Genomic DNA, 57,671 nt, shown 5'->3' on the forward strand with positions numbered 1-57,671 from the left:
CTACAAGGTTTTGAAAACCTTGCAGGTCTCGAAGTCGAATCTATTACCAAACAAGCCAATAACAACAAGATAGCAGACCCCAACCAGCATGAAACGTACTCCAACATGCGAGGTCTTGATGACCTTGTAGGTTTCAAAGAAAAACCCTCAATGAAAAAACAATTCTACCAATACATCCAAGATTTACAAGACCGCATTACTTCAAAACTTGAAGACATCGACGGTAAAGCTAAGTTTCAGCAAGATATTTGGAAACGACCAGAAGGTGGTGGCGGACGCACACGTGTTATTGAAAACGGTAAAGTTTTTGAAAAAGGTGGTGTAAATATTTCAGGTGTTCACGGGAAACTTCCAAAATCGATGCAAGCCTATTTTAAAGTGGGCGATGTTGATTTTTTTGCCTGCGGATTAAGTTTAGTATTGCACCCAAAAAACCCTATGGTGCCAACCGTACATGCCAATTGGCGTTATTTTGAAATGTATGACAAAAAAGGTGAGATTATAGATAGTTGGTTTGGAGGCGGACAAGATTTAACACCATATTACCTGTTTGAAGACGATGCAAAACACTTTCATCAAACCTGTAAAACAGCTTGCGATAAACATAATCCTGAATTTTACCCGACCTATAAAAAACGTTGTGATGAGTACTTTTACAACGCCCACAGAAACGAAGGCAGAGGTTTAGGTGGTTTGTTTTTCGATTATTGTAAAGCTACAGACGATATGACTATGGAAAATTGGTATAACTTTGTAACTGAAGTTGGCGATAGTTTCTTGGAAGCTTATGTGCCTATTGTTGAAAAAAGAAAAGCATTACCATACACAGAAGCACAACGTAATTGGCAAGAAATTCGACGCGGACGTTATGTAGAATTTAATTTAGTACATGATAAAGGCACGCTATTCGGACTAAAAACCAACGGTCGTATAGAAAGTATTTTAATGAGTTTACCGCCGCATGTGCAATGGGTGTACGACCACCAACCAGAAACTGGAAGTGATGAAGAAAAATTAATCGAAGTATTGAAGAATCCTGTGGATTGGATTTAATCCAAATTGAAATCAAATGTCAGGTTGAGCGCAGTCGAAACCTATCTAAAATAATAAAACATTTTACTATGTTCCCATTAAGAAGAAACCGAAGATTAAGAACCAACGAAGCCATTCGATCATTAGTTCGTGAAACCGTTATAACACCAAACGATTTTTTAGTACCGCTTTTTGTAGTTGAAGGTAAAGGCATAAAAGATGAAATCCCATCGATGCCAAATTACTTTCGTTTCAGTTTAGATTTGCTTGAAGGCGAGGTTAAAGAACTTTGGAAGTTAGGTTTAAAATCGGTATTACTCTTTGTAAAAGTGCCAGATAATTTAAAAGATAATCAAGGAAAAGAAGCCTTAAACCCCAACGGATTAATGCAACGCGCTATTAAAACCGTTAAAAATGTTTGCCCAGATATGTTGGTCATGACTGATGTGGCTCTTGATCCATATTCTGTTTACGGACATGATGGTATTATTGAAAATGGACAAATAATTAACGATGAAACTGCTGAGTTTTTAGCAGATATGAGTATTTCTCATGCGCAAGCTGGTGCTGATTTTGTGGCACCAAGTGATATGATGGATGGTCGCATTCTTACTATCCGCGAAGCTTTAGAAGATGAAGGCTTTATCAACACCGGCATTATGAGTTATTCTGCAAAATATGCTTCGGCATTTTACGGACCATTTCGTGATGCTTTAGATTCTGCTCCTGTAGATTTAGTTGATATCCCAAAGGATAAAAAAACCTATCAAATGGATTATGGGAATCGTTTTGAAGCCATCAGAGAAACCGAAATGGATATTGATGAAGGCGCTGATATTGTGATGGTAAAACCAGGCATTTCTTATTTAGACATTCTGCGTGAGATAAAAAATGAAGTTGATGTCTCTGTTGCTGTGTATCAAGTTTCTGGAGAATACGCCATGATAAAAGCCGCTGCTGAAAAAGGTTGGCTAGACCACGACCAAATTATGATGGAAACCACTACTGCTTTTAAGCGTGCTGGAGCTGATATTATAGCAAGTTACTTTGCTAAGGATGTTGTAAAGTTGCTTTCTTAGTTGCTTTCTAATCTCTTATCAACAGTATATGTTGTTTCAAAATACCCTATTTTACCATCTGTTGAAATAGCTTCAATTACAACAAGCATATCGCCTGTATTATCTCCATTGTAAAACTCAACTTTAGCATTTCCTTCTTCATTAGTTTGTGCTAAAGGCTTCCAATGGATAACAGAGCGTAAATCTGGAATGTCCCAATCCTTAGTTTTTAAAGTTTCATATTTAGGAGTATAAAACTCACGTTTGGCTGAAAGCCCGGGAATTGTGCCTTTATATACACCTTTGGGGGGCAAAAGTGCTGCAATACCATTACTGCCATGTGTGTATATACTAATGATTCCAATAATTGGTACCTGATGGGCAATCATTTTTTTAATTTCAATTATATCATTTCTAGGAAATGCCTCCTGGTAATATTGTAAAAGGCTACCATTAGGCCTTCTTAAAACCTCTACACTCTTTATGTTTTCAACAGCTAGAAAAGGCAATAACGGATAGTCTATACCTTCAACTATTTCTCCATCTATAAATACGAAAGCATGATTTGTATTTGCAATTTTGGGGACTTCAAGAGATTTAACTATAGTATCCACAGGCGTAACCGATGGGTCATGAGTCACAAGATCAAATGCTTTAGCTGGGAAACTTACATTTTCAAAATAAACATCGTCTGGAAATTTAGTTCTAAGAAGGTCATATAGCCCTGACATCCATTTCTCTTCTTCTTTTGCCAGTTCCTTGTTCTCAATAACCACATCAGGAGCCCCATGTAATCTAAATAATTTTTCACGTTCTGGAGTTACGTTATAACCTGTAAGCTCTACCGCATTAAGTTCTACAGTATCATCAGAGAGGTTAAAACCACCTGCTGCTCGCCTTTCTTCTGTCTTTTTCTTTAAAAACTCAGTAATTATGGTGTCTGGTAAGGCTATCGTTTCCTCTCTTTCATAAACTATCCTTGGTTCGGGCATAGGTTTGTCTAACTCTAAATTAAAATTTTTAGCCTTACCTTTTTTATTTGAGGATTGTATAAGGATATCAAGTTGGTTCCTAAAATGATCATCTAGATTAAACACAAAATTCCCGATACTGTCTACAGTTTGGGTATAAATTCCTGGTGGTTCTCCAGAAGTAAGCATTGTTAAATCTACCCTTTTTTTAGGAGGTTTATTCACATTAAAAACAGACCGTACTTTACCTGAAATACTCAAACCAGTTTCTGGCTTTATATCAAAATTATAAATGGAGTCACGTTTACTAAATACATAATTACTCCAACCTTGAGTTAACATTAAAGCGTCTAGGTTGCGCTTTCTATACATATTATTTTTATCAAAATATGTATTAGGTTTTTCTATAAAACCTTTTAATTCTGAATGCAATAAAAAATAGGATAATATGTTGTGTTGCTCATTTCGGTTTGAATTTAATTTGTCATTGTCTATTACTAATGCAGAAAAATTGGTGGCAATACCTTCATTCTTCTTATTAGTAAAAGCTAAATTTAATGATGTTTTGTCACGCTGAGTGTAAATTGTTTTGTCCAGTTCTAATGCTATATTTAAAATATTTTCTTCATCTAGGTTAAAAAAAAGACGTTCGCCAATAGGCACTTTATTACTATTAAAGAGCGTAATATTTACAATGCCATTGGGTATTTCTGCTTTTTTAATTAAAGCTTCATGAATTCCGTTTTCTAAAATAAAAGGATGTTTTCGGATTAAAACACCTCTACTTTTAACTTTAACATAAAGACTGTCTTCAGTTTTTATATTACTCTTTACCCTAAAGCTAACGTAGTCACTTGTTTCTCCTATGCTTAAAACATAGCCATACTCCATAACTTCCGGCAATGGGTATTTATAAGCAACGCCATTAGTTCTTAGAATTTTGCCATAATAGGTTTTATGCTTATCAGGTTTAAAATACACAAACCCCATCCCTAATTTATTCGTGGTAAAAGGTGTGATTATGCTATCTGTTTCATCAACTATGTGTCCACTAATTACTTTACCTAAACCTTTATAATTAATAGCTTTATAAGCTATATTGTTTGTAAGTCCATCTATCATTTTTCCGCTTTCTGGAAAAAATTGAACGTCTAAATAATCCTTATTTAGAGCAATGGTTTTTGAATAGGTACTTTCAACCTTACGCTTGAAGTTTTTTAGTTTGGTGTCTTCTAGTTTTACCTTTAGTTCAACCTTGATTAAATCTTTGGGAACCGTATATTCTAGAGCATATTGTTTATCTATTCTTTTTACTTCAACAGAATCTTTAAAATCTTCCGAAAGGATATATACTTTTAAATCTTTTTTATAATCTTCCTTTATGCTTTCTGGATGCAGTTTTACGGTTATTTTTAATTGGTCATTACTAGTTTCTCTCAATACAATATTGGTTATAACGTCTTGTTTTTCTATGGGTAGGATAGAAAACACATTAATATATTGTTTGAAAAAAAAGTCTTCTCCAAAATTTCTATTCCATTTTGTGTAGGCTCTAATTAAATACCTTCCTGAAGTTAGCTTTTCATCTAAATCAAAAAAACTATCAGATAATCCATTTTCCAATTTTAGCGTTTTCGTATCTATAATATTTTCATCAAAATCAATAAGTTCTACATATAAAACGCCACTAAGCTTTGTAGGTTGGTTTATGGTATTGGTTACAATGGCCTTATACCATATAGTCTCTCCTGTTGTAAAAACAGTATTGCTTAATTGAAGGTATATTTTTTCAGCATAAGACAATTTCAATATTCCGTTTGTATTGCTGGTTTCTTGTGCTTTTAAAATACAGGTTGAAAACGATAGAAAACAAACTAAAACTATAGTATTAACGCTAAGTATTTTCATGTTAATCAGTTTTCGTTTTTTTCTTCTACGTTATATGTTGTTTCAAAATACCCTATTTTACCATCTAGTGAAATAGCTTCTATAACAACCAACATATCGCCAATATTATCGCCATTGTAAAACTCAACGTTTGCATTTCCATCTTCATCAGTTTGTGCCAAAGGTTTCCAATGGATAACTGAACGCAAATCTGGAACATTCCAATCTTCATCTTCTAGTTTATCATACTTAGGTGCATAAAATTCACGTTTGGCTGAAAACCCAGAAACTTTTCCTTGAAAAATACCTTTGGTAGATTCAAGAGCTGCTAGTCCGCTGCTACCATAAGTGTATATACTAACAACTGCAATATATGCACTTGCTAGTCTAACTTGTCCCTCTGCAGACATCCTAGGAAATGCGTCCGTAATATGATCCAAAAACGCACCTTTAGGTCTTTCTAAAATTTCTACACTTTTAATATTTTCGATGGAGAGATAGGGTAGTAAAAGATAGTCTCTACCTAGAACTACTTCGCCATCAATATAATAGACAGTCAAATCTGCCTTAGTAACATATGCTATGTCATAAACTCCTCCAAAAGGCCTTGGTAATTCTCTGAACGCAATATCATGTGGAAACTTAATTCTAAGAAGATCATACAACCCAGACATCCATTTTTCCTCTTCTTCTACCAGTTCTTCGTTTTCTATTACCACATCGGGTGGACCATGCAATTTAAATATCTTCTCGCGCTCGGGTGTTACATTATATCCCGTTAATTCTACTGCATCTAAAGCAACTGTTTCGCTTGTGGTTTTAAAATCGTTATTGGTATTGTACTGAACAATACTTTCTTCTATAAAAGCCTTATAAATTGTATCGGCTAGTGTAACGGTTTCTTCGGTTTTATAATTCACTTTTGGTGGTGCTATCGGGTCGTTTAGGGTGATATTATAATTTTTTGCGGCGCCTCTTTTATTTGTAGACTGAATTAATATATTTTGTTCATCTGCAAAATGATTATTCATATTAAAAGCAAATGTACCCAAACTATCGGTCTCTGTAGTGTAAATACCTAAAGATGGCTTTGTAACCATAGTGAGATTAACAGGCTTTTTAGGGATTTTGTTTTTATTAAAAACAGAGTTTACTCGCCCAGATAAAAATATATCTGTTTCGGGTTGAAATTCAAAATTTATGTCCGTATCCGTTTTATCATAAACATAATCTCGCCAACCTTGTGTTAGCATTAGTGCTTCTATATCGCGTTTTCTAAGTGTATTATCTGCATTAAAGTAATGATTAGGATTTTCAATAAATCCTTTTAATTCTGAGTTTAATAAAAAATAGGATAACATATTAGGTTGCGCCTTTTTTTCTGAACCTAATTTTTTTTTATCTAATACCAGAGCAGAAAAATTTGCTTCAACGGGGTTGCTATCGATATCTGAAACCGATACATGTAATGTCGTTTTCTCGCGTTTTCCAAAAAAATTCTTGTCGGTTTTTGCAGTTATATTTAGTATTTTTTCTTCCTTGTAATTAAAAATTAAGCGTTCGCAAACTGGTGCATCATTACCAGTAAACAACGTAATGTTTACTATACCATTAGGAAGGTCTGTTTTTTTAATGAAGGCTTCGTGCATGCTTTGCTTTAATTTAAAACTATGTTCACGTATTAATACGCCACGACTTCGTACTTGAAAATATAAACTATCGGTGTTTTTAATATTACTTTTAATATTTAACCTTAAATAGTCTTGGGTTTCCATAACGTTTAGTATGTATCCCTTAGCCATAACTTGTGGTAGCGGATATTTATAAGCAACTCCTTTTTCACTTATTATCTTTCCATAGTACGTTTTGTTTTTCCTAGGTTTAAAAAAAGTAAATCCCATACCTAAGATATTTGTAGAAAATGAGCCAATAACGTTATCGCTTTCATCAACAATATGTCCACTAACCGCTTCACCTAAGCCTTTGTAATTAATAGATTTATAGCCTACCTTATTTGTAAAACCATCAATTAGTTTTCCGCCTTCTGGAAAAAACTGTAGGTCTAAAAAATCTTTGTTTAAAGCAATAGTTTTGGAGTATGTACTCTCTTTTTTGCGCTTACGGTTTTTTAATTTGGTGTCTTCTAACTTTACCTTGAGCTTTACTGTAATTAAATCTTTTGGCAAGATATAATCCAACACATATTGTTTGTTTTTTCTTTTAACTTCAATTGAGTCCAGTATATCTTCCGACTGAATATAAACTTTTAAATCTTTATTGTAATCGGCTTTTAAACCTTCTGGAAAGATGCTTGCGCCTAACTTTAGTTGATTGTCATTTGTTTCAGTGAGCGCAATGTTTCTAATAATAGCTTCATTATTTATAGCCTCTAATGAAAGTACATCGATGTAGTGTTCATAAATAAAGTCTTGTCCAAAATTTCTATTCCATTGCGTGTAAGCTCTTATTAAATAGCGCCCCGATGGTAAAGTATCACTTAAATCAAAAAAACCATCAGATAAACCGTTTTCTAGTTTTAGCGTTTTTGTATCTATAATATTTTCATCGAAATCTATAAGATCGACATACAAAACGCTACTTCGTTTTGTAAATTGGTTTATGGTATTGGTTACAATGGCCTTGTACCAAATAGCTTCGCCGGTGGTAAAAACAGTATTGCTTAACTGAAGGTATATTTTTTCGGCAAAAGCTTTCTTTGATGGCTTTTTATTGGAAATTGTATTTTGTGATTTAGCAGACCAACTAAACACATTACATAAAACAATTAATAATAAACAACACTTATTCTTAAAAAACATGTTTTATTTTCTTTCCATAAATTTAAGAGATTAATCTCACTTTCAAATATAATAGTTAGTTAAATTACTTTCGTAAATTAGCCATTAACTAAAACCTATTCAATGAGTGCACTAATTTTTTGGGCAACAATCTCCATTTTCTTTTCGTTTTTATGTTCTATTCTTGAAGCTGTTCTACTGAGCGTAACACCCACGTTTATCAACGTTAAAAAACAAGAAGGCAAAGATTACGCAACTACTTTAGAAGAATTAAAAAAAGACGTAGATAAACCTCTAATTGCCATACTTACACTAAATACCATTGCACACACTTTAGGTGCCATGATGGTAGGTATTGAAGCTGAAAGTTTACCTTATAAAATTGAACTTTGGGGCATAAATACGGTTGGCGTAGTTTCTGCAATTATGACCTTTTTAATCTTGGTCGCCTCTGAAATTATCCCAAAAACTATTGGAGCAACCTATTGGAAAGGGCTGGCTAATTTTGCTTCAAAAACACTACTAGTTTTAATTTTTCCTTTAAAATGGACCGGGATATTATGGTTATTACAGCTTACTACAAAACTTATTGGAGGCAAAGGGCACGGTAGTGTTTTAAGTAGAGAAGGCTTTATGGCTATGACCGAAATTGCACACGAAGAAGGTGTTTTTCAAGAAAACGAAAGTAAAATCATCAAAAACTTATTGACGTTTAAAGAAATTTTTGCCAAAGATGTAATGACCCCAAGAACAGTTATGAAAACTGAAGATGAAACCAATACAGTTGAAGACTTTTTTAAAAGAAATTTAAATATTCGCTTTTCAAGAATTCCAGTGTATACAAACGATCCCGATAACATTACTGGCCTTGTGCTTAAAGATGAAATTTTTAAGGAAATGGCTTTAGATAATAATACCAAAAAGCTATCTGAATTAAAACGCGATATTATTGTTGTAAATAGAAATTTGCCTATTCCAACCTTGTTCGAAAAGCTTGTTGAGAGCAGAAACCACATGGCAATGGTGGTAGACGAATACGGCTCTGTAAGCGGTTTGGTAACTATGGAGGATGTTATTGAAACTTTACTAGGTCTTGAAATTATGGACGAGAGCGATAATGTTTCAGATCTTCAACATCTTGCTAGAAAAAGTTGGGAAGCGCGTGCCAAAAAGTTAGGAATAATAGAAGAAGATAAGCCTGCTGAATAATGGAGGAATGCATCATCAATTCACCTTTAGGGTTTACTAAAATTTGTGGTGATGTGAATGGGATATCTTCAATTTCGATTTTAAATTCCGAGGAAAAAATTACAGATATCATACCAGTTGAATTGGAAGATTGTGTAATTCAACTCAACGAATACTTTGAAGGAAATCGTAAACAATTCGATTTAAAATTAAACCCAATAGGTACTGATTTTCAAAAAAAAGTTTGGAAACTTCTCGAAGCTATCCCTTATGGAAAAACTACCTCGTATTTAGAGCTTTCAAAACAGTACGGAGATGTAAAAGCGATTAGAGCTGTAGCAAATGCCAATGGAAAAAACCCACTTTGGATAGTTATTCCTTGCCACAGAGTAATTGGAAGCGATGGTTCTCTTACAGGATATGCAGGAGGTTTACACAGAAAACAGTGGCTTTTAAATCACGAAAGCCCTTATAAACAGCAATCTCTATTTTAATTAGCTTTACTTAAAATATTTATTATATTTAATTCAACTAAACTCAATTAAATGAAATTTATTAAAAAGGTTTTTAAATGGTTAGTGTTAATCATTGGCTTAATAATTCTTTTGTTATATGTTTTCGATTATGGCTATATTATAAAAGGAGTAAGAGTTGTTTATTTAACAGGACACAACACCGCTTTTATTGATGATTACCCGTATTTTGAAAATGACATTATAAAAAAGGGAGAGCAATCAAATCCTTGGCCCAATCACAAAAACTATAACACTTTAAAAGAGACTGAAAAGCTATCTCGTGTTAATAAAGACTGGGGAACAGTTGCTTATGTAATTATTAAAAATGATAGTGTTTGGTTTGAAAACTATTATGATGGATTTGATGAAAACTCCAAAACTAATTCGTTTTCAATGGCAAAAAGCATTGTAACGTCATTACTAGGTAAGGCTATTATGGATGGTTATATTGAAAGTTTAGACCAGTTAATTACTGATTTTTATCCTGAATATGGTGATACACAAACAACAGTTGGCGACTTAGCGTCAATGGCTTCAGGTTTAGATTGGATAGAGCATTATACAAGTCCGTTTTCAATAACTGCACGAGCTAACTATGATGATGATTTAGCTGAAACTATTCTAAATCAAAAAATAGTAAAAACACCTGGGAAATCATTTAAATATTCAAGTGGTGATACGCAATTACTTGGAATGATTATTCAAAAAGCCTCTGAAAAATCATTAGCAAATTATCTCTCGGAAAGTTTTTGGAAACCTCTAGGAGCAACTAATGATGCCTTATGGCAACTTGATGATGATGAAAACAGATTAGCAAAAGCATTTTGTTGTATCTCTAGTAGTGCCAAGGATTTTGCTCGTTTTGGTAAATTATATAAAGATGGTGGCAAATGGAAAGGACAACAGCTTTTAGATTCTGCATTTGTGGCAAAATCTATTACACCTCGTTTTAAAGAAAGCCCTCAATATGGTTACGGTTGGTGGATGAAAGACATTGGGAGCAAACACTTTTTTATGATGCGTGGGCATTTAGGACAATACGTTATTGTAGAGCCAAATGATAATATAATTATTGTGCGATTGGGTCATAGAAAATCACCTGATGAAGGCGTTGGTAGATTTACCAATGATATTACTGTTTATATTGAAGAAGCTTATAAAATGCTCGAATAATGATTAGTAAACTCAATCTTGAAAACATTTTATTTTTGGACATTGAAACTGTTCCAGAAACACAATATTTTTCAGATTTAGATGAAACCAAACAAGCTCTTTGGGAACATAAATCGCAGTATCAAAGAAAAGATGATTTTACAGCAGAAGAGTTTTACGATCATGCAGGTATTTGGGCAGAATTTGGTAAAATAGTTTGTATTTCTGTGGGGTATTTTAATATTCTAAACGATCTACGAACCTTTAGAACAACCTCTTTTTTTGGTGATGAAATTAAAATTCTTAAAGATTTTAAAAGCTTATTAATTTCTCATTTCAGCCAAACCAAACATTTACTTTGTGCACACAATGGAAAGGAATTTGATTTTCCTTATATCGCACGACGTATGATTATTAATAATATAGAGCTTCCATATAAACTTAATTTGTTTGGAAAAAAACCGTGGGAAGTTCCTCATTTAGACACATTAGAATTATGGAAGTTTGGCGACTACAAAACCTACACCTCATTAAAATTAATGACTAGTGTTTTAGGGATTCCATCACCTAAAGATGATATTGACGGCAGTGAAGTTTATAGGGTTTATTATGAAGAAAATGACATTGACCGTATAGTTACCTATTGTGAAAAAGACACCATTGCTGTAGCTCAAATATTTTTAAGATTACGAGGTGATGACATTTTAACAGATGACGAAATTATTCATATTTAAATGGTAAAAGACCCTATTTTAAAAGTCGAAAATCTTTCTATTTCATTTGGTGAAAATGAAATTATTCACTCCATTTCTTATACTTTAAATACAAATGAAATTTTAGGAATTGTTGGCGAATCTGGTTCAGGAAAATCTGTTTCTTCTTTAGCTATATTAGGACTTCTTCCTAAAAAAATTTCGAAAATTAATTTTGGCAGCATTACCTATAAAGGGTATGATTTAACAACCTTGTCGCCAAAATTATTTCAAAAAATAAGAGGCAAAAAAATAGCCATGATTTTTCAAGAACCTATGAGTTCTTTAAACCCGTCCATGGCCTGCGGTAAACAGGTTCAAGAAATATTACTACAGCATACAAAACTATCTAAAAAAGACGCAAAGGATGAAACAATTTCCCTTTTTGAAAAAGTAAAACTGCCGGATGCTAATCGTGTTTTTAAATCATACCCGCATGAAATTTCTGGTGGACAAAAACAACGGGTTATGATAGCCATGGCAATAGCCTGTAAACCCGATATTTTAATTGCGGACGAACCCACAACTGCATTAGATGTTACCGTGCAAAAAGATATTATTAGCTTACTAAAAGAGTTACAGGTAGCCACTAAAATGAGTATTATTTTTATTACTCATGATTTAGCTTTAATTTCTGAGATTGCCAATAGAGTTTTGGTTATGTTTAAAGGTAACATTGTTGAGCAAGGATTAGTTTCTGATATTTTCAAAAACCCTCAACATAATTATACCAAGGCGTTAATAAATTCTCGTCCATCTTTAAATACGCGATTAAAAATATTGCCTACTATTCAAGATTATTTAAATGACACTATTTCAACTGAAATTGTATCTAGTGTGCAACGTCAAAAAAATCATGAAAAACTTTATAGCAAGCCGCCACTTTTAGAAGTTATAAATGTTGAAAAGGAATATATTTCTAAATCAGGATTATTTGCAAAAACTGAATCTTTTAAAGCTGTAAATAACGTAAGTTTTAAATTGTATGAAGGTGAAACTTTAGGTTTAGTAGGAGAATCTGGTTGCGGAAAATCTACCCTTGGTAATGCTATTCTTCAATTAGATAAAGTCACAGCGGGAAAAATTTTATATAACGGTGTTGATATTACCAAATTGAATAAAACGGAAACGAGAAAACTTAGAAAAGATATTCAAATTATATTTCAAGATCCATATTCATCATTAAACCCTAGAGTTCCTGTGGGTGAAGCAATTATGGAACCAATGAAAGTGCACAAGCTTTACAATTCTGATAGTGAAAGAAAGGAAAAAGCAATTGATATTTTAAATCGTGTTGGTTTGTCTGATAATTATTTTAACCGTTATCCTCATGAATTTTCTGGAGGGCAAAGGCAACGAATAGGTATCGCAAGAACTATTGCTTTGCAGCCTAAGCTTATTGTTTGTGATGAGTCTGTTTCTGCACTAGACATTTCTGTTCAAGCGCAAGTACTTAATTTATTGAATGAACTTAAAGCAGATTTTGGTTTTACTTATATTTTTATTTCTCACGATTTAGCTGTTGTGAAATATATGAGTGACCAATTGCTAGTTATGAATCAAGGAAAGATTGAAGAATTAGACGACGCTGATATTATATATGCATCTCCTAAAAAAGAGTATACAAAAAAATTAATTCATGCTATACCTAAAGGATTATAGCATGAATATTTTTTTTGTTAAATAAACTAAGCTTTTCAAAAACTCTAAATTTTCTTTTACAGTTTCTTTGAATTTGCTTTCTTCATTAGTAGGTTGTTCAGGTAGATTTGTTGCAAGATTCATAAGTTAAAGTTTATAGTAGATTTGGGAAAATCTATAATTATTTGGTTTTTTTGGGGACAGCTAATATAGAATACATTTTCAATAAATCAGATTAAAAACAAAAAAAATCGATGAAATGCATTTATATTTAACATTTCATCGACTTTATTATATTTTGACTTAAATCTAAAAAGCCATTTCTGGTATATCGCCTTCAATAATTAAAGTGCCTTCTGTTGCATTTTTAATCTCATCAACAGAAACACCCGGAGCACGTTCTAAAAGTTTAAATCCTTTTTTGGTAACTTCTAACACAGCTAAATTTGTAACAATTTTTTTTACACAGGCCACACCAGTTAAGGGCAATGAGCATTGTTTTAAAAGTTTAGATTCTCCTCGTTTGTTAGTATGCATCATAGCTACAATAATATTTTCTGCACTGGCTACTAAATCCATAGCGCCTCCCATTCCTTTTACCATACGTCCTGGAATTTTCCAATTGGCAATATCTCCATTTTCAGCAACTTCCATGGCTCCTAAAATGGTTAAATCTACGTGTTGGCCACGAATCATTGAAAAACTCATTGCGGAATCAAAAAAACTGGCTCCAGGTAAGGTTGTAATGGTTTGCTTTCCTGCATTAATAACATCGGCATCTTCTTCACCTTCAAAAGGAAATGGTCCCATACCTAAAACACCGTTTTCGCTTTGAAACTCAACTTCAATATCGTTTCTAACATAATTAGCTACAAGTGTTGGGATACCAATACCAAGGTTTACATAAAACCCATCTTGTACTTCTTTTGCAATACGTTTCGCTATACCCGTTTTGTCTAACATAATTAATTTTTTTGTCTTACTGTTCGCTGTTCAATTCGCTTTTCATAAACTTCACCCTGAAAAATACGTTGCACAAAAATTCCTGGTATATGAATTTGATTTGGGTCTAACTCACCTAACGGCACCAATTCTTCAACCTCTGCAACAGTAATTTTTGCTGCACCACACATATTTGGATTAAAATTTCTAGCAGTGCCTTTAAAAATTAAATTTCCTGCTTCATCTCCTTTCCATGCTTTCACAAAAGCAAAATCTGCTTTAAAGGCATGTTCTAAAACATACATTTTACCGTCAAACTCGCGCGTTTCTTTTCCTTCAGCTACTTCAGTTCCATAACCTGCTGGTGTATATATAGCAGGAAACCCTGCTTGAGCTGCTCTACAACGTTCTGCTAAAGTACCTTGAGGAATTAATTCTACATCTAATTCACCAGATAGCATTTGCCTTTCAAATTCATCATTTTCACCCACATAAGACGACACCATTTTCTTGATTTGCTTTTTCTGAAGCAGTAAGCCTAAACCAAAATCGTCAACTCCAGCATTATTAGAAATGCAGGTTATTTCTTTTACCCCACGCTTAACTAGTTCAGCAATAGCATTTTCTGGTATTCCGCTAAGTCCGAAACCGCCAAGCATAAAAGTCATATGATCTGAAACACCTGTAAGTGCATCTTTAACATTTGCTACTTTTTTGTTAATCATTATAATTCAATTTTATCATTATAAATTTACGAATAATTGAATAAGGAGATACTAATAATAGCAAATAAAAAAAGCCATTCTTGAAAGAATGACTTTTATCTATATTCTGTTTAATGTGATTAATTAAAATCTAAATCATCTGGAGTATCATCTGTTTTATCGTCAATAACATCTTCTATAGCTTTTGTACAATCTACATTAATAGAAAGTTCTTTGGGCTCTTCAAATTCTGCTTTTGATATGTTTAAGGTTTCATCTGCATAACAACTTTTCATGTAAACACCCCAAATAGGTAGAGCCATAGCTGCGCCTTGTCCGTAGGTTATACTTTTAAAATGTGCAGCTCTATCTTCAGCACCAACCCAAACACCTGTTACCAAATTAGGAACCATACCCATAAACCATCCATCACTTTGGTTTTGCGTAGTCCCTGTTTTACCTGCTATGGGATTTGTAAATTCATACGGGTAACCTGTTACTACTTCTCTAAAATCTGCCCTATATGCATCTTTACCCTTTCCTCTTAGTCTTGCTCCTGAACCAGATTGAGTAACACCTTCCATCAATTTAACGGTTACATATGCAGTTTCTTCACTTATAACGTCTCTAGTTTCTGGTTTAAACTGATACAAAATAGTACCATTTTTATCTTCAATAGTAGTTACCATTACAGGTTTTGTGTAAACTCCTTTATTAGCAAACGTAGAATATGCTCCTACCATTTCGTAAACACTTAAATCTGGTGTTCCTAAAGCTATAGAGGGAACCGGAAGAATTTCTGATTCTATTCCTAACTTTTTTGCAAGGTCTACTACTGGTTGTGGCCCTACTTTGTCAATTAATCTTGCGGTAATAGTGTTTACAGAATTAGCTAAGGCATTCTTTAGTGTTCTTGTTCCTCCATAGTCTGTTGCTCCATTTGAGTTTCTTGGGCACCATTCTTCTGGGTTTCCATATTTATTGGCTTCAATACAAAATGGAACATCTGGGAACACATCGCAAGGCGAATAATGCAATTGATCTATCGCCGTAGTATATACAAAAGGTTTAAATGTAGAACCTATTTGACGCTTCCCTTGTTTTACCATATCGTATTGAAAGTGCCTGTAATTCATGCCTCCAACCCAAGCTTTTACATGACCTGTTTGGGGGTCCATTGACATCATTCCTGTTCTTAAAAAAGATTTATAATAACGCATTGAGTCTATAGGCTTCATTATAGTATCTATCTCAGAAGGCTTACCATCTTTCCATGCAAAAACACTCATTTGAGTAGGTTTATAGAACGAAGCTTCAATCTCTTTGTCAGATTTTTTTAAATCATATTTCATGTGCCTTCTACGCTCAGATTGTCTCATTCCGCGTTTCATTAAAGCTTCAACCTCTTCTTTTTCAAGATCTAAAAAAGGAGCTGTTGGGTTTCTTTCTGGAGTATTTTGATGGAAAAACTCAGCTTGTAACCTTGGCATATGCTGTTGTACGGCGTCTTCTGCATATTTCTGCATACGAGAATCGATAGTTGTATAAATCTTTAAACCATCGTTGTATAAATTCCATTTTGTACCATCTGGTTTTGGATTTTCTTTAATCCAATCCTTCATAAAACCATCTAAATAACCTCTAAAATATGTTGCAATGCCATCACGGTGTGATTGTGGTGTATATTTTAAATCTAACTCTGTTTTTTGAAGTGAATCTTTTACTGCTTCCGTTATATAACCATATTTTTCCATCTGCGCTAAAACCACATTACGTCTGTTTTTAACTCCAATTGGATTTCTTCTTGGGTTATATAAGGAAGAGTTTTTAAACATACCCACTAGCATTGCAGATTCTTTTAAACTTAAATCTTTTGGTTCTTTATCAAAATAAATACTTGATGCACTTCTAATACCATCTCCGTTATTTCCAAAATCATAAATATTAAAATACTGAGCCATGATTTCCTCTTTGGTATACTGACGCTCTAAACGGGTTGCTATAACCCACTCTTTAATTTTTTGAGTTAATCTACTAATGGTATTTGGAGAGGCAACGCCAACAAATAATTGTCTTGATAGTTGTTGTGAAATTGTACTAGCCCCACCTTTTCCTCCTAAAAAGAAAAATGCTCTTAAAGTACTTCTAGCATCAATTCCTGAATGTTCATGAAAACGAACGTCTTCTGTAGCAATTAAAGCATCTACAAGGTCTTGTGATAATTCATTATAATTTACAGGAGTTCTATTGTCTTTGAAATAAAATTTTCCTAAGGTTTTTCCATCTGAGGAAATAATCTCTGTTGCTAAGTTAGTTCTAGGGTTTTCTAATTGCGTGTGGTCAGGCATTTCGCCAAATACACCCCATGAAGCTAACAAAAATATTAATATCGCTAATAAAATACCTCCAGAAAATAATATCCAAAACCAACGAACGAATTTGGAAAAATCTTGAACAGTTTTTATTTCTTTTTTTGCTTTTGCCATCGATTAAATATCTTAAGTTTTGAAGTCTATTAAATTCTTAAATATTAAATTATTTTATTCGACTGAAGGAGTTTCTATTCTAAAACCTATATCTGTTATACCCTCAAGTTCTGTAACGCCATTAACTTTTCCGTTCTCTCTCATGGCGTGCTGAATATTAATTGTATACTCTCCAGATTCTTCAAAAACGAATGGTTTATCTAGTCCTTTATACCACAACTTATTTTCTTTAGTATCTGTTAACCCTGTTCCTAAAAGCTTTCCACTTGGTTCAGCCATTTTATATTCTAAAGTATCTTTTATTGTTTTACCATGTGGAAATACCATTTCTACAATTAAAAATAAATTATTGTATTTGTAGGCATTGGTATTTCTTAAGTTAACAAACAAATTATAGTTTGAAATTGAATCTGCAGGATTTACTTTAAAACTAATAACTTCATCTTTATGCCATGAATTGGGCACCGACTTATATTCATCAAACACACGATTTGAATCGCAAGACACAAATAAAACAGTACATAATAATAAAAATAAAAGCTTACTATTTTGCAACATTATTGTTGTTTTGAGGTTTGGGTTTTCTTTTATTATTCTTTTTTCTATTATTCTGGTTAGGGTTGTTTTTTTGATTAGCATTTCTGTTTGATGCATTATTTTTATTTCCCTGATTCCTTTTTCTTCTATTATTTTTACGTTTGTTATTACGTTTTGGACTATCGAAGCGTGTTAAACTATCTTGTCCTACAACGTTCTCAAACTCAGTTTTAGTATCTTCTACAAGGTCTAAAGCAAATTCTTCAAGACTTGTAATTTTTACATTTTTTTGGTTGGCTTCAATAATTTCATTGGCTTGGGTTGTAGTTATTTTGTGCCAATTCATCCACTCACCTTCGTAAGCATACCACATATGCCCTTTAAAAATATCTGTTTTTTGACAAACAGCTATTCCTTTTTCGGTTTTTAATTTAATATCTGTTTTCGGGAAACTTTTAAGCGCATCAAGGTAGGTGTCTAGCTCATAATTTAAACAGCATTTTAATTTTCCGCATTGCCCAGCTAATTTTTGAGGATTCAGCGATAATTGTTGATAACGCGCCGCAGAGGTACTTACTGAACGGAAATCTGTTAACCAAGTAGAGCAACACAATTCGCGCCCACAAGATCCAATACCACCAAGCCTTGCAGCTTCTTGACGGAAACCAACTTGTTTCATTTCTATACGTGTTCTGAACTCGCGTGCAAATACTTTTATTAATTCTCTAAAATCTACGCGCTCTTCAGCGGTATAATAAAATGTAGCTTTACTAGCATCGCCTTGAAACTCAATATCAGATATCTTCATTTGAAGCCTTAAATCGATAGCAAATTGTCGAGCTTTCACTTTCATTGGCTCTTCCTTATCGCGTGCTTTTTGCCAAATATCAATATCTTTCTGACTAGCCTTTCTATATATTTTTAAAATATCATCACCTTCTTCAGAGATATTTTTACGCTTCATTTGTACTCTTACCAGTTCTCCAGTAAGGGTAACCATGCCTATATCGTGCCCAGATTGAGCTTGAGTTGCAACAACATCGCCAATGCTTAAGCTTAAATTTTCAGGGTTTTTGTAGTAATTTTTTCTGCCGTTTTTAAAACGAACTTCAACCCAATTAAACGGTTTTTCTCCATTGGGAAGCGACATGTTTGACAACCAATCGAATACTGTTAATTTATTGCAACTGTCGGTACCACAAGTACCGTTATTTTTGCAGCCTTTTGGGGAGCCGTCTTTAGTTGAGCAACTAGCGCAAGCCATATTTATATATATTGAATTCGTTAATAATTAAATTATTACGAATGAAGGTTCATAAATCTTTTAAAAAAGTAAAGATAAGATTATTATACAGACTTAAAAAGGAAGATTTTTAGTTAGAATTTCTAAGCGTTTTAAATCTCTTTTTTCTTCAAAACCTCAAAAATATTTCTTAAATCTTTTTTGTAAGGCAAATGGTCTGCTCGCCCTTTTTTAAAAATGTCGTTACTATTGCCTTGTCCTTTTCTGAGAGCTTTTTGCTCTTCGTAAGGCAAAGCATGAATTTCTTTACAATTATCTGAACAACAGTTATTCATCTCTTCTTTACAAGTATCGCATTGAATAAAAAGTAGATGACAGGCATCATTAGCACAATTGGTATGAATATCTGCGGGTGCACCACATTGGTGGCATTTAGCAATAACATCATCACTTATTTTTTCTGCACGGCGTTCATCAAAAACAAAATTCTTTCCAAGAAATTTATTTTCAAGATTATGCTCTTTTATCTGTCGAGTGTATTCAATAATACCGCCTTCTAACTGATACACATTTTTAAAACCCTTATGCTTAAAGTAAGCACTAGCTTTTTCGCATCTGATTCCTCCTGTGCAGTACATCACTAGATTTTTATCCTCTTTATGAGATTTTAAATCATCTTCAATAATATCTAATGACTCTCTGAAGGTATCTACATCTGGTGTTACAGCATTTTTAAAATGTCCTATTTCACTTTCGTAGTGGTTTCGCATATCTACTAAAACCGTTTTTTCATCTTCGATAAGATTATTAAATTGTTCAGCGTCTACATGTATACCTTTATTTGTAACATCAAACGTATCGTCGTTTAAGCCATCAGCAACAATTTTGTTCCGCACTTTTACTTTAAGTTTTAAAAACGACATGTTGTCTTGCTCTACGGCAATATTTAAACGGATTCCTTTTAAGAAGTCTATGGTGTCGAGATGTGTTTTAAAATCGTTAAAACGATCTGCTGGTAGAGACAGTTGGCCATTTATACCTTCTTGGGCAACATAAATTCTACCTAAAACATCTAAAGCGTTCCAGGTTAAAAATAAATGATCTCGAAATTCTTGAGGATTCTCAATTTTGGCGTACTGATAAAAAGAAAGTGTTAATCGATCTTTGCCTGCTTTTTCGATTAATTCCGCTCTTTCTTTTGCGCTTAATGTATTGTACAGTTGCATGCTATACTAATTTATAAGGTTAGAGAATAATTAAAAGGCAAAAGTACAATTTTAAGATAACGACACAATTTATTGAAGAAAAAAAGCACCAAAACAAATGTTTATGGTGCTTTCAGCTGAGTTTGAGTTAGTCGATTCAATTCTCAATTGGCAAATTTCATAGCAAAAAATTTTTCCTTTTCAGTTTATAGATGCATTTAATATTAAAAGGTTGCGTGGTTTCGTTCTTTTTATTTTTTCAACTGTGTAAAAAGGGCTTTAAATATTCAGGATTTATGTTGAAAACTATTATTGTATCATGATAAAAGATGTAGTATTTTAGCACGAATAACTTGTGAAAAAATATAAAAATGAGTAGTGAAAAAGACGCTAAATTAAAAGCATTAAAACTTACATTAGATAAATTAGATAAAGCTTACGGGAAAGGAACTGTAATGAAAATGAGCGATGCTGCTGTTGTTGACGTTGATGCCATTCCATCAGGGTCTTTAGGTTTAGATATTGCTTTGGGTGTTGGTGGTTATCCACGTGGTAGAGTTGTAGAAATTTATGGTCCAGAATCGTCTGGTAAAACAACTCTTACGCTACATGCTATTGCCGAAGCGCAAAAAGCTGGTGGTATTGCTGCTTTTATTGATGCAGAACATGCTTTTGATCGTTTTTATGCAGAGAAATTAGGTGTAGATATTGATAATCTTATTATATCTCAACCCGACAATGGTGAACAAGCTTTAGAGATTGCCGATAATTTAATTCGTTCTGGCGCTATCGATATTGTTGTTATAGATTCTGTAGCAGCATTAACACCAAAAAGTGAAATTGAAGGTGAAATGGGAGATTCTAAAATGGGGCTTCATGCACGTTTAATGTCGCAAGCGTTAAGAAAACTTACTGGCTCTATTAGCAAGACTAATTGTACGGTAATTTTCATTAATCAATTACGTGAAAAAATTGGCGTTATGTTTGGTAACCCAGAAACCACAACAGGTGGTAATGCACTAAAATTCTATGCTTCTGTTAGATTAGATATTCGTCGTTCTACCCAAATTAAAGATAGTAACGGTAGTGTTTTAGGAAATAAAACCAGAGTTAAAGTGGTTAAAAATAAAGTAGCTCCTCCATTTAAAATGGCAGAATTCGATATTATGTACGGAGAAGGCGTTAGTAAAGTTGGAGAAATACTAGATGTTGCCGTAGAGCTTGAAATTGTAAAGAAAAGTGGTTCTTGGTTTAGTTATGATGACACTAAATTAGGGCAAGGTAGAGATGCCGTAAAGTCCATAATAAAAGATAACCCCGAACTTTTTGAAGAACTCGAAGAGAAAATTAAAACCGCCATAAAAGGCTAAATAATTATAAAAATCCCGATTCTTCGGGATTTTTTGTTTTTCTACGCAACCTTTTAACCTCATTTGCATCTACAAATAGCAAACATGTATTTAAAAAGGAAATATTAATTGCTATGAAAAGATTAATTGTAATTTGCTTAACACTTGTATTATTTGCCTCCTGTAGTGTTGACGAGGGTACAAATTATAGTTTTGAGGTTTTAACAGTTGACAGTGTAGACATACCTAGTGAGTTTGAAATAGGGCAAACATATCCAATAACTGTTTCTTATTTTAGGCCTTCTACATGCCATACTTTTAAAGAATTTTATTATTTAAAAGAAAATAACATTCGTACTGTTGCCCCAATAAATATTGTATTCGAAGAAAACAATTGCAGCGACCTTGAAGATGTTTTGGTTGAAGAAACTTTTAATTTTATTGTAACCAGCAACGGTTCTTATATCTTTAAGTTTTGGCAAGGTGAAGATATTGATGGAGAAGACCAATACTTAACCATAGAGGTGCCAGTTGTAGATTAAAATTTAGTTATTAATTAATACGTGTTTAATTTGAGTTTAAATCAACTCATAGAAAAATGTAAAATTGATGATACTAAAGCACAAGGAGAACTATATAAACTCTTTTCGAGTAAGCTATTCTCTGTTTGCTTAAAGTATTCGCGTAATTATGCAGAAGCTGAAGATAATTTACAAGATGCTTTTTTAATTATTTTTAATAAAATAGAGCAATATAAAAGTAAAGGTTCTTTTGAAGGTTGGTTAAAGCGTATAACAATAAACACGGTGTTACAGCGATACAGAAACGAAAAAGTTTTTGATATTATAAATGAAAACACCATTGAAGATGTTGAAATAGAAGTTGATGAGAATGATATCTCTATCGATTATCTGTTACAAATAATTCAAGAATTACCAGATAGGTATAGATTGGTTTTTAACCTATATGTACTTGACGGGTATTCGCACAAAGAAATTGCCAATATGTTAAAAATAACTGTTGGCACATCAAAATCTAATTTAGCGCGTGCTAGACAGACTTTGAAACAAACTATTGAAAATTATAAAACGACACAAAGTTTACAATCCTTATAATGAGTGATAAAAAACATATAGATCGGTTATTTCAGGAAAGCTTTAAAGATTTTGAGGCGACACCCAGTGATGCTGTTTGGGAAAATATTGAAGCTGAACTTAACCAAAAAAAGAAAAAACGCAGAGTTATTCCTATATGGTGGCGCTACGCTGGTATTGCTGCTTTACTTTTATTATTATTAACTGTTGGTATTAATTTATTTATCAATGATGATGAAACACAAAAAAATCAAATAGTTGATACAGAAAACAACTCCATAAAATCGTCTGACGATAAAAATGAAGTGTTTGAAGAATTGAATAAAAACAAGGAAGTAATAACCAATAACAACTCTCAAAATAAAAATAATTCAAATGAAGTTGATGAAGCTATAGCTAATACTAAAACTGAAAACACTAAGGATGTATCTAAAGATAATATTGTAAACCAAAAGGAAACATTAATTACTGAAACTTCCAATTCTCAAAACAAAAACGAGAGTAAAATAAACAAGAATCTCCCATCCAACAATAAACCAAAAAATATAAATTCGGGTTTAAAAACTAAAACTGCAATTGCTGCAATTGCTGCAATTGCTGCAAATATAAAAGAAGAAGAAAATAATACTATCGAAAAAACTCAAACTAAAGATGCTGAGGCTTTAATTGATAAAAATAAAGCCTCTGAAATTTTAAATAATTCTTCAAATAATAAAACGGGAATTGCACAAAACAATTCTTATAAAGATGAAGTAAAAGACAACTTTAATGTTGAAAAAAACAAAGAAGATAATAGTTTAACTTTAGAAGAGGCTATTAATAAAGACAACGATATTATTGAAGAAGAGAAGCTAAATAGGTGGAGTATTGCTCCAAATGCTGCACCTGTTTACTTTAATACTTTAGGAGAGGGCTCTTCTATCGATCCTCAATTTAATAGCAACTCAAAAACAGGCGACTTAAATATGAGCTACGGTATTTCTGCTAGCTACGCTATAAACAAAAAGCTAAGTATTCGTTCTGGTATAAATAGAGTTAATTTAGGTTACAACACTAATAATGTTGTTGTATTTCAATCTGTAGGCCTTAGTAGTTCAAGTACTCTTCAAAACGTTAGTGTAGGGAACACTAGTTCTACTGCAGATGCGTTTTCTAACGGAAGCTCAGAAACTATATCTGTTATAAGCGGAGAAAATTTAACTAACAGTAGGGTTCCAAGCTCTTTAGCTACAAATACCTCGATTAACCAAGATTTAGGATATATTGAAGTGCCTCTTGAAATTCAGTATGCACTTTCAAACAGAAAATTTGGAGTTAATTTAATTGGTGGTTTTAGTTCATTCTTTTTGAGTGATAATAAAATATTTTCTGAAGCTAATGGCGGTGAAAGAATATTTTTAGGTGAAGCAACTAACATAAATAAAATAAGTTACAGTGCTAATTTTGGTTTGGGGCTAAATTATCAAATGTCTAAAAAAATAGACTTTAATTTAGAACCTATGTTTAAATATCAAATTAATACATTTAATAATACTTCTGGCGATTTTAGACCCTTCTTTATAGGTGTTTATACTGGTTTCGCTATTAAATTTTAGATTTTTGGTTAGATCTGGATACTGGTTTCCTTTAAGCTCGGAAATCAATATCAAAAAAAACTGCTCTTCCCCGAGAGCAGTTTTTTATTTGTTAAAAGCATTTGGGTTCTGTAATTAAACCATATTCAAATATTTATAAAATCTATTCCAATCTGATGGAATTTATCAACCTTGAGAGTTTTATTCATTAACAAAAGTACAGAATCTTCTTAAGCTTATGATTGTTATGAGCCAGAAAGTGGGATCTTTTTATTAATCATAATTTTTTATATCTCTAAATTATAGACAATTAACTTAACCTATTGTTTGGTTTCATAAATTATGGTTGGTAATTCTACATCATTACCATCTAAAGGATTTAACAACGATACTTGCCTAATAGTTATTTTATTATTTTGGGTTTCTGTATTATCAATTAAAAGGATATGTTTAGCTTTTTTAAGCAGCTTAATAGTTTTATCATAACCCATTTTTTGTATTTTCTCATTATTTAATATGATATTTTTATTTTTTCTCAAAAAGCTTTTATTTACTTTGAAGTAAAGCATGGGTTGATCGTAATACTGTTTATCGAAATCTTCATATTCTCCATAACTTAGTTTTATCGCATCGACTAAATTAAAATAAAAACTATACCAATAATGGTGTTTCTGAGTGTTTTCAGTATTATGCTTCCATTTTACTTTTTTAGTCTCTTGATTTTTATAATCCTCATATAAAACTATTATTACTTCTTGTTCTTCAAGATATTTTTTTTGAGAAAATGAACTAAAACTTATTAATAAAATTAATAAAACGAATATTTGATATTTCATAATTCACATTTAATCTAAACAGTTTTTTTCGAATGCTCTTTTTCCATATTCATCAGAATATCGTATATAATTTTCATACGCTGGTGAATTTTCTGGCAATATTTCCAAATGAAAAGCAGAACTATTATGCAAGCCCGCCATACTTAAATATTTATAAAACTCGTTCCAACTCCATGGTGTATCTTGTTTATAGCTTCCATCTGGATATGCAGCTGGGTTGTCTTCGTTAATGAAAAATTCATCTTCAGCTTGTGTTTGATGATGAAATGGAATTAAATCATCTTTAATATCTGCTAATATACCAGACATTGTAGGAATCATGAAATTAAACATAAATTCGTGTTGACCTTGAAGATGTGCACATTCTAAAAAGTATTCATTTAAAAGTTCTCCGAGTTCTTCATCTCCCATGTTCTCAAAAGGTGTACTTTGGTTACATCCATATTGTTTTACCATTAAATAAGCATGAATTGACTCGTGTAAAATGGTTTTAGCAACGGATATTGCTGAATTAAACTTTAATATATCTTCATTAATTAAAATTTCAATATTTGCACTTAAAATCTGTCCGTTAATTGGGTTTGTAATTAATGTACCTGGTATACAACGCCCATTATCACTTATAGTATCCGAAACTTTAAACGCTACATTCAAATTTTTACTTTCTCCAAAAGTGTCAATAAATAAGTTTTTAAATTTTGGCGACTGTGTAAGTTTATTATAAATACACATAAATTTTTGATTTTCTTCAACATTGCTCGTATCTATATTATCACAATTAGTTATATCACTCAAGTCTACATTAAAGGGTGAGGTTGTAGTATAATATGCATTAATTTCTTCATTAGAAGTCTCTTTACAATTGCTAATCTCTTTCTCATTAGATACCTTAATACAATTACCATTAATATCAGTTTCAGCATCTCCTTTGCAAGGTGTTAGAATTATTGTCTCAGTATTATTTGAACCATTGGTTTCCCCTACATCACCACCTGGTGTATTAGGATCTGTCTCTTCTTCTAAATCTACAGTAACACCTCCAGTAGGTTCATTAAGATCAAACTCTGTTTTAGGGCATTGTCCATATTCTACCTTAACAACATATTTTGCTCCACAAGCATGGCATTTTCCATTTGGGTTTGCCTCTGTTTTGCAATCTGCTGGGGAATGGTTATTATTTTTTTCACAAATCCAACCGCCGGAAATATCAGTTATACAACTACCATTAGAGCCTTTGCTTTGGATACCCTTATCAGTTAAATCATCAAGGGTAAATAAAACATTTTGCACAAGTTCTACATAGCCACTGTAGGGTAAGTTTGTATCTAATAACCACTTGGCTGTTGGAATATACTTGATGATTTTTGAAGAAATGTTATCTGTTGCTTTATCTTGAATAAATATTAAATTGTAAAACTCGTTAGTTGGTTGATCATCTGTTTTTAAGAGTTTTAATGTATAATGAACATAGTTCTGGTTTTCTACCATCATTACTAAATCTGTTCCTACTTCAAAATTATCAGTAGTAGTTTTGCTTTTATTAGAAATAGAGGATTTATTTTTGTTTTTAAAAGTGGTTATTGTTTTAGAGAATGTATTGTTTCTACCTATTTTATTCTGAAGATCATCAAAACTTATTTCAGTTACAGATTTATCACCTATGTTTTCTTGAATTATGGGGTTTTCATCTTTTTCACAATTAACTATTATTAATGAAACACTAAAGGTTAGAATAAATAATTTCAAATGATTTTTAAAGTAAAATTTCATGAATATAAATTATATGATAATTGTTTAAATAGCTTTTTTGCTATTGAGAAAGATATGCTTTGATGTAAATTTAATAAAAAAATTGGTATTTCCTACATTAATTGCAAGACAAATCTTCTTTTTGTATGAAAATAGGAAACATATTGCTAAAAACTATAAGAATTGTATAACTATCAAAAAAAACTGCTCTTCCCCGAGAGCAGTTTTTTATTTATTAAAAGCTTCTAATTGTTTTTTAATAATATCTCTTGCTTTATGATTCAAATTTCTTGTGTCCTCAATGGTTAAGTCTTTTGTAGATAGAAATTTATGGATTTTAGCTCGCATTTTACCTGGGCTGCCACTAAAAAAAGTATACGAAAAGCGCTTTTTATTATCTGCAAACGTTAAAGGAACGATAGGTATTTGATGGTTTATAGCTAAACGAAAAGCGCCGTCTTTAAATTCATCTAATTCAATATGTTCTTCAGGAACACCGCCTTCAGGAAAAATACAAATACTAACTCCAGTTTTTAATCGTTTTTGAGCTCTTAAAAAAACAGCTTGCCTACTTTTGGCAGAACTTCTGTCTACCAAAATACAAGTACGTTTATAAAAAAAACCAAAAAGTGGAATTTTAGCCAATTCCTTTTTACCAACAAAAACAAAAGGATTTTTAACCGAAACTAACATGAGCATTATATCTGCCATAGAAGTGTGGTTTGCTATAAACATGTAACTTTTATTTTTTTCTGGAGTTTGTTCTCTATCTATTTGATAATTAAACCCCATACCAATTAAAATAACTTTTGCCCAAACCCTAGCTATTTTAAAAAAATACGGATACCATGATTCTTTTAATATTGAAATTAATAGAATAGGAAACAAAATAAGTATAGGTAAACCCACAAGAATGTAAAACCAAACTCGATACAACACCCAAAATATATATTTAAAAGCCCTCATGAAACCCAAAAATACACAATTGTATTGAGCAATTCTATTAAAAAAATTACCTTTGCTTTTTATGTTTAACTGACAAAAAAGATTCCTGTCTACACGGGGAAAATTATGGCAAGAATACTAACCGGCATACAAAGTACGGGAACACCACATTTAGGAAACATATTAGGCGCTATTATGCCAGCTATAAAAATGGCAAATAACCCTAAAAACGATTCCTTTCTGTTTATAGCAAATCTTCATACTCTAACTCAAATAAAAGATGCTGAAGTATTGCGTTCCAACACCTATTCTACCGCAGCCACGTGGTTAGCATTTGGATTGGACATAGAAAAAACTGTTTTTTACAGACAAAGTGATATTCCTCAAGTAACCGAATTATCATGGTATTTAAGCTGCTTTTTTCCTTATCAGCGTCTAACATTAGCGCATAGTTTTAAAGATAAAGCCGATAGGTTAGAAGACGTAAATTCTGGCTTGTTTACTTACCCTATGCTAATGGCTGCAGACATTTTGTTGTACGATTCTGAAATAATCCCAGTTGGAAAAGACCAAGAACAGCATATTGAAATGACTCGCGATGTCGCCTCTCGTTTTCATGCAAAAGTTGGAGAAACCTTTGTTTTGCCAAAAGCTGAAGTGCAAAAAGACACCATGCTTATCCCCGGTACAGATGGTCAAAAAATGAGTAAAAGTAGAAATAATATTATCAATATTTTTTTAGATGACAAAAAACTACGCAAGCAAATAATGGGAATTAAAACTGATAGCACACCGCTTGAAGAACCTAAGGATTGGAGTACTTGTAACTGTTTTGCTATTTTTAATTTGTTAGCTAATGAGTCTCAAATTACAGAAATGAAAGCTAATTACGAAAATGGTGGCTACGGCTACGGACATGCAAAACAAGCCTTGTTTGAGTTAATTGTTGACACATTTTCTAATGAACGCGAACGCTATAATTATTACATGAATAATCTTCCTGAAATTGATAAAGCTTTAACTATTGGAGCTGAAAAAGCTAAATTAGTGGCCAATGAAGTTTTGGAGAGAGTTAGAAATAAGGTTGGGTATTAAACTATCTCAAACAACTTCCCTGGTAAAGGTCTTACAACGCCCTTTAATTCCATGGTTAATAAAATACTCGCAACTTTAAAAATAGGTAAATTGCAATTAATTGCAAGAACGTCTAGTTGTTGTTTTTCATTTTCTTTTAAGTAGTTGTAAATAAGCTTTTCTATAGGGTCTAATTCTACAAATAATTGCTTTTGAACGACAGGCTTTTCACTTTTCTCTAATTCCCAATTTAAAATATACGGCACATCCATTGGAGAGGTAAGCATATGTGCTCTTTGATGCTTTATAAGATTATTACATCCTACGCTTTGAATATCATTAATTCTACCCGGTAAAGCAAACACCTCTCTATCATAAGAATTTGCAATATCAGCAGTAACCAAACTACCACCTTTCTTGGCAGATTCTATAACAATGGTTGCCTCACTTATACCTGCTATAACTCTATTTCGTTTTAAAAAATTTTTCCGGTCTATCTTATCCGTACTCCAAAAATCAGTTAAAAAACCACCATTTTTTTCTACATCAGCCATGTATCTTTTATGTACTTTTGGGTAAATTGTATTTAAACCATGAGCTAAACACCCTATGGTTTGTAGATTATTTTTTATTGCCGCTTTGTGTGCTGTAATATCTGTACCATAAGCAAATCCTGAAACTATTATAGGGTTATATGCCGATAAGGTTTCAACTAGCGATTCGCAAAAAGCAATACCGTTACTAGTAATCTTTCTAGCGCCAACAATACTAATTATAGGCTTGTTTTCTAAATTTATAGTACCCGATTGAAACAATAAAATAGGTCCATCAATACAATGTTTTAATCTTTCAGGATAATTTTCGTCCTTAAAATAACTCACTTTCAAATGATTTTTCTTTATAAAATCAATCTCATTTTCTGCTTCATTTAAAAAATTTTTTTGGTTTAATCCGTTTAACAGAAATGTTCCAATACCATCAATTTTAAGTAGATTTTGCCTTTTTTCTTTAAAAATAGCTTCTGCAGAACCGCAATGAGAAATCAACTTTTTAGCAGTAATATCTCCAATTTTAGGAGCATGATGTAAAGCTAAGGTGTAAAGCAGGTCATTTTCTGTCATCGTATCTATTTCATTTTAAAGCTACAAGAAAAGAATTTTTATACTGTTAATAAATAGTTCTTCTTAAATTTTATCCAGAAGCAGATTTTTTTAACTTTGTTTTCATGCAACTAGAAACCTACATAAGCGACTTATTGTACAGATATGAATGTGTTACCATTCCAGACTTTGGAGCATTTTTAACACAATCTGCATCTGCAAGAATAGAAGAAACATCAAACGCATTTTATCCGCCAAAAAAAGTTTTATCTTTTAATGAGCAAATTCAAAAAAATGATGGTTTATTGGCAAATTATATTGCTGATGTTGAAAAAATTCCTTTCGAAATTGCAACTAAAAAAATTGAAAAGCGTGTTAAAATATTAAAAGCATATTTAACCCAAGGTGAAACCCTAACGTTTAATAACATTGGTGAAATTGCGTTTAATCCTGAAGGTAAAATTATGTTCGAGCCTTCGTATCACTTAAACTATTTAACGGATGCTTTTGGCTTATCACAGTTTGTATCGCCTTCTATAAATAGAGAGGTATACAAAGAAGACGTTGAGAACATAGAAAAGGTAGTTCCAATTACCGTAACTCCTGAAAAACGCAAATCGAGACCTTATTTTAAATATGCGGCAGTAGCATTAATCGCTCTGACGCTTGGAGGCTTAACGGCTTCAAATTATTATGTTGGTCAGATTGAAAAACATAATCAATTAGCGCAAGAAAAAGCCACACAACAACTTGATAATAAAATACAACAAGCCACTTTTAATTTAAACCCTCTGCCAGCAATTACATTAAATGTAACAAAACAATCTGGTAATTATCATATTGTAGCAGGTGCCTTTAGAATTGAAGAAAACTGTGATAAAAAAATAAAAGAATTAAAAGCTAATGGTTTTAATGCTCGAAAACTTGGGATTAATAAATATGGGTTACACGAAGTTGTTTATGGTAGTTATGAAACTGGAAAAGAAGCTTTAGAAGCTGTACGTGAAATTCGAAAAACACACAATAAAGATGCTTGGCTAAAAGTTGATTCAAAAAGTAACAATTTAAAGTCATCACCTGAAACACCTTACGTTGCTAACACAACTGACTCACAAATCATAACACCGGAAGTTAAGCAACCTATAGATGCTACTACATCTGAAGAATACTCTAAAGGTCCAAATATTATTAAAATCATAAAAGATATTAAAGGTGTTGAAAGCGGTTTTTATCTAATTTTTGATGTTTGTAAAGACACCCAAAAAAGAGATGATTTCCTAACAAAATTAAGAGCTACAGAAAATCAAGACATAGATTTTTTCTTTGATTCTGAAAGCAGTAACTATTTTATTTACAACCAAAAGTATGATACTTTGGAAGCTGCCACCAAGGCTTTAAAGTCGAATGAAACTAGCCCGTTATACAATAATATGTTCTTGGTTAAAGTAAATTAAGTACGCTTAATACAATCAATATTAAATTATCAATTTAATGTATTCTTTTCCCTTTATTGATTTCTAAAAGTAATAACTTTGCATCATTGTTAAAACCTTAAAATGAAAGCAAAGACTCCTGAACAATCTAAAACTACGATGACAGATATGGTTTTGCCTAGTGAAACCAATCCACTAAACAATTTATTTGGTGGAGAGCTATTAGCGCGAATGGATCGTGCTGCAAGTATATCTGCAAGACGGCATAGCAGACGTATTGTTGTAACTGCTTCAGTTAACCATGTGGCTTTTAATCGTGCCGTCCCGCTTGGAAGTGTTGTAACTGTTGAAGCTAAAGTGTCTCGCGCCTTTAATACTTCCATGGAAATTTATATTGACGTTTGGATGGAAGACAGAGAGTCTGGAGCAAGAACAAAAGCAAATGAAGCCATATATACGTTTGTAGCTGTAGATGAAACTGGAAGGCCAGTAAAAGTTCCTGAAGTTATTGCTGAAACCGAACTTGAAAAAGAACGTTTTGACGCTGCTTTACGTAGAAAACAATTAAGTCTTTTATTAGCTGGCAAAATAAAACCGGACGATGCTTCAGAGTTAAAAGCCTTATTTGATTAAACCTTTTTTCGCTACAAAAGTCTTATAGTAAACCCAAATTGAAACACTATGAGAACTTTTGTTATTTTAATTTCAGCTTTTTGTATGATTAGTTTATCTTCCTGTGCCACAAGGGTAGTTACAAGATCAACTAATGCAACTCTTATAAAAACAGCTCCAAGACATTATAAAATTGTAACTGTAAAAGGTAAACGCTATTATTTCTGGAACGGAAACCATTACAGAAAAACTCGTAAAGGTTTCGTTATTACAAGAGTATAAGTTTTCAAATATGTGACATTAAAACGAACTGATGTCACATTTTATATATCCAGTTAGCAGGGTTTTGAGTTGCGTTTTCCTTAAATATGCTGAAACTTAAAATTGTTTCACCATTAGTAGCGTTTGTAAACACTTCGCCAAGGTCTTGTTTGGTGGTAACTTTATCTCCTTTTTTTACGTAAACTTTACTGAGGTTTTTATAGGCAGTAAAATAGTTTCCATGTTGCACCATAACTACTGTATTTGCATTCTTTATAGCTATTACGGCTGTTACTTCTCCGTTGAAAACGGCTTTAACTTTAGCACCTTTTTCTGTAGCAATACGGACACCATTGTTCCTGATTATTAAACTTTTATTTATAGGGTGTGGTTGTTTACCATAGCGCAATGTAACTCGACCTTTTTCAACAGGCCAGTCTAATTTACCTTTATTGGATTCAAAATTCTTTGCCAACGATCTACCTGCTGGAGTTAAGGCAAATGTTTTTGAACTTGAAGAATTACCTGCTTTCTTGTTTGAAGCAGCTATAGCAGACTTAATAATTTTATCTATTTCTCTATCAATTCTATCAGCCTCGCGTTGCTTTTTTCTAATTTGAGCTGTGTATTTACTCAAATTACTCTTAATAGATTTCATCAAAGTTTCATGCTCTCTGCGTTCTGATTCTAATGATTTTTGAACCACTCTATTTTCAGTTACAAGCTTATTCTTATCTTCTTTTTGCTTCGCTAAATTGATATTGATTTCTTGTAATTCAAGCGTCTTTGCCTTTATAGTTTCTCCTTGTTTTTTCTGATGATCGGAATATTGTTTTATATATTGAAGTCTCTTATAAGCTTGCTTAAAATCGTTTGAAGACAGTAAAAACATAATTCTACTTTGCTCATTTTTACTCTTATAAGACTTAACAACCATTGCTGCATAATCTTCCTTAAGTTGTTTTAGTTCTTCTCTTAAACTGGTTATATTCCTTTGATTATTACTTATCTCTCGACTTAAAAAATTTGCTTGCTGATTTGTTACTTTTATCAAATTACGCAATACATTAATCTTATAATTAAAATCTTCAATTAAAGATAATTGAGAACGTTCTTTAGATTTATTTTCAGCTCGTAGTTCATTAATTTTTTGAATTTCTCTACGCAATTCTTGTCTACGAGTTTCTAATTCTTTTTGTTTATTGTTTTGAGAAAAACCATTTAGGCTACATAACAAAAAGCTAAGCAGAAAAAGTATTTTATATGAAAATTTAACTGAAGGCATTAAAGTTCAATTTTATCAAAACCAGAGGGTATTTTAAACGGAAATCTTAGGTCTTCATTAAGAGAAACATTTTTAAATTCAAGATCTATAGCAACCTCGTCATTTGCTTCTACAGCTATTACCCTTATTTTTTCTGGAATGGTTTGCTTCTCTACTTTTTGATGTGTTAAATAATCTATTTGTAAATGTTTAAACTCTTTAGGTTGTGATATTTGTTGAGATTTTACTTTAAAATAAGACGGGTCTAAAAGAAAGAAAATCTCAAATAATTCTCTTTGCTTTTTTGGTTGAAGCACATAAGTACTGTCAAGAACAGAGGCTTTGTAAGGTTCTTTATTTAAATTATAAATGGCCTCACCTAATAATAAATTTTGAACTTTTTCAAAATCTAACTCAGTTCCTAATAAGTTACTTAAGTATGAAAAATCACCCTCAAAATAGGTATTATCTAATTTATTATAGAAACTTACTTTTTCAGGAGTAACTAATGCTCTTATCACCGAAAATGTTGCACTTATCCATAGCTTTTCATCTTTTTTAGCTCTAAAACTTACTGAATGTGTTTGCGAATTTCCTTTTTGATTATATGTTATTTTAAGCTTTGACTGTAACGTTTTAAAATCTGGCGCTTGTTTAATATTTTCTTTTATAAGTTGCCTAGTAGATAAACTATAATTTGCTTGACCGCCGCTAACAGTTTTTGATGATTTACAATTAAAAATAGTAAGCATTAATAAACCTAATATAATATGTGTATATCTTATCATTAATTTGGGGGTTGTATTTGTTTTGCTTTATCACTAAACGCTTTTGCTTTAGCTGTATTGTTTAACAGTGTGTAAGCTTTACTTAATTGTTTGTAAAAATCGGCTTCCATTTCAGTGTCGTCAATAATATAGTCCACTCCTATTTCTAACGATTCAATCGCGTCATCTGGCTTGTTCAATTGATTTAGTGCGACTCCATTAATTAAATAAAGTATGGGTTGCGACGGATATTTTTCTAATGCTTCCATACTTTTTTGTGAAGCCTCTTCATACTGTTGCAAATCTATTTCAAGCAAAAGAATGTTTCGTAAAACACCAAAGTTATTTGAATCTTGTTTTAAGGCATCTTGAAAATACTTCAAAGCTTTTGGCTTATCATTTTTTGATAAGTAGTATTCTCCTAATTCGCTTAACGATTTTTCATTGTTGCTGCCACTAACCATGTTTGTAGCTTCAACCAAATCTGATTCATACTCTGGATTATTCTTTACAAAATTTACAAAATCTGATAATACTTTAAGTTTTGCTTCAGGTTTTATTTTAGTGCTCTTAACCACTATTTTCATAGATTCGATAGCTTTTTCAGCTTCATTATCATCTAAATAGAACTTATAAAGAGCTAAATGAACAACTTGAGAATTTGGGTTTATCTTTAATAGCTCTTTTGCAGTTTCAAAGGCTTTATCTTTTTCATTGTTTTCACTATAACGGAAAATTAATGCTAAATAATTTGACTCTTTATTAGGGTTATTTTCAACGCGCTTTTCTAGGTTTTCTATTTGATCTTCTTTTCTGCCTGAAGCTTCATAAATACGATTTCTTAAAATATCTCTAGAAATTGAAATACCAAGTTCGTTATCCAATGCGTCTAAAATTTCTAAAGCATCATCATATTTTTTAGTTTTTAAATACAGTGATGCTAAATCCTCCTTATAATCTGGGTGATATTTAACAAGTTGCTTTACCGTTTTTATAGCTTTATCGTAATCATTTTGCGAGGCATAGAATCCGTAAAGTTCGTCCAAAAACCACTCGTTATTGGGCTCTAAACTTACTGCCTTTTTTAAAGCATCCTCAGCAGCTCCAAAATTTTTGAGCTTACTGTAATTTTTTCCTAACTCGAAATATAAAACAGGTACTTCTTTATCTAAAGCTATGCATTTTAAAAGGGCTTCTACAGAGCGATCGTAGTTTTCTATACCTTTTTGTTTTAAAGCTTCATAAAACAGTTCTTGAAATTCATCTTCAAAATTTCCAAGATCGTCATCTGGTTTTTTATTAAAATCTACTTGAGCATAATTTACCTGAGGGAATAATAATACTCCCAAAAGAAAAAACACTATGTAGATTTTATTTTTCATGAAACAATTTTCAAGCTTTATTCCAAAACAGAATAATCGCCTATACTTATACTACTAAAATTTCCATCATATTTTACATGATTTCCAATCATAGCGTTATCTAAATTAGCATTTTTAATGCTTGTATTAGTCTGAATTAAGCTATTTTTAACGGTTGAGTTTTCAATAATCGTATCGTTCCCTATGGAAACAAAAGGACCAATTGTTGCGTTTTTGAGTACAACATTTTCTCCAATAAAGCAAGGTTCGATAATATTTGAATTTTCCAATTTAGCAGATGACGCTACTAATTGTTCTTCTCCATCTGCTTTTATAAAACCTAACATGCGTTGATTGGTTTCTATGGTTATGGCTTTATTGCCACAATCCATCCATTCGTCAACAGTTCCCGTTTTAAAAACTTTACCTTCTGCCATCATCCGTTTAATACCATCATTAATTTGGTATTCACCTCCATTCATAATATTTTCATCAAGAATTTCTTGTAGTTTTTCTTTTAAAACAGCTACATTCTTAAAGTAGTAAATTCCTATTACAGCTTGGTCACTTACAAATGTTTCTGGCTTTTCTACTAGCTCTACTATTTCATGGTTTGTATTTAACTTTACTACGCCGTAAGCTTCAGGATTGTCAACTCGTTTTGTCCAAATTACACTATCTGCAGCTGGATCTAAATCAAATTCTGCTCTAATCAAAGTGTCTGCATAAGCAATTACTGCCGGTCCAGATAAAGATGGTTTTGCACACATAATAGCATGCCCAGTTCCTAATGGTTTGTCTTGTCTATAAATAGATGCTTTTGCTCCTAAGTCTTGTGCTAGTTTTTCTAAACTATTAATAACATCGTCTCCAAACCAGGCCGGATCTCCTAAAACAAAGGCTATCTCTTCAATAGGTTGCTTTAACACTTTAGCAATATCTTTTACCAAACGATGCACAATAGGTTCGCCTGCAACTGGAATTAATGGCTTTGGAACTGTTAAACTATGTGGGCGTAATCGAGAACCTCGACCAGCCATAGGCACTATTATTTTCATTCTGTAATGTTAATTCGTTTATATATTTATTTAGTACCCGTACTTCCAAAACCACCTTCTCCTCTATCTGTTTCAGAAAGTTCTTCAACTTGAGCCCATTCAGCACGTTCGTGTTTTGCAATTACTAATTGTGCAATACGCTCACCATTATTTATAGTAAATTCTTCGTTTGAAAGGTTTACTAAAATAACACCTATTTCGCCTCTGTAATCAGCATCAATAGTCCCTGGAGCATTAAGAACTGTAATCCCTTTTTTGGCCGCAAGACCACTTCTTGGGCGCACTTGCGCTTCAATTCCCACAGGAAGCTCAATAAATAATCCTGTGCCAACTACGGTACGCTCTAAAGGTTTTAACATTCTAGATTCTGTTAAACTTGCTCGCAAATCCATACCTGCGGAAGCAGCAGTTTCATAATGCGGTAAATCATGTCTCGATTTGTTTATTATTTTAATTTGCATGTTTTATTTCTAATTTGAAATTCTACTTCTTTTTTAAAATTAGCCTTAATTCCTTTCGCTCTAAAAAAGTAATTATAGCAATAAAGAGCAACAAAAATAATGTTCCTAATAACATATTTCTATCTAAATGGTAATAAGTTATGAAACTAAATGCCGTACTTATTAAAAGATAAATTGTTATTCGACTTACATCATAAGGTACAGGATAATACTTTCTTCCTAATCCATAAGAAATTAACATCATGAATCCATAAGCCAATAATGTTGCATAAGCGCAAGCCATAAAGCCAAGTTTTGGAATGAATAGAACATTAAATCCAATGGTAATTGCCGCTCCAATCATAGAAATATACATTCCAAAACGTGTGCGATCTGTAAGTTTATACCAAATAGAAAGGTTGTGGTAAATACCCAAACAAAGATTTGCTAATAGTACAATTGGTACAATATCTAATGCTAATAAATAACTTTCCTTTTTGATGAAAATAGGCCTAAGTAAATCGATGTAAATAACAACAATCATTAAACCTAAAGTCCCAACAATTGTAAAATATTTTAAAATAGTCGCATAGGTTTGGGTTGCATTTTCTTTATCTGAATGATTGAAGAAAAACGGTTCTGCTCCCATCCGGAAGGCTTGAATAAACAACGTCATAAAAACTGCTAATTTATAACAGGCACTGTATGCTCCATTTATAAATTCTCCCTCTATTTGCGGTAACAACCATTTATCTAGGTTTTCATTAATTACAAAAGCTAAACCTGCAATCATAATTGGCCAACCGTAGTTTAAAAGTTGTTTTAGAACTTGAGATTCAAAGTTTAACTTCGATTTAAAGAAATATGGTAACACTAAAATTAAAACAACTGCACTGGCTAAAAGATTTGCAATAAAGATGTATTCTACGTTATTTTCAACATTAAATAAAGACCTTAATGCTGCTGAACCGTAAACCGTAGACAGTAATAGTATATTTAAAAGCACTATAATGAGTACATTAATTAATTTAATTAATGCAAATTTTATTGGTCTGCCCGTTACTCTTAAATAAGCAAACGGAATAACAATTAAAGTGTCTATAAGTGTTATTCCAACTAATAAAGAATAAAAATCTGTATTAATTCGTAAAGCCACTGAAATTGGATCTCTAAATAAAAATAATAACATTCCAAAAAGAAAAGTGCTTACTACTATAGCTATAATTGCAGTAGATAAAACACTGTCTTTATCTTTACTTTTGCTAAAAAACCTAAAGAATGATGTTTCCATACCATAGGTTAAAATAACATTGAAAAAGGCAGCAACTACGTAAAATTCAGTGTTTTCTGAATAACCTTCATTAGGAAGTACATCGGTATGTAATCGAACTAAAAGAAAATTAATAAGTCTAGGCAATACAATGGCTAAACCATAGATAAAAGTGTCTTTAAAAAAAGTTTTTAGTACGCCCAAAAGTTGTGAATTGTTCTGCTAAAAATACGTTTTTAGCTAACGTAAACCAAAGATAAGTTATTACTAATTCCAAGACATTTATTGATGGTTCACAGATTTTTTCTTTACTATATTTTTAATTTTAAAATATTTCACTTTTTCTTTATAAGAATAACTAATTATGCATTCATTCTCTTCAAGGTTAAATGATGATTGTCTGGAAAATTCAGGGAATTTATTCCCATATTCTGCATAGGGTTCGTTACTCATTATAATATCCTTTTTTTGATTACTAAATGATTTAAAACGCCCAACAAAAAGGTTGTTACTTTTTTGTTCTAGCTTAACTTGTTTATTCTTAAAATAAATACTGTCTAAAACTATATTATTTGAATTTGATAATATGGGAATAAAAATATTGAAGCCAGAATCACCCCTATTTTCCTCAGAAACCCAGTCTTGATAATAAATCTCTCCAATATTTATTGGTGTTCTTTTTTCTGTTTTTTGCGTGCTAGCACAACTTGAAAAACTTACTACTATAGAAAATATTACTATTATTTCTAAACCTCTTCTTAATGCTTTCATTTTAACTTATTTGAGTTTATAGTATATTCCCAAATTTAATGCCAAATAAAGCTTACTTGTTAAGTTCCTTTAATGCATGTAACTCTTTTAAGATTTGTTTTCTGATAAAAAAGATAAAAAACAATAAGACAGCTATTCCTGATACCTGGATGTAAGTATAAAATCCTTTTGATAACGCATCCTCAAAAAAGGGCATTAATATAATAAAGCCAACAATATAAAATATCACAATAATTGGTGTGAAAATATAATGTGTTCTAACACGCTTTTTATAATAATTGGCTAAACTTTTTTTGAATTCTGAAGACACAATAGTTACTTTTATTTGCTTTAACCTCTTAACACTTATATATTCAATAACCATTCTCGCCAATAAAGATCCAACCATTAAAAATAGAGCTGAGGTTACCAAAATGTTATTATATGCAGAAATATAGAAAAAGAAAACTATTAATATTAAAGCTGTAAAACCTAATATAATATTGGTGATTTGTTGTTTGTTTTTTATGGAATTTACCTTTTTTATAATTGATTTAGCTCCTTCTTTTGGTGTTTCTAATTCTGGCTGGTTATCCCATTGCGATTTTAATTCTTCAAATGTTTTCATTTTGTAACGCATTTTGTTAATTCATTTTTAATTCTGTGAATTCTTACTCGTATTACTTCATGTGTAAACCCCATAACTTCAGCAATTTCTTTTTGGGGCAACCCCTCTAATTCTAATAGTATAATACTTTTATTGTCTTTGTTTAACTTGTTTATACAGCAATATAATTGACTTATTTGTAGTTCATTATTTTCTTGCTCTTCCTCTAAATCAATCTTATTTTCTAGGTTAATTAATTCGTTTGTCATATAACCCATTTTTCCTTTTTTGAAGCTAGATAGACACGTATTAACCGTTATTCTATAAATCCATGTAGACAAACTTGACTCTTTCCTGAAAGTGTGTAAATTTTCCCAAACTTTAATAAAAACATCCTGTGCTAACTCTTTGGCAAGCATTGAGTCTCCATTAACATACCCTAAACAAAGGCGAATTACTTTTGGGTAATTTGTTTTATATATTTCATCAAACTTAGATTCTAAATTCTTCATTTGTTTAATCTAATTCGGCTTTAATTGTATTTAAAAACCATTCTGGTTGATCATACATAATAAAATGTGCAGAATCATCAGCGTATTTTATAATATAATCCTTGAGATTCTTATACTGTTTTTCAAAATTCACCTTTACGTTCTCTTTCCCGTATGGTTGGGTTGCAGCTAATATAGAAACAGAAGTTGTTATTCTTGAAATGTCTTCTCTTAAATCTAGCTTAAGCAAATCTGTATAACCGTGTACATAGGTTTCTCTATCGGCTTCGATTATCCATTTTTTAATTGTTGCTTGTTTCTTTTTATTTAAAGACATTCCTGATGCAAACTGATTAGCCATTTTTTCGAAATCTTTAGCATTCATTTGTAATATCTGATTGCTGTAAGGATTATCATAAGATATATTGTCGCTATTAAAATTAGGCATCATTAAAGCTCCTATTGAAGGTAAAGCATCTACAACAATAATTTTTTTAAGCTTACTTTTATCTTCACTTGCAAGCCATAATGCTAATGTCCCCCCTAAACTATGTCCAATTATTGTAACATTTTTTAGGTTTTTTGAAGAAATATAAGCTTCTATCCTTTCTTTAATTTTAGGTAACCAAGGTTTTCCTATTGGTGCAACTTTTCCAAAACCAGCAAAAGTAAAAACATGACATTCATTTGTTTTTGATAATTCGTTTACAACGTCTTTCCAGACTTCTCCTGTACAGGTAAAACCAGGAAATAATAATACTGGTTCACCATTTCCAATAATCTCTACTTGAAATGCGTTCTCTTGAGCCACAAGTGGATATGCAGAAAGGATTAATACTATTAGTGCTAACTTTTTAATTAATTTCATAACACTTAATTTATTTGATTCATCCTTTAGATATAAAATCAATAAAATGTTACATGACATTTAAAAAAATAAAAAAGCCTCACTTTCCAGTGAGGCTAAATATTATTATAATAAGCTCTTTTTATCCAGAGCTTTTTAAACTATACTTATTGTTAATTGTTTAATGCTTCAGCTCCACCAACTATCTCAAGGATTTCGTTAGTAATAGCTGCCTGACGTGCTTTGTTATAAGTTAATTTAAGTTGGTCTCTTAATTCAGTAGCATTATCAGTTGCTTTATGCATTGCTGTCATACGAGCTCCGTGCTCTGAAGCAAAAGAATCTCTAATACCTTTGTATAATTGTGTTTTTAAAGACTTTGGTATTAATTGCTCAACAATCTCAACTTTAGATGGTTCAAAAATGTAATCGGTATTAATATTAGCTTCTCCCTCAACTGGAACAATTGGTAAAAACTGTTCTGTAGTTACTATTTGAGTAGCTGCATTTTTAAACCTATTATAAATAATCTCAATTTTATCAAACTCGCCATCAACAAACTTATCCATTAACATTTGAGCAATTACTGCAACATTATCGAATGTTAACTCATCAAAAACAGCACTTTCGTTAGCAATAACTTTATTGGTTTTCTTAAAAGCATCGTTAGCTTTTTTACCAATTGCTAAGTAAGAAACGTTTTGATTTGCGTAAGTCTCGGCAGTTAACCTAGTTACTTCTTTGATAATGTTAGAATTAAAAGCACCTGCCAAACCTCTGTTTGATGTAATGGCTACAATTAATACATTTTTAACTTCGCGTTGTGTTGAATATTTACTTCCAGAATCTGCATCTAATGTGGCACTTAAACTTTGTAAAAGCTCAGTTAACTTATCTGCATAAGGGCGCATTGCCGTAATAGCATCTTGTGCTTTCTTTAACTTTGCAGCAGATACCATTTTCATGGCACTGGTAATCTGCATCGTTGAAGATACTGATGATATTCTGTTACGTATTTCTTTTAAGTTTGCCATTCTTTATTTTTATAAAGACTCTTCGACTAAGCTAAGAGTGACATTAATTTTAAATTTTGACCTTTCTAAGCTCTATATTTTCCTGATAAATCTTTAGCTACAGCTGTTAGTGTATCTGTAACCTCATCAGTTAATTTACCTGCTTTTAATGTATTTAATACATCAACATGTTTTGCTTTTAAGAATTCTAAATAATCTCTTTCAAATTCTTTTACTTTCTCAACAGGAACATCTCTTAATAAGTTTTTAGAACCTGCGTAGATAATAGCAACTTGATCTTCAACAGTAAATGGATCGTTTTGAGCTTGTTTTAAAATCTCAACATTACGCTTACCTTTTTCAATTACGTTTAAAGTAGATGCATCTAAATCAGATCCAAACTTAGCAAATGCTTCTAATTCACGAAATTGTGCTTGGTCTAATTTTAATGTACCTGCAACTTTTTTCATAGATTTAATCTGAGCGTTACCACCAACACGAGACACCGAGATACCTACGTTAATTGCTGGACGAACACCAGAGTTAAATAAATCTCCATCTAAGAAAATTTGTCCGTCAGTAATAGAAATTACGTTTGTTGGAATATATGCAGAAACATCACCTGCTTGAGTTTCAATAATTGGTAAAGCTGTTAAAGAACCTCCACCTTTCACTAATGGTTTTAATGAATCTGGTAAATCGTTCATATCCTTAGCAATATCATCATCATTGATAACTTTTGCAGAACGCTCTAATAAACGAGAGTGTAAGTAGAAAACGTCACCAGGATACGCTTCACGTCCTGGAGGACGACGTAATAACAAAGATACCTCACGGTAAGCTACCGCTTGTTTAGATAAATCATCATAAATGATTAAAGCTGGACGACCAGTATCTCTAAAATACTCACCAATTGCAGCACCCGCCATTGGCGCGTATACTTGCATTGGAGCAGGATCGGATGCATTTGCAGCTACTATTGTTGTGTAGGCTAATGCTCCTTTTTCTTCTAATACTTTAGCAATGTTTGCTACGGTAGATGCTTTTTGACCTACAGCAACATATATACAATATACAGGCTCACCTGCATCGTAAAATTCCTTTTGATTTAAGATGGTATCAATACAAACTGTTGTTTTACCAGTTTGACGGTCACCAATAACCAACTCACGTTGACCACGACCTACAGGAATCATCGCATCGATAGATTTAATACCTGTTTGTAACGGCTCAGTTACTGGCTCACGGAAGATAACTCCTGGCGCTTTACGCTCAAGTGGCATTTCGTAAGTTTTACCAGAAATAGCACCTTTTCCATCTATTGGATTTCCTAAAGTATCTACAACACGTCCAACAATACCTTCTCCAACATTAATGGAAGCAATACGTCCTGTACGTTTTACTGTAGATCCTTCACTAACTCCTACTGATGCCCCTAACAATACGATACCAACATTGTCTTCTTCAAGGTTAAGTACAATACCTTCTAAACCGCCATCGAATTCTACTAACTCACCATATTGTGCATTAGCTAATCCGTAAGCACGTACAATACCATCACCTACTGTTAATACTGTTCCAACCTCATCTAATGAAGCGCTAGCCTCAAAACCTGATAATTGTTTTTTTAAGATTGCTGATATTTCAGCTGGTTTTACTTCTGCCATCTTATTATTTATTTAGATATAAAATATCTTAGTTTAATGTAAATTCTCTTTTTAATTTGCTTAATTGATTTGCAATACTCGCATTGTATTGAACATCGCCAATACGTAAAATAAAGCCTCCAATAATACTTTCGTCAATAATATTTTCAACTTCAATATCGTTACCTGTAAGCTCTTTTGCTTTTGCTAAAACTTGCTTTTTTAAATCGGCACTTAGTGCTACTGCAGTTGTAACTGTAGCTAATTGAATACCTTTAGATTCGTCATACAATTGATTGTACTTAGAAGCAACATGAACTAAAATATCAAGTCTATTATTACTAATTAAGGTATCGACTAAATTTAAAGTTGCCTTATTAGCCTTCTTAAAAACCTCTAATATTATAGATTTCTTTACTGTTGAAGTTATTACAGGGCTTTGAAGCACATCTCTTAATTCTTCATTTTCAGCAATGGTACTTGCAATAAGCTTCATGTCTTCATTTATTGCACTTGCTTCTTTATCGTTTGAAGCTAAGCTTAAAACTGCTTTAGCATATCGTATTGCTGCTCTTGCTCCTGCCATGTTTATTAGTTTAATTTAGCTTCACCTAACATAGACTCTACCAACTTAACTTGTTTGTCTTTATTAGCTAATTCTCCTCTAACTACTTTTTCTGCTATATCAATTGATAAACCTGCTACTTGACTTTTAAGGTCTGCCATAGCTGCTTTCTTTTCACTTTCAATAGCATCCTGAGCTTGCTTAATCATTTTATTAGCTTGCTCTTGAGCTTCTCCTTTTGCATCTTCTATCATTTTGTTTTTGATATCACGTGCTTCCTTCAACATCGTTTCGCGTTCTGCTCTAGCCTCTTTTAATAGCTTTTGATTATCTGCTTGAAGGTTTTGCATTTCTAACTTTGCTTTTTCAGCAGATTCTAATGCATTTTTAATACCTTCTTCTCTATCGTTTACTGAATTTAGAATTGGCTTCCAAGCAAATTTTCTTAATAAGAATAGTAATGCTAAAAATAATACTGTTTGCCAAAAAAATAATCCAATCGAAAACTCTTCTAATAATTTTTCCATAATGTATTTACTCTATTATGTTTTTTAATTTTTAAATCAAAGTAATCTTGTAACCAACCGTTACAAGATTACTTCTAAAGTGTTTGGTTTAAACTGCAAATAATGCAGCAAACCCAATACCTTCAATTAATGCAGCTGCGATAAGCATAGCAGTTTGAATCTTTCCGTATGATTCTGGTTGACGAGCGATAGCTTCCATAGCTGAACCACCAATTTTACCAATACCAATACCTACTCCAATTACTACTAAACCTGCACCTACCATTACTGGAATTTCCATAATAAATATATTTAAAAATTAAACATTCAAATTAAATGCACTAGTGTGCTTGAGCTTCTTCATGATGGTCATGCTCTTCTGCGGCAAAACCAAAATAAAGTGCTGATAACATTGTAAAAATATATGCTTGTAACAATGCTACTAAAAGCTCAATTAAAGAAATTGCAAAGGCAAGACCAAATGATAACGGACTTCCTAACCAACTCTTAAATAAAAACATTAAACCAATTAAACTCATTAATACAATATGCCCTGCTTTAATATTTGCATACAAACGAATTAATAATGAAAAAGGCTTAATAAAAATACCTAACACCTCAATTGGTATTAGTATAATGTATAATGGAATTTTAGCTATCCAAGGCATTGAGTCTCCTAATGGATCGAATATATGCTTCCAATAATCTTTTGTTCCTGTGAAATTTGTTATTAAAAATGTAATTAATGCTAAAGCAACCGTTACAGATATACTATTGGTTACATTTACACCTAATGGCGTTAATCCTAACATGTTAATAAACCATACAAAAAAGAATACCGTTAATAAATATGGCATGTATTTTTTGTATTTCTTTTCACCAATATTAGGAATTGCAATATCATCTCTAATATACATAACAATAGGCTCGAAGAATCTTCCAACCCCTTTTGCAATTCCGTTATTATTTGCATAAGATTTAGCTAATCCTCTGAATAAGAAAAACATTAAAACACTAACTAAGAAAATTACAAAAACATTTTTAGTAATTGAAAAATCTAAAGGCTTTGCATTAGTTGCATGATGATGCTCATCTTCTATTATTTCACCATTAGGACCATCTACCTTGTATATTTTTGCGTGATGTTGTTTATAATAATTACCATCAACCTCTGCAACAGTTTCTCCATGATGAAATTTTGATGATGAAAACACCTTTAATCCATTATCCCATAAAATAACAGGTAAAGGAAAACCAACATATACATGCTCGCCGTTTTCTTTTGTATAAGAAGTTAAACTAAAGTCGTAAGAATCTTGTAAGTGATGTTGAATGTATTCTTTTATCTCTGTTTTTTTGTCCTTTCCAGAGTCACCATGTTGGTCGCTATCTTTTGCGTAAGAAAAGAACGTTATAAAAAGTAAGAGTAATGTAATCGGCTTAAAAGCTATTTTTCTATGCATATCACTTAAATAATAGTGGCTTAAAAATCGGTGCAAAGGTATGTTTTTATCTCAAAAACAAAAACTATTTTGCCTTTTATTTTATGATATGTTTTACAACTAATTAGGGGTTAGTTTCATCTATACTATTTAACCATTTGCTAAGGCTTATTGTTTCTAATATTAAGCCTGTTACATAAGGTACAAAAAAAGCAGCAAACTCAAGTTTAGAAATAGCACCATCTAATTTGTAAAAAGGATAAAAAACAATAAAAAATACTGCAAATTTTAATGCACTTCCAAATAAAAACAAAAACCCTAATTGGCTTTTGTATTTATTCTTTAAATAGTATAGTACGCCAAAAATAGCAATGACTAAGATTAAATTAATAATGTAAGAAAGTATAATTCTATTTTCAAAAAGAGGTAACTCTAAACTATTGAGAATGAAAAGATGAATGCTAAAAACAATTGTTAATAATACAATAGATTTTAATGAAAAACTTAAAAAAGGATTACTCATTTAATATTTAATTCGATTGAGTTGCTTTACAACAGTATATATTGAAAGGCCAACGCCAAGTAATGTCATAATTACAATGAAGCCTTTGTCTCCATCATTATATTTGCCATCTAACCATTTTCCTAGAATAACAAATAGATAAATAATAACACCCATTTGAATTGCTATTCCAGATAAAACAGCAACGTTTTTAAGCGGTCCTTTCGGTTTCTTTTGTTTGTTGTTGTCCACCTTTGTTCATTTCTTTTACTGTCCCTTTCATAACACAAGTTACATTAAAAGTAGCACCAGGTTCTACAGCTAATTTACCAACAACAACTTCACCTTCAATATGAGCTGAAGATTTTAAAGTAAGTGTGCCAGAAAGCGCTAGTTTACCTGAAAACTTGCCTTCAAAATAAGCATCTGTTCCTTGTAAAGTTCCTTTAATAAATCCTTGTTTGCCAACAACCACTTTTCCTGCGGTTTTAATGTTTCCTTCAACCACACCATCAATTCTAAAATCGCCTTCACTGTTAAAATCGCCAACGATTTTTGTGCCTTGAGATATGATATTTTGACTAGATGTTCCTTCTACCATGTTTTTTTCTTTTTTATTATCAGAGAACATAATATTGTTAAGTTTTAATTATTATCAATATTTAAATAAGAATCCAAATTTTTATGAATTTGAATAATTTGATAATTCGCAGATGATACTGCAAAATATGGGGCTTTTATTTTTTTCTTGTTTTCTTTGGTTAGTAATTGGTCAAATGTTTTTGCAACTTGTGCATTCTTTAAACCATGAACAACTACTAATGTTGTGTTTGGATTGTAAACATCTACCGATGATTTTAAATCGTAATATTTAATGCTTTTTAAAACCGTATCTAAAGTTGATTGAAAGCCTAATATTTGCTCAGATTCTTGATCTGTAAATTTGAAAACAACTTTATGGTTACTTACAATACTATCATTTTCTTCAGTAAACTTTGAGCTTGCTATTTTAGGCAACAAACTCTTTTGTATATTCTGTGCTTGCTTACCTTCATCAGTATTTGCGTAATTTATAGCTAAAGTGCTTATGGCTTCTTTGTAAGCTTCATAACCATATAATCTGCCAGATGCTGTCGCTTTTAACAACTCAAATTTTGGTACAATGGGTTCACCATCAAAACGGCTAATATAATCTTCACTTTTTGATATAACATCTAAATATTCTTGATTTTCATGCTGAATATATAGCGCTTCATATAAACTTTCAGGACTATTTTCATCTCTATCTGAGACTAACTCTGGATGTTCTAAAATATTTGCATAACGAGATTCTGGGTAACTTTTAATTATCTCATTTTTAGTTATTAAAGCCTCGTCGTTTTCTCCCAAAAGCTCATATATTTTGTATAAATTGTATTTTAAAGGAAGGATTAATCTCTCTTCTGGATTACTTTTAAGTAGGCTTTGTAATTTATCTTTAGCTAATCCGTATTCCTTAAATTTCTCTTTATAAATTAGGCCTAATTGATAATATGCATAGTTTCTTTCTTTAGAAATACTATCAATTTCTTTTTCATTTGATGGAATTTTAGAAATGTAAAACTGTGGGTCGAATTTTTCGTCTTCAGTTGCTGAAGCTAATACATCATTATTTGTAATAGTTGTATTTGCGCCTCCAGTTTTTGCCTTATTAGACCATCTCCAGTTGTCTTCTAAAGGCCTGCTACCCCATATTTTAACGAATTCATTTTTACCATAGGCAACAGTGGTAGGGTTATAAAAATAAAATACAGCTGCTTGGTTAGGTGCTCCGTTTCTATTTGCTTGACTTCCTATTTTATTGTTAACAGTAGCCAAACCATTATTAGCGCTTCTGGCTTCAGCTTCTGCTTTTTCCTTTTCTTGCTCTGCTTTTTCTTTTAGTTTTGTAATAAGAGTTTCAAAGTAAGTAAGCCTTTCGGTTTCTGTTAAATTCACTAAATTTAAGATACTATCATTTACCTGTGCAATTGCTTCATAGTAAATAACATCTTCTAAATTATCTCGTTTACGTTTTATAACGCGATATGGTTTTGAATTTAAAACCAAATTCGTCATGGTACTATCGTAATATTCTCCGGCAGTTCTATAAATAGATTTATCAAAATTCATATCACCCAAAATCTCGTAATTTCTGGCTTTTAGAATTCTATCTTGAGAATTTGTACGCAACGATTTGTTGTAATAAACAACGGCCATTGAATCTAATTGGTTCTTCCTTTTAAACTCACCTATTTGGTGATAAATTTTATCTAAAAAAGGTCTATTTTCTCTATTTTCTTCAAGTTCGGTTAGTAATTCTGTGGTTTCTAGTTTGTTTCCGTTTTCAAAATCGAAGTTTTTTATCTTCTCTAAATACGCCGAAATCATATAAATTCTTGGCGTTTTTCTATTCAGCTCAATAACTTTATCAAAAACAATATTTGCACTGTCTTTGTAGCCTAATTGATTGTAAAGTTGTCCTTGAATAAAACGATATCTACCTCGTTCATCACTACTTTTTGTTGCTTGCGCTGCTATTTCTAATTGCGTTATTGCAGTATCAACAATTTTTGTATTTAAATAGCCTTGTGCTAAAATTGCTGTTGCATCAGCTAAATCTTGACCTTCTAAGTCTTCTTGTCTTAAAAGGCGTTTTAAGTTTTTAATGGCTAAATCATCATTATCCAAACGGATGTTAGTTTTCTCTCGCCAAATTTTAGCTTGATTTATTTTATCACTCGCAGGGTATTTATAGAGGATGTAATTAAAAGCCTCTAAAGCCGGTATAAAACGCTGGTCGAAATACCTTGCTTTTCCTAAAAGCAAATAAGCTTCATCCATTTGAGGGTTTTTCTCTTTACCTTCAACAGTTATACTGTGTTTTTGAATAGCTTTTATAGCTTTTTCTTCTGCTCTTGTGAAATTATCATTTTTTGACTGACCTGGAAGTACGATGTCTTCAAAAATTTGCATGCGTTCTATGGGTAAAACATCCCAATAGTTGTCAAAATAGCTTTCGTTAAGTGAGTTTCTTCCTTGTTGTAAAGCGTTGTAACCGTTATAAAGTGCATTAAATTCTGCCGTTACAGCATGAAAGTTTCGGTTAATAAACTTGTCCTTTTTTCTAGAACAGCTTACCACCAAAAAAGTAGTGCATAAAATAGCTAGTAATACTTTGTTATAGGTTCTCAATGCTGGTTATTTTAGTCTAAATAATAACTGTAAACTCTTGTTATTATTATATGATAGACGTAAAAATAAACATCTTTTTGAATTAACCTATGAAATGCAAAGACTTTTAGATTATCTGTTAATTAGCAAAATGAGCTTCCAACTCTTTTAATGTAGCTTCGCTTGTTGCTAAATCTTTAACAACTTCTCCTTTTTCTAGAACTACAATGCGTTCGCAAACATCTGTAACATGCATTAAATCGTGACTTGATATTAAAACAGTAACGCCTTTTGTTTCGGCCAAATCTTTAATAATTCCTTTTAATCGTATTTGCGTTGTAGGGTCTAGATTGGCGAAGGGCTCATCTAAAATTACAACTTCTGGGTTTCCAATTAATGCAGCTACAATGCCAGCTTTCTTTTGGTTTCCTTTACTTAAATCCCGTAAAAACTTTTTCTGACCTAAAATTTCTCCATGGAAAAAATCTTGAAACTGAGACACTAACTTATCTACATCTGCCTTATTCTGTCCTCTCAATTCCCCAATAAAATAGAAATACTCCTCAGCAGTTAAATACCCAATTAAAAAGCTTTCATCTATAAAAGCTGAAGTAAAGGGTTTCCAATCTTCGCTTTTGTTTACCTGAACATTATTACTTGTAATATGCCCAGTTGTAGGCTGTATTAAATCTAAAAGCAAGCTAAAATATGTGGTTTTTCCAGCTCCATTATTACCAACTAAGCCAAAACTTTGCCCTTTAGGAATATCTAATGAGTCTATTTTTAGTACTTGATTTCCACTATATTTTTTTGATAAATTAACTGAAGTTATCATGATTCTATGTTTTAATTATTTTGCTCGAAAGCATCAATCATTTTATATTTTGATTCTAAATATTTTGCCGTTATACTCTTCATAAGTTTTTGGTGAAAAACAATACCAAAAACCCCCATTACTATAAGCGTAATACAAGCAATTTCAAAGCTTAATAACCAATTAAGAAGCGCAAAAATAATCATGGGCAACAGAAGTAATGGAATACCTATTAGCCATTGCACTGCACCTGTGCCTTGATAATTGAAGGCTGCTTTTTGGCTTAAGTCAATCTTTTTTCTATTAAATGAGCCTCCCCAAAGAATAACATGCGTATTAATACCAATGTTGTAAATAGCTGCAGCAAAATGTGCAAATAAAATTTTCCATCCAAAATATACGTATGGAACTCCCAAAACAAACAGTATAACAACGCTTAATGCCATTAAGGTGAACTTAGATTTTAAGTATTGTTCGTATTTAATATTTTGACTCATTAATAGCTTATAATAACCGCTATCCCAAGCTGGAACGAATTGACCAAAGTTTATAAGAAAAATTCCGGTAGAGAATATTCCAATAAAAATGAAGAAAAACGTTTTGTCTTGATATAAAGGCTGTGGGTAGAAAAATAGTCCATATAACAAACCAATAGCTAGCATCCATACGGAAGATTTAGTCCTTTTGTTTCGCCAAATAAGTTTCAAATCGAGCTGCATAAACGGGGCAATATCTCCAAAGCTTTTGGTCCATTCTAAGTTTGATGCATTTACTTCTTTTACTTTTTCTTTTAGTCCACTATCTAAAAATAGTTTCTTGCGTAAAAGTTTAAAGTTAAAAAGATATAACCCTATTAAGATTAATACAGGAATAATTATTAAAACAGGTGAGTTATAAATGCCATTAAAACTACTTCCAACTATATCTGTAAAAGAAATTATATTAAAATAATTAAGAGCAAATAACCCGCCTGTTAACAAAATTATTGGTAAAAATGACAATTCTGTTTCAGCAGAAAAGCTCTCAATAATAAAATTTAAAAAGTTAATTATTAAAGTAGTAATTAATAAAGCTAGCATCCAAACCAGAACCATTCCTGCAGGATAATCATTAACTATAAGTGTTATACCAAATGGGATTATGGCAAATAAGGGCAAAAAATTAAAGAACGATAATGCCGATTTTCCTAAAACATAATTTACAACAGTGCTTCTTTTTATGGGTAGCGTTAGTAATGGTTTAACACTCATTACTGGTAGTTTTTGAAAAAAGAACCTGAAAATTAAATCTCCTAAAATCCAATAAAACAAAAAACCATTTAAAACTATTAATGGGTCTTGTTCTGGATAGAGTTTATTTAACGCTGGATAGAGTACAACCCCCAGAACTAAAAAGATGATTAAAAAATAAAGAGCCATAAAGCCCATGAATATTTTGATACCTAAGCTTTTACCAAAACTTGCTGATCTAAAAAATGATTTCCATTCAAGACTTAAAAATCGTTTTATCATGATTTTATTGATGGTTTTTGGTTAGAAAATTTTAAAAATCGATTAATTAGCTTTTCGACTTTTTTGCTCAGAACGAAATATTATTTGTACTTAGTAGCAATACCTTGAACTTCCATACCCCAAGATTGCCCATACATCATTGCTTTTTGGGTAAGACCTAGTTGTTTTTCAGCAAGTTTTTTTCCTAAATCTGTATTGTAAAATGCAACAAGCTCTTTTATTTCAGATTGATTGAATTCTTCCATATACAATCCTGCCATTTTATCATAAAGCCCAACTAAAGTAGCATTGGCTTCTTTTGTGTAAGCCTCTTTATTTTCTGCAGATACCATAGCACCTATTTGAGAAATAGCATTTTCAAAAGCGGCAGTAGCTCCTGTTAATTTTATAAACTCAATGGTTTCGTTCTTAAAATCTAAATTGTCTTCTTGTGCTTGAACTTGTGTTGCTGATGCAACTAAAAATAAACATACAAATAATACTTTTTTCATTTTCAACTTTTTTTATGGTTAATGCTATATTTAAAATTCTATGTATTAGTGCTAATTATATAATATTTGTTACAAGTTTAAATATATTTTTTGTTTTTCAAAGCTAAACTCAAAATTTGTTAGGTATAAGCGTTCTAATATTTCTTAAATAAAATTCCTCAGAATGTAACGTCTTCACTATTTTTGCTGAAAATAATTTTTACATGTCGTCATTTCACAAACTATCTGTTAAAAACATAAAAAGAGAAACCGATAAATCGGTTAGTATTAGCTTTAATTTGCCTGAAAATTTAAAAGATGAATTTTCTTTTAAAGCAGGACAATACATTACCTTAAAAACTGAAATAGACGGAAATGAAGTGCGAAGAGATTACTCGCTTTGCGTGTCTCCAAAAAGTGGCGATTTAAAAGTAGCCGTAAAAGAAGTTAAAGACGGTACGTTTTCTGCTTATGCAAACAACACTTTAAAAGTTGGTGATACTTTAGAAGTTGCTGCACCAAAAGGCAGGTTTGTTTTCACACCAAACGATTCGAAAACCAAAAACATCGCATTATTTGCTGCAGGAAGTGGAATAACCCCCATTTTAAGTATCATAAAATGTGCACTTGAAGAAGAAGTGTACAGCAAAGTTATTTTAGTTTACGGAAATAAAACAACTAAAGAGACCATGTTTCTTAACGAATTGTTGGAGTTGCAACATGAATATAAAGACCGTTTTTCTATTCAATTTGTGTTTAGCCAGCAAGATGAAACAGATTCTATTTTTGGTAGAATTGAAAAAAGCACTGTAAATTACGTAGTTAAAAACAAGCATAAACATATAGATGTTGATGCCTTTTATCTTTGTGGTCCTGAGGCTATGATTCATACAGTAAAAGACGTTTTAACTGAGCACAATATTGATGAAAACCGTATTCATTTTGAGCTTTTTAAAGCAGCAAAATCTGAAGATGTAAGTGAAACCAATGTAGCTTCTGGGAAAACTAAAATTACAGTTACTGTTGATGAAGAATCGAGTACTTTTGAAATGGCCCAAAAACAAACTATTCTTGAAGCTGCTCTTGATGAGGATTTAGATGCGCCTTACTCTTGCCAAGGTGGTATTTGTAGCAGTTGTTTGGCTAGAATTACAGAAGGTGCCGCTACGATGAGACAAAACAATATTTTAACTGAAAGTGAAATTGCTGAAGGTTTAGTACTTACATGTCAAGCACATCCAACAACACCTATTATCGCTGTTGATTATGATGATGTTTAATTAGCAACTACAAAATAGATTTTAGTTTATTCACCACAGCTTCAGGCGAAATACTTCTTGAGGCTTCTTCGTATTCCTCAGGGTATTTATTGCCATAAACAGATGTTGGGATTTTAGTAAACTTTTTTAAATCTGGTATCAATGCATAATCTTGAGGCTGATTAAATGGTGAAAAACCAGCATAAGGATGCGTTACTCCCCAAATAGTTACCACTTTTACTCCAAACATAGCCGCCAAATGGCCATTTCCAGAATCCATAGACAACATAACATCTAAGTTTGAAATAACATCTAGCTCTTCATTAAAAGACAATTTTCCTGCTAGATTAAGCGTGTTTTTATATTCAACTTCAAATTTATTAAGAATTTCAACCTCTTGTTTCCCTCCGCCAAATAAAAGAATTTGATAGTTTTCTGAAAGTACTTCAATGACTTTTTTTATTAAATCTAAAGGATACATTTTTCCTTTATGTGCAGCAAATGGTGCAATTCCAATTCGCTTTTCCGATTTTTCACCAACAAGTGATAAAACCTTATTATTTAAAACAGCTGAATCTAAGAATATAGGTTTAGATAAGTCTATTTTGTAACCTAAGGCCTCAAATACATCAGCATATCTTTGATGTGTTGTTTTTAACTGCTTAACTATTTTTCCAGATACTAGGGCTCTTTTTTCTGCTCTTCCCTTATCTATCGATATAAAACGCTTACACCTCAAGAATTTTTTTAGTACTTTACTCCTTAAAACGTTATGTAAATCTGCAATAACATAAAATTTATTCTCTTTGCTAATTTGTCTAGCAAGTTTATATAAGCCAAAAATACCTTTATGTTTCGTTTTAACCTCGGCAGAAAAAACAGTTGTATTTTTTAAATCTCTAAATAGAGGTTTAAAAAAAGCACGTGTTAAAACTGTTATTTTTAATTCAGGATAATTTTGGTTGAGTATTTTTAATACAGGTACCGTCATAGCAACATCTCCCAAGGCTGAGAGACGGATAACTAAAATATGTTTTTGTTTTGGCATCTCAACTTAAATTGAGATTCCTGCTTTTACAGGAATTCTATTTCTGAGAACGAAGTACTGGATTCAACTCATCATCATTGTACATTTTCATCTGCTTGTAAACTTTCATGTATTTGTCGCCCTTTTCTATGTCGCTTAAAAGTGTATCTATAGCTGTTGATAAATCCACACGTTGTTCTAATAATATGTCTAATTTTTTTTGACAAGCAGCTTTATGCTCAGCAGAAGCATCATTACGAGTAGCTTCCTCATTCATATGGTAAATTTTCAATGCTAAAATTGATAATCTATCAACACCCCAAGCTGGACTTTCCGTATTAATTGTTGCATCGTTTTTAGGAGTTACAGCTTTATATTTTTCTAGAAAATAGCTGTCAATGTATTCAACCATGTCTGTTCTATCTTGGTTAGATGCATCTATCTGTCGCTTTAAGGTTAATGCTGCTACGGGATCAATATTTGGGTCTCGAATAATATCTTCATAATGCCATTGTACTGTATCAATCCAACATTTTCTGTAGAGTAAATGTTCGATTAAGTTACTTTCTGGATAAGCATTTTTAAAAGGCTGATCTACAGTATTAACAACATGATATTTTTCTATAACATCTTGGAATATTTTATTGGCTTTATTGGTAAACATACTTATTTAATTTAGGGTATAAATATACTTCATATTTAGTTAACTTTACTATTACAAAACTTGTACTATGCATATTCATAACTTATCGCTTCAAAACTCTTTATTAAATACTTTTATTTCTGAAATAAGAGATAAAAACATCCAAAAAGATAGTATGCGTTTTAGACGAAATATTGAGCGTATTGGAGAAGTTTTAGGTTATGAAATGAGTAAAACCCTTAATTATATATCATCATCGGTAGAAACGCCTTTAGGTAAATGTAATGTTGATTTGCCAGAAAATGAAATTGTTTTATGTTCTATTTTAAGGGCTGGTGTTCCGCTTCATAATGGGTTACTTAACTATTTTGATAAAGCTGAAAATGCTTTTATTTCTGCTTACAGGCATCACAAACATAACCCTGAAAGTTTTGAGATTATCGTAGAATATTTAGCTTGCCCGAATTTAGAAAACAAGACTTTAATTTTAGCAGACCCCATGTTAGCCACAGGACAATCTATGTTGGCTACTTTTGAAGCTTTAAAACCATTTGGAACACCAAAAGAAACACATTTAATAAGTGTTATTGGCGCTAAAGATGGGGTTGAATTTGTTGAGCAAAACTTTAATAAAGATACTCATTTGTGGATTGCAACTATTGATGACACCTTAAATAATAAGGGATATATTGTGCCTGGTCTTGGAGATGCGGGCGATTTAGCATTTGGAGAAAAACTACAACAATAATAAAACAAAAGGCATTAAAATTAACACCGATAGAAAAACCTCTTTAAACCATTTTTCTTCAATAATTTCTATGTAATTCGAAATTATAATTGATAACGGCGCAAACATAAAGAGAAATTCACTTCCATCTTTTTTTGGTGAAAAAACAATTATTACAAAAGATATTAAAACCGTTACCAAAATAGTATTAAAAGACGCTCTAAAAGCCTTCTTTTTCTGTTTAATACTTTTTATGTAAAACAATGATGACCAACATCCAAAAGACAAAAGTACCGTTATCGCAATTAAATATTTAGGCGAATTATAGTTGCTATAATCAAAACTCACTTCGGGTAAATTTTTAAAAAAGCCAAAAAAATTATCATTAAAAATTACCGATAAACTTGTTGTTATAACAAAAACAGTTAGCACACCTGTAAAGGGTATAAGCCAATGATTTATTTTATTATCGGTATGTAATAACAATGAAACAAATATTAGAAGAAAAAACAGAATTGCCCAAAAATAAAATAGTGCTGCTATAGCTATCCAGAAAGCGGCATCAAACAGCTTTTTGTCCAAACTTGTTTGAGAGCGTATACTTATAATTCTACGTAAACCTAACAAAACAAAAAAATTAGAAAACAGGATGTTTACATTTGTTGTTGTTTGACTTAATGCAAGTAGAAATAAGCTAAATAACAGAATTTCATAATTAGTATTCTTGCTCAAGCTATTCTTACTTACTATAAAATTAATGAGCAAAATAGATATGTAACATAAGAAAAATAAAGTGAGTTGTTTGAGAATAAAAAGCCCTGTAAATTCAATTGTATCTATACCTATTCTTGCAATTACAAACGCCAATAGCGTAATGAAAAAGACAATAATAAAATTTATTGGTTTAGATTTACTAAAAATACTTGTAATCATTAACTGTTTTTGTATTTTTGCATTGTAAATATACTAACTATGAAAGACTTCTTTTACGCAATACAAGATTTATTTGTTGATGTGCTTTTTGCACCTTATGACGCTTTAAGAGCACTAGAACTTGAAAACTGGTTTGCAGCAAATACCGTTTCTTGGTTATTCCTTTTAGTAGGATTTGTTGCCATGGTTTACTGGATGATGCAACTTAGAATTTTTGACAACAATAATGAGGAAGATAAAAGCATATCTTCACACTCTTTTTTATAAATCGAATCCAATATCTTTACGATAATTCATCTTATCAAAATGTAGTTTTTCTATGTTTTGATAAGATTTTTTTATAGCGTCTTGGTAACTGTTCCCATATGATGTAATGGCCATAACGCGCCCACCTGAAGTTACTATTTTATTGTCCTGTAATTGTGCCC

At 31.8% G+C, this 57,671-nt stretch carries 57 protein-coding genes (1 of these 57 running past the window's edge); 18 read left to right on the forward strand and 39 right to left on the reverse strand.

Annotation, left to right across the window (positions count from 1 at the left end):
• Nucleotides 1-150 precede the first annotated feature (150 nt).
• The gene (gene hemF, locus ABD939_RS07860; RefSeq protein ID WP_345167357.1) at nucleotides 151-1,053 is read left to right on the forward strand and encodes an oxygen-dependent coproporphyrinogen oxidase; all 903 of its coding nucleotides are present in this window, start codon (nucleotides 151-153) and stop codon (nucleotides 1,051-1,053) included.
• 68 nt (nucleotides 1,054-1,121) lie between these two features.
• A complete protein-coding gene (hemB, locus tag ABD939_RS07865) occupies nucleotides 1,122-2,111 on the forward strand; it encodes a porphobilinogen synthase (RefSeq protein WP_345166662.1) in 990 nt (329 codons plus the stop codon).
• On the opposite strand, the gene ABD939_RS07870 is transcribed toward hemB, so the two are convergent.
• Together ABD939_RS07870 and ABD939_RS07875 are read right to left on the reverse strand one after the other, a co-directional pair.
• Complete coding sequence (locus tag ABD939_RS07870) at nucleotides 2,108-4,969, reverse strand: hypothetical protein (RefSeq protein ID WP_345166665.1); 2,862 nt, start codon at nucleotides 4,967-4,969, stop codon at nucleotides 2,108-2,110. The genes hemB and ABD939_RS07870 overlap by 4 nt on opposite strands.
• Nucleotides 4,970-4,974: 5 nt before the next feature.
• On the reverse strand, nucleotides 4,975-7,767 hold the full coding sequence (locus tag ABD939_RS07875; RefSeq protein ID WP_345166668.1) for a hypothetical protein: 2,793 nt from the start codon (nucleotides 7,765-7,767) through the stop codon (nucleotides 4,975-4,977).
• A 102-nt stretch (nucleotides 7,768-7,869) separates the two neighbouring features.
• Here ABD939_RS07875 and ABD939_RS07880 point away from each other — a divergent pair, with 102 nt between their 5' ends.
• From ABD939_RS07880 to ABD939_RS07900, 5 genes are read left to right on the forward strand one after another with little or no spacing between them, the layout of a single operon-like run.
• Nucleotides 7,870-8,955 (forward strand): CNNM domain-containing protein, encoded by a 1,086-nt coding sequence (locus ABD939_RS07880; protein WP_345166671.1) that lies wholly within the window; start codon nucleotides 7,870-7,872, stop codon nucleotides 8,953-8,955.
• Nucleotides 8,955-9,428 carry a methylated-DNA--[protein]-cysteine S-methyltransferase gene (locus ABD939_RS07885; protein ID WP_345166673.1) on the forward strand — a complete coding sequence of 158 codons (474 nt, stop codon included), beginning with the start codon at nucleotides 8,955-8,957 and terminating at the stop codon, nucleotides 9,426-9,428. The genes ABD939_RS07880 and ABD939_RS07885 overlap by 1 nt, the downstream gene beginning before the upstream one ends.
• A 51-nt stretch (nucleotides 9,429-9,479) precedes the next feature.
• The gene (locus tag ABD939_RS07890) at nucleotides 9,480-10,622 is read left to right on the forward strand and encodes a serine hydrolase domain-containing protein (protein ID WP_345166675.1); all 1,143 of its coding nucleotides are present in this window, start codon (nucleotides 9,480-9,482) and stop codon (nucleotides 10,620-10,622) included.
• A complete protein-coding gene (locus ABD939_RS07895; RefSeq protein ID WP_345166678.1) occupies nucleotides 10,622-11,335 on the forward strand; it encodes a 3'-5' exonuclease in 714 nt (237 codons plus the stop codon). Before ABD939_RS07890 ends, ABD939_RS07895 begins: the two co-directional genes overlap by 1 nt.
• Nucleotides 11,336-13,015 carry an ABC transporter ATP-binding protein gene (locus ABD939_RS07900; protein ID WP_345166680.1) on the forward strand — a complete coding sequence of 560 codons (1,680 nt, stop codon included), beginning with the start codon at nucleotides 11,336-11,338 and terminating at the stop codon, nucleotides 13,013-13,015.
• Between the two features lie 288 nt (nucleotides 13,016-13,303).
• Here ABD939_RS07900 and ABD939_RS07905 read toward each other — a convergent pair whose 3' ends face one another.
• The 6 genes from ABD939_RS07905 to trhO form a co-directional block, all read right to left on the reverse strand.
• Nucleotides 13,304-13,957, reverse strand: coding sequence for a 3-oxoacid CoA-transferase subunit B (locus tag ABD939_RS07905; RefSeq protein ID WP_345166684.1), 654 nt, complete (start codon nucleotides 13,955-13,957; stop codon nucleotides 13,304-13,306).
• Nucleotides 13,958-13,959: 2 nt separating this feature from the next.
• A complete protein-coding gene (locus ABD939_RS07910; RefSeq protein WP_345166685.1) occupies nucleotides 13,960-14,661 on the reverse strand; it encodes a CoA transferase subunit A in 702 nt (233 codons plus the stop codon).
• A 119-nt stretch (nucleotides 14,662-14,780) separates the two neighbouring features.
• On the reverse strand, nucleotides 14,781-17,126 hold the full coding sequence (locus ABD939_RS07915) for a penicillin-binding protein 1A (RefSeq protein ID WP_345166688.1): 2,346 nt from the start codon (nucleotides 17,124-17,126) through the stop codon (nucleotides 14,781-14,783).
• Nucleotides 17,127-17,180: 54 nt separating this feature from the next.
• Nucleotides 17,181-17,684, reverse strand: coding sequence for a gliding motility lipoprotein GldH (locus tag ABD939_RS07920; RefSeq protein ID WP_345166691.1), 504 nt, complete (start codon nucleotides 17,682-17,684; stop codon nucleotides 17,181-17,183).
• The gene (locus ABD939_RS07925) at nucleotides 17,671-18,927 is read right to left on the reverse strand and encodes a PSP1 domain-containing protein (RefSeq protein ID WP_345166696.1); all 1,257 of its coding nucleotides are present in this window, start codon (nucleotides 18,925-18,927) and stop codon (nucleotides 17,671-17,673) included. The genes ABD939_RS07920 and ABD939_RS07925 overlap by 14 nt, the downstream gene beginning before the upstream one ends.
• Before the next feature lie 131 nt (nucleotides 18,928-19,058).
• Nucleotides 19,059-20,132 (reverse strand): oxygen-dependent tRNA uridine(34) hydroxylase TrhO, encoded by a 1,074-nt coding sequence (gene trhO, locus ABD939_RS07930; RefSeq protein ID WP_345166698.1) that lies wholly within the window; start codon nucleotides 20,130-20,132, stop codon nucleotides 19,059-19,061.
• A gap of 350 nt (nucleotides 20,133-20,482) precedes the next feature.
• On the opposite strand from trhO, the gene recA reads away from it, so the two are divergent.
• From recA to ABD939_RS07950, 4 genes are all read left to right on the forward strand, one after another.
• Nucleotides 20,483-21,481, forward strand: a complete 999-nt coding sequence (gene recA, locus ABD939_RS07935; protein ID WP_345166703.1) for a recombinase RecA — start codon at nucleotides 20,483-20,485, stop codon at nucleotides 21,479-21,481.
• A 113-nt stretch (nucleotides 21,482-21,594) separates the two neighbouring features.
• The gene (locus ABD939_RS07940; RefSeq protein WP_345166705.1) at nucleotides 21,595-22,002 is read left to right on the forward strand and encodes a hypothetical protein; all 408 of its coding nucleotides are present in this window, start codon (nucleotides 21,595-21,597) and stop codon (nucleotides 22,000-22,002) included.
• A 30-nt stretch (nucleotides 22,003-22,032) separates the two neighbouring features.
• The gene (locus ABD939_RS07945) at nucleotides 22,033-22,575 is read left to right on the forward strand and encodes an RNA polymerase sigma factor (RefSeq protein WP_345166707.1); all 543 of its coding nucleotides are present in this window, start codon (nucleotides 22,033-22,035) and stop codon (nucleotides 22,573-22,575) included.
• Nucleotides 22,575-24,149, forward strand: coding sequence for a hypothetical protein (locus ABD939_RS07950; protein WP_345166711.1), 1,575 nt, complete (start codon nucleotides 22,575-22,577; stop codon nucleotides 24,147-24,149). Before ABD939_RS07945 ends, ABD939_RS07950 begins: the two co-directional genes overlap by 1 nt.
• 299 nt (nucleotides 24,150-24,448) lie before the next feature.
• Here the strand turns inward: ABD939_RS07950 and ABD939_RS07955 are convergent, their stop codons facing one another.
• From ABD939_RS07955 to ABD939_RS07965, 3 genes are all read right to left on the reverse strand, one after another.
• Entirely contained in the window at nucleotides 24,449-24,964 is a 516-nt protein-coding gene (locus ABD939_RS07955) for a hypothetical protein (protein WP_345166715.1), read from the reverse strand.
• 9 nt (nucleotides 24,965-24,973) lie between these two features.
• The gene (locus tag ABD939_RS07960; protein WP_345166718.1) at nucleotides 24,974-26,734 is read right to left on the reverse strand and encodes a hypothetical protein; all 1,761 of its coding nucleotides are present in this window, start codon (nucleotides 26,732-26,734) and stop codon (nucleotides 24,974-24,976) included.
• 207 nt (nucleotides 26,735-26,941) lie between these two features.
• Nucleotides 26,942-27,679, reverse strand: coding sequence for a lysophospholipid acyltransferase family protein (locus ABD939_RS07965; protein WP_345166721.1), 738 nt, complete (start codon nucleotides 27,677-27,679; stop codon nucleotides 26,942-26,944).
• 105 nt (nucleotides 27,680-27,784) lie between these two features.
• Between ABD939_RS07965 and trpS the strand changes: the two genes are divergently transcribed.
• Nucleotides 27,785-28,753 carry a tryptophan--tRNA ligase gene (trpS, locus tag ABD939_RS07970; RefSeq protein WP_345166726.1) on the forward strand — a complete coding sequence of 323 codons (969 nt, stop codon included), beginning with the start codon at nucleotides 27,785-27,787 and terminating at the stop codon, nucleotides 28,751-28,753.
• Here the strand turns inward: trpS and dprA are convergent.
• Nucleotides 28,750-29,853, reverse strand: a complete 1,104-nt coding sequence (gene dprA / locus ABD939_RS07975; protein ID WP_345166729.1) for a DNA-processing protein DprA — start codon at nucleotides 29,851-29,853, stop codon at nucleotides 28,750-28,752. The genes trpS and dprA overlap by 4 nt on opposite strands.
• 104 nt (nucleotides 29,854-29,957) lie before the next feature.
• Between dprA and ABD939_RS07980 the strand changes: the two genes are divergently transcribed.
• From ABD939_RS07980 to ABD939_RS07990, 3 genes are all read left to right on the forward strand, one after another.
• A complete protein-coding gene (locus ABD939_RS07980; protein WP_345166733.1) occupies nucleotides 29,958-31,286 on the forward strand; it encodes an HU domain-containing protein in 1,329 nt (442 codons plus the stop codon).
• 102 nt (nucleotides 31,287-31,388) lie between these two features.
• Complete coding sequence (locus tag ABD939_RS07985) at nucleotides 31,389-31,898, forward strand: acyl-CoA thioesterase (protein ID WP_345166736.1); 510 nt, start codon at nucleotides 31,389-31,391, stop codon at nucleotides 31,896-31,898.
• A gap of 48 nt (nucleotides 31,899-31,946) precedes the next feature.
• Nucleotides 31,947-32,159: a hypothetical protein gene (locus ABD939_RS07990; RefSeq protein ID WP_345166739.1), complete on the forward strand. Its 213-nt coding sequence runs from the start codon at nucleotides 31,947-31,949 to the stop codon at nucleotides 32,157-32,159.
• Nucleotides 32,160-32,193: 34 nt separating this feature from the next.
• Here the strand turns inward: ABD939_RS07990 and ABD939_RS07995 are convergent, their stop codons facing one another.
• The 23 genes from ABD939_RS07995 to ABD939_RS08105 form a co-directional block, all read right to left on the reverse strand.
• A complete protein-coding gene (locus tag ABD939_RS07995; protein WP_345166742.1) occupies nucleotides 32,194-33,423 on the reverse strand; it encodes a murein hydrolase activator EnvC family protein in 1,230 nt (409 codons plus the stop codon).
• Nucleotides 33,423-34,190: a lipoprotein insertase outer membrane protein LolB1 gene (lolB1, locus tag ABD939_RS08000; RefSeq protein ID WP_345166744.1), complete on the reverse strand. Its 768-nt coding sequence runs from the start codon at nucleotides 34,188-34,190 to the stop codon at nucleotides 33,423-33,425. The genes ABD939_RS07995 and lolB1 overlap by 1 nt, the downstream gene beginning before the upstream one ends.
• Entirely contained in the window at nucleotides 34,190-35,551 is a 1,362-nt protein-coding gene (locus ABD939_RS08005; RefSeq protein ID WP_345166747.1) for a tetratricopeptide repeat protein, read from the reverse strand. The genes lolB1 and ABD939_RS08005 overlap by 1 nt, the downstream gene beginning before the upstream one ends.
• A 17-nt stretch (nucleotides 35,552-35,568) precedes the next feature.
• Nucleotides 35,569-36,588: a sugar phosphate nucleotidyltransferase gene (locus ABD939_RS08010; protein ID WP_345166750.1), complete on the reverse strand. Its 1,020-nt coding sequence runs from the start codon at nucleotides 36,586-36,588 to the stop codon at nucleotides 35,569-35,571.
• A gap of 26 nt (nucleotides 36,589-36,614) precedes the next feature.
• On the reverse strand, nucleotides 36,615-37,049 hold the full coding sequence (gene dut, locus ABD939_RS08015) for a dUTP diphosphatase (RefSeq protein WP_345166753.1): 435 nt from the start codon (nucleotides 37,047-37,049) through the stop codon (nucleotides 36,615-36,617).
• Nucleotides 37,050-37,071: 22 nt separating this feature from the next.
• A complete protein-coding gene (locus ABD939_RS08020; RefSeq protein ID WP_345166755.1) occupies nucleotides 37,072-38,502 on the reverse strand; it encodes an oligosaccharide flippase family protein in 1,431 nt (476 codons plus the stop codon).
• A gap of 78 nt (nucleotides 38,503-38,580) precedes the next feature.
• Entirely contained in the window at nucleotides 38,581-39,069 is a 489-nt protein-coding gene (locus tag ABD939_RS08025) for a hypothetical protein (protein WP_345166757.1), read from the reverse strand.
• A 52-nt stretch (nucleotides 39,070-39,121) separates the two neighbouring features.
• Nucleotides 39,122-39,676, reverse strand: a complete 555-nt coding sequence (locus tag ABD939_RS08030) for a hypothetical protein (RefSeq protein WP_345166758.1) — start codon at nucleotides 39,674-39,676, stop codon at nucleotides 39,122-39,124.
• The gene (locus tag ABD939_RS08035) at nucleotides 39,673-40,167 is read right to left on the reverse strand and encodes an RNA polymerase sigma factor (protein WP_345166760.1); all 495 of its coding nucleotides are present in this window, start codon (nucleotides 40,165-40,167) and stop codon (nucleotides 39,673-39,675) included. The genes ABD939_RS08030 and ABD939_RS08035 overlap by 4 nt, the downstream gene beginning before the upstream one ends.
• A 4-nt stretch (nucleotides 40,168-40,171) precedes the next feature.
• A complete protein-coding gene (locus ABD939_RS08040; protein ID WP_345166763.1) occupies nucleotides 40,172-41,014 on the reverse strand; it encodes an alpha/beta fold hydrolase in 843 nt (280 codons plus the stop codon).
• A gap of 152 nt (nucleotides 41,015-41,166) precedes the next feature.
• A complete protein-coding gene (gene atpG / locus ABD939_RS08045) occupies nucleotides 41,167-42,027 on the reverse strand; it encodes an ATP synthase F1 subunit gamma (protein WP_345166766.1) in 861 nt (286 codons plus the stop codon).
• 65 nt (nucleotides 42,028-42,092) lie between these two features.
• The gene (gene atpA, locus ABD939_RS08050) at nucleotides 42,093-43,673 is read right to left on the reverse strand and encodes a F0F1 ATP synthase subunit alpha (RefSeq protein WP_345166769.1); all 1,581 of its coding nucleotides are present in this window, start codon (nucleotides 43,671-43,673) and stop codon (nucleotides 42,093-42,095) included.
• 28 nt (nucleotides 43,674-43,701) lie between these two features.
• Nucleotides 43,702-44,238, reverse strand: a complete 537-nt coding sequence (gene atpH / locus ABD939_RS08055; protein WP_345166771.1) for an ATP synthase F1 subunit delta — start codon at nucleotides 44,236-44,238, stop codon at nucleotides 43,702-43,704.
• 5 nt (nucleotides 44,239-44,243) lie between these two features.
• Nucleotides 44,244-44,744 carry a F0F1 ATP synthase subunit B gene (locus tag ABD939_RS08060; RefSeq protein WP_345166773.1) on the reverse strand — a complete coding sequence of 167 codons (501 nt, stop codon included), beginning with the start codon at nucleotides 44,742-44,744 and terminating at the stop codon, nucleotides 44,244-44,246.
• Nucleotides 44,745-44,832: 88 nt separating this feature from the next.
• On the reverse strand, nucleotides 44,833-45,024 hold the full coding sequence (gene atpE, locus ABD939_RS08065) for an ATP synthase F0 subunit C (RefSeq protein WP_033959615.1): 192 nt from the start codon (nucleotides 45,022-45,024) through the stop codon (nucleotides 44,833-44,835).
• A 40-nt stretch (nucleotides 45,025-45,064) separates the two neighbouring features.
• Entirely contained in the window at nucleotides 45,065-46,186 is a 1,122-nt protein-coding gene (gene atpB / locus ABD939_RS08070) for a F0F1 ATP synthase subunit A (protein ID WP_345166779.1), read from the reverse strand.
• Nucleotides 46,187-46,289: 103 nt separating this feature from the next.
• Nucleotides 46,290-46,688, reverse strand: coding sequence for a hypothetical protein (locus ABD939_RS08075; RefSeq protein WP_345166780.1), 399 nt, complete (start codon nucleotides 46,686-46,688; stop codon nucleotides 46,290-46,292).
• Nucleotides 46,689-46,919, reverse strand: a complete 231-nt coding sequence (locus ABD939_RS08080; protein WP_345166783.1) for an AtpZ/AtpI family protein — start codon at nucleotides 46,917-46,919, stop codon at nucleotides 46,689-46,691.
• The gene (locus tag ABD939_RS08085; protein ID WP_345166785.1) at nucleotides 46,879-47,298 is read right to left on the reverse strand and encodes a bactofilin family protein; all 420 of its coding nucleotides are present in this window, start codon (nucleotides 47,296-47,298) and stop codon (nucleotides 46,879-46,881) included. The genes ABD939_RS08080 and ABD939_RS08085 overlap by 41 nt, the downstream gene beginning before the upstream one ends.
• Before the next feature lie 14 nt (nucleotides 47,299-47,312).
• Entirely contained in the window at nucleotides 47,313-49,880 is a 2,568-nt protein-coding gene (gene porW, locus ABD939_RS08090; RefSeq protein WP_345166788.1) for a type IX secretion system periplasmic lipoprotein PorW/SprE, read from the reverse strand.
• 118 nt (nucleotides 49,881-49,998) lie between these two features.
• The gene (locus tag ABD939_RS08095) at nucleotides 49,999-50,694 is read right to left on the reverse strand and encodes an ABC transporter ATP-binding protein (RefSeq protein ID WP_345166790.1); all 696 of its coding nucleotides are present in this window, start codon (nucleotides 50,692-50,694) and stop codon (nucleotides 49,999-50,001) included.
• A gap of 11 nt (nucleotides 50,695-50,705) precedes the next feature.
• Nucleotides 50,706-52,184: a DUF5687 family protein gene (locus ABD939_RS08100; protein ID WP_345166793.1), complete on the reverse strand. Its 1,479-nt coding sequence runs from the start codon at nucleotides 52,182-52,184 to the stop codon at nucleotides 50,706-50,708.
• A gap of 80 nt (nucleotides 52,185-52,264) precedes the next feature.
• A complete protein-coding gene (locus ABD939_RS08105; RefSeq protein WP_345166796.1) occupies nucleotides 52,265-52,675 on the reverse strand; it encodes a DUF2059 domain-containing protein in 411 nt (136 codons plus the stop codon).
• Between the two features lie 203 nt (nucleotides 52,676-52,878).
• Here ABD939_RS08105 and ABD939_RS08110 point away from each other — a divergent pair, with 203 nt between their 5' ends.
• Nucleotides 52,879-53,934, forward strand: a complete 1,056-nt coding sequence (locus ABD939_RS08110) for a 2Fe-2S iron-sulfur cluster-binding protein (protein ID WP_345166799.1) — start codon at nucleotides 52,879-52,881, stop codon at nucleotides 53,932-53,934.
• Between the two features lie 7 nt (nucleotides 53,935-53,941).
• On the opposite strand, the gene ABD939_RS08115 is transcribed toward ABD939_RS08110, so the two are convergent.
• Entirely contained in the window at nucleotides 53,942-54,961 is a 1,020-nt protein-coding gene (locus ABD939_RS08115; RefSeq protein ID WP_345166803.1) for a glycosyltransferase family 9 protein, read from the reverse strand.
• A gap of 37 nt (nucleotides 54,962-54,998) precedes the next feature.
• Complete coding sequence (locus ABD939_RS08120; RefSeq protein ID WP_345166806.1) at nucleotides 54,999-55,604, reverse strand: DUF4254 domain-containing protein; 606 nt, start codon at nucleotides 55,602-55,604, stop codon at nucleotides 54,999-55,001.
• 67 nt (nucleotides 55,605-55,671) lie between these two features.
• Here ABD939_RS08120 and upp point away from each other — a divergent pair, with 67 nt between their 5' ends.
• Nucleotides 55,672-56,331 carry a uracil phosphoribosyltransferase gene (upp, locus tag ABD939_RS08125; RefSeq protein WP_345166809.1) on the forward strand — a complete coding sequence of 220 codons (660 nt, stop codon included), beginning with the start codon at nucleotides 55,672-55,674 and terminating at the stop codon, nucleotides 56,329-56,331.
• Here the strand turns inward: upp and ABD939_RS08130 are convergent.
• Complete coding sequence (locus tag ABD939_RS08130; protein WP_345166812.1) at nucleotides 56,320-57,243, reverse strand: DUF6427 family protein; 924 nt, start codon at nucleotides 57,241-57,243, stop codon at nucleotides 56,320-56,322. The two genes, upp and ABD939_RS08130, sit on opposite strands and share 12 nt — an antisense overlap.
• A 39-nt stretch (nucleotides 57,244-57,282) precedes the next feature.
• On the opposite strand from ABD939_RS08130, the gene ABD939_RS08135 reads away from it, so the two are divergent.
• A complete protein-coding gene (locus ABD939_RS08135) occupies nucleotides 57,283-57,510 on the forward strand; it encodes a DUF6341 family protein (protein ID WP_345166817.1) in 228 nt (75 codons plus the stop codon).
• Here ABD939_RS08135 and purD read toward each other — a convergent pair.
• Nucleotides 57,505-57,671, reverse strand: partial view of a phosphoribosylamine--glycine ligase gene (gene purD / locus ABD939_RS08140; protein ID WP_345166819.1) — the 3' end only. It continues 1,105 nt past the right edge of the window; only the last 167 of its 1,272 coding nucleotides appear in the window; its start codon lies off the right edge, out of view — the gene reads right to left on this strand; it ends in the stop codon at nucleotides 57,505-57,507. The genes ABD939_RS08135 and purD overlap by 6 nt on opposite strands.

It is taken from the genome of Algibacter aquimarinus, assembly GCF_039543265.1.
GTDB lineage: Bacteria > Bacteroidota > Bacteroidia > Flavobacteriales > Flavobacteriaceae > Algibacter_B > Algibacter_B aquimarinus.

Excerpts from the sequence above, each read along its gene's own strand:
- hemF (WP_345167357.1), top strand. The coding sequence starts at position 151 with ATGAAAAAACAATTCTACCAATACATCCAAGATTTACAAGACCGCATT.
- hemB (WP_345166662.1), top strand. The coding sequence starts at position 1,122 with ATGTTCCCATTAAGAAGAAACCGAAGATTAAGAACCAACGAAGCCATT.
- ABD939_RS07870 (WP_345166665.1), bottom strand. The coding sequence starts at position 4,969 with ATGAAAATACTTAGCGTTAATACTATAGTTTTAGTTTGTTTTCTATCG.
- ABD939_RS07875 (WP_345166668.1), bottom strand. The coding sequence starts at position 7,767 with ATGTTTTTTAAGAATAAGTGTTGTTTATTATTAATTGTTTTATGTAAT.
- ABD939_RS07880 (WP_345166671.1), top strand. The coding sequence starts at position 7,870 with ATGAGTGCACTAATTTTTTGGGCAACAATCTCCATTTTCTTTTCGTTT.
- ABD939_RS07885 (WP_345166673.1), top strand. The coding sequence starts at position 8,955 with ATGGAGGAATGCATCATCAATTCACCTTTAGGGTTTACTAAAATTTGT.
- ABD939_RS07890 (WP_345166675.1), top strand. The coding sequence starts at position 9,480 with ATGAAATTTATTAAAAAGGTTTTTAAATGGTTAGTGTTAATCATTGGC.
- ABD939_RS07895 (WP_345166678.1), top strand. The coding sequence starts at position 10,622 with ATGATTAGTAAACTCAATCTTGAAAACATTTTATTTTTGGACATTGAA.
- ABD939_RS07900 (WP_345166680.1), top strand. The coding sequence starts at position 11,336 with ATGGTAAAAGACCCTATTTTAAAAGTCGAAAATCTTTCTATTTCATTT.
- ABD939_RS07905 (WP_345166684.1), bottom strand. The coding sequence starts at position 13,957 with ATGTTAGACAAAACGGGTATAGCGAAACGTATTGCAAAAGAAGTACAA.
- ABD939_RS07910 (WP_345166685.1), bottom strand. The coding sequence starts at position 14,661 with ATGATTAACAAAAAAGTAGCAAATGTTAAAGATGCACTTACAGGTGTT.
- ABD939_RS07915 (WP_345166688.1), bottom strand. The coding sequence starts at position 17,126 with ATGGCAAAAGCAAAAAAAGAAATAAAAACTGTTCAAGATTTTTCCAAA.
- ABD939_RS07920 (WP_345166691.1), bottom strand. The coding sequence starts at position 17,684 with ATGTTGCAAAATAGTAAGCTTTTATTTTTATTATTATGTACTGTTTTA.
- ABD939_RS07925 (WP_345166696.1), bottom strand. The coding sequence starts at position 18,927 with ATGGCTTGCGCTAGTTGCTCAACTAAAGACGGCTCCCCAAAAGGCTGC.
- trhO (WP_345166698.1), bottom strand. The coding sequence starts at position 20,132 with ATGCAACTGTACAATACATTAAGCGCAAAAGAAAGAGCGGAATTAATC.
- recA (WP_345166703.1), top strand. The coding sequence starts at position 20,483 with ATGAGTAGTGAAAAAGACGCTAAATTAAAAGCATTAAAACTTACATTA.
- ABD939_RS07940 (WP_345166705.1), top strand. The coding sequence starts at position 21,595 with ATGAAAAGATTAATTGTAATTTGCTTAACACTTGTATTATTTGCCTCC.
- ABD939_RS07950 (WP_345166711.1), top strand. The coding sequence starts at position 22,575 with ATGAGTGATAAAAAACATATAGATCGGTTATTTCAGGAAAGCTTTAAA.
- ABD939_RS07955 (WP_345166715.1), bottom strand. The coding sequence starts at position 24,964 with ATGAAATATCAAATATTCGTTTTATTAATTTTATTAATAAGTTTTAGT.
- ABD939_RS07960 (WP_345166718.1), bottom strand. The coding sequence starts at position 26,734 with ATGAAATTTTACTTTAAAAATCATTTGAAATTATTTATTCTAACCTTT.
- ABD939_RS07965 (WP_345166721.1), bottom strand. The coding sequence starts at position 27,679 with ATGAGGGCTTTTAAATATATATTTTGGGTGTTGTATCGAGTTTGGTTT.
- trpS (WP_345166726.1), top strand. The coding sequence starts at position 27,785 with ATGGCAAGAATACTAACCGGCATACAAAGTACGGGAACACCACATTTA.
- dprA (WP_345166729.1), bottom strand. The coding sequence starts at position 29,853 with ATGACAGAAAATGACCTGCTTTACACCTTAGCTTTACATCATGCTCCT.
- ABD939_RS07980 (WP_345166733.1), top strand. The coding sequence starts at position 29,958 with ATGCAACTAGAAACCTACATAAGCGACTTATTGTACAGATATGAATGT.
- ABD939_RS07985 (WP_345166736.1), top strand. The coding sequence starts at position 31,389 with ATGAAAGCAAAGACTCCTGAACAATCTAAAACTACGATGACAGATATG.
- ABD939_RS07990 (WP_345166739.1), top strand. The coding sequence starts at position 31,947 with ATGAGAACTTTTGTTATTTTAATTTCAGCTTTTTGTATGATTAGTTTA.
- ABD939_RS07995 (WP_345166742.1), bottom strand. The coding sequence starts at position 33,423 with ATGCCTTCAGTTAAATTTTCATATAAAATACTTTTTCTGCTTAGCTTT.
- lolB1 (WP_345166744.1), bottom strand. The coding sequence starts at position 34,190 with ATGATAAGATATACACATATTATATTAGGTTTATTAATGCTTACTATT.
- ABD939_RS08005 (WP_345166747.1), bottom strand. The coding sequence starts at position 35,551 with ATGAAAAATAAAATCTACATAGTGTTTTTTCTTTTGGGAGTATTATTA.
- ABD939_RS08010 (WP_345166750.1), bottom strand. The coding sequence starts at position 36,588 with ATGAAAATAATAGTGCCTATGGCTGGTCGAGGTTCTCGATTACGCCCA.
- dut (WP_345166753.1), bottom strand. The coding sequence starts at position 37,049 with ATGCAAATTAAAATAATAAACAAATCGAGACATGATTTACCGCATTAT.
- ABD939_RS08025 (WP_345166757.1), bottom strand. The coding sequence starts at position 39,069 with ATGAAAGCATTAAGAAGAGGTTTAGAAATAATAGTAATATTTTCTATA.
- ABD939_RS08030 (WP_345166758.1), bottom strand. The coding sequence starts at position 39,676 with ATGAAAACATTTGAAGAATTAAAATCGCAATGGGATAACCAGCCAGAA.
- ABD939_RS08035 (WP_345166760.1), bottom strand. The coding sequence starts at position 40,167 with ATGAAGAATTTAGAATCTAAGTTTGATGAAATATATAAAACAAATTAC.
- ABD939_RS08040 (WP_345166763.1), bottom strand. The coding sequence starts at position 41,014 with ATGAAATTAATTAAAAAGTTAGCACTAATAGTATTAATCCTTTCTGCA.
- atpG (WP_345166766.1), bottom strand. The coding sequence starts at position 42,027 with ATGGCAAACTTAAAAGAAATACGTAACAGAATATCATCAGTATCTTCA.
- atpA (WP_345166769.1), bottom strand. The coding sequence starts at position 43,673 with ATGGCAGAAGTAAAACCAGCTGAAATATCAGCAATCTTAAAAAAACAA.
- atpH (WP_345166771.1), bottom strand. The coding sequence starts at position 44,238 with ATGGCAGGAGCAAGAGCAGCAATACGATATGCTAAAGCAGTTTTAAGC.
- ABD939_RS08060 (WP_345166773.1), bottom strand. The coding sequence starts at position 44,744 with ATGGAAAAATTATTAGAAGAGTTTTCGATTGGATTATTTTTTTGGCAA.
- atpE (WP_033959615.1), bottom strand. The coding sequence starts at position 45,024 with ATGGAAATTCCAGTAATGGTAGGTGCAGGTTTAGTAGTAATTGGAGTA.
- atpB (WP_345166779.1), bottom strand. The coding sequence starts at position 46,186 with ATGCATAGAAAAATAGCTTTTAAGCCGATTACATTACTCTTACTTTTT.
- ABD939_RS08075 (WP_345166780.1), bottom strand. The coding sequence starts at position 46,688 with ATGAGTAATCCTTTTTTAAGTTTTTCATTAAAATCTATTGTATTATTA.
- ABD939_RS08085 (WP_345166785.1), bottom strand. The coding sequence starts at position 47,298 with ATGTTCTCTGATAATAAAAAAGAAAAAAACATGGTAGAAGGAACATCT.
- ABD939_RS08095 (WP_345166790.1), bottom strand. The coding sequence starts at position 50,694 with ATGATAACTTCAGTTAATTTATCAAAAAAATATAGTGGAAATCAAGTA.
- ABD939_RS08100 (WP_345166793.1), bottom strand. The coding sequence starts at position 52,184 with ATGATAAAACGATTTTTAAGTCTTGAATGGAAATCATTTTTTAGATCA.
- ABD939_RS08105 (WP_345166796.1), bottom strand. The coding sequence starts at position 52,675 with ATGAAAAAAGTATTATTTGTATGTTTATTTTTAGTTGCATCAGCAACA.
- ABD939_RS08110 (WP_345166799.1), top strand. The coding sequence starts at position 52,879 with ATGTCGTCATTTCACAAACTATCTGTTAAAAACATAAAAAGAGAAACC.
- ABD939_RS08115 (WP_345166803.1), bottom strand. The coding sequence starts at position 54,961 with ATGCCAAAACAAAAACATATTTTAGTTATCCGTCTCTCAGCCTTGGGA.
- ABD939_RS08120 (WP_345166806.1), bottom strand. The coding sequence starts at position 55,604 with ATGTTTACCAATAAAGCCAATAAAATATTCCAAGATGTTATAGAAAAA.
- upp (WP_345166809.1), top strand. The coding sequence starts at position 55,672 with ATGCATATTCATAACTTATCGCTTCAAAACTCTTTATTAAATACTTTT.
- ABD939_RS08130 (WP_345166812.1), bottom strand. The coding sequence starts at position 57,243 with ATGATTACAAGTATTTTTAGTAAATCTAAACCAATAAATTTTATTATT.
- ABD939_RS08135 (WP_345166817.1), top strand. The coding sequence starts at position 57,283 with ATGAAAGACTTCTTTTACGCAATACAAGATTTATTTGTTGATGTGCTT.